This is a genomic window from Brucella haematophila, from assembly GCF_005938105.1.
GTDB classification, from domain to species: Bacteria; Pseudomonadota; Alphaproteobacteria; order Rhizobiales; family Rhizobiaceae; genus Brucella; species Brucella haematophila.
In genome coordinates this window covers 1-57,671 of sequence record NZ_VCPE01000021.1, presented here as the reverse complement: position 1 = coordinate 57,671, position 57,671 = coordinate 1, and the positions used below count along the sequence as shown (strand labels likewise).

The window sequence follows — 57,671 nt, the reverse complement described above, 5'->3', positions numbered from 1 at the left end:
GCGTTCGCTTTGGGCCTCATAACTGCCAATTGCAATACCTCAGTGTCGCTCAGCGGAAGCTAGAAGCTCACTGAGCTTGGCGTTGAACCCGTTTTGTTTGGCGCCGTATACGAACTGGGCAATCGCTCTTGCGTTGGTACCAATTATTGGTACAATCGCGTAAAGGAGTGAATATATGTCACGAAACACATCAGTTACGCTCGGTGATCACTTCGCCAATTTCGTCGATTCACAGGTGAGGGGAGGGCGCTATGGCTCTGCCAGTGATGTTGTGCGTGCAGGATTGCGCCTTTTAGAAGAACATGAAACGCGCGTTAGGTCCTTGCAGGAGGCGCTGATTGCGGGCGAAGAGTCTGGTCAGTCGAAGCCCTTGGATCGTGAGGGCTTCCTGCAGAGAATGAAGACGAAGCATGCGCTTTGATGGGTATCAGCTTACACCGCTTGCCGAGGCCGATCTCGAAGATATCTGGGTTTACACCTTACGCGAATGGTCATTGGAGCAAGCAAACAGCTATATCACTGACGTCATGGATGCTTTTGAAGGGTTAACGGAAGGGAGCAAGCGTGGTCGGTTGACGGACATCCGACCAGGTTATCTCAAATATGCCGTCGGATCCCATGTGATCTATTTCCGGGAGCACGAGAACACGCTGCTTGTTGTGCGTATTTTGCACGGGCGTATGGATGTTGGGCGGCACATGTAACGCATATTGTGTTGCATTATCGAAAGTTCCAATGACGGAGGATTGTCTATCACATTGATTGAAAGACGGCCTCTCGGCCGAATGATCGGTCAGGCGCTTAGCGACGAATGAGACCAAAACGGTGGGCTTCATCTAAAAGGTGACGAACGGAGGAAGGCTGCCATTTCCTCCCACCGCGCGTCGGCCGCTCTCCCATCTGATCGAGCTGGGCCGCGATATCGCGAAGCGACAATCCGGGATCGGCAATCGCAATTGCGGCGACCAGTTTCATCAGGTGATCAGAAGGGATGCGGCGAGGGGATCGGGCAACAAGCTTCTTGTCGGCGATTTTTTCGCGGACGAGACGATGCACGGCGCGGCGCAGACGCTCGACCGTCCAGTCATGTCCGCGCCTATTGAGCACCTGTACGATATTCTCCCAGCTGTGGACCGGGCGCATTTGTTGCACCAGAGGCAACCAGGTCTGTGCCGAGGTGATCAGTTCATCGAGATAGCGTTTGTTGCGCGCTTGAGATACGGCCCGGATCGCTTCCGGCTTGCGCTCTCTCAAGCCGGGATTTCCAGGAAGCTTGCCGCGCGCCTTTTCAGCTTTGATCCCCGCTTTGGTCCGTTCTGCAATCAGCGCGCGTTCGAGCTGTGCAACGGCGTCCAGCACCTGCAGAGAAAACATGCCTTGCGGCGTGGATGTGTCGATGGGATCACGGATAGATCGAAAGTGGATGCCGCGTTGTTCGAGATCTTCGATAACCTGCAGAAGGTGACTGACCGAGCGGGCGAGGCGGTCCAGCCGGACCACGACGAGAACGTCACCGGCAACGAGCTCCGAAAGCAGCCGGGTCAGGACCGGGCGGGCGCGTGAAGTCCCGGAACCCTGCTCCTGAAAGATGCGATCACAGCCAGCTGCCCGCAACTCGTCCATCTGTGCATCATGGACCGGATCGTCGGTCGAGACCCGTGCGTAACCGATGAGGCGAGCGGGACGGGGCAACGCACTGGTGGCCTGACGTTTTGACATGGCTGTTTCTCCCGCGCTTGAAGCGGCTTTGTTCAAATAAGGAATGCATTAGAAAATGGTCAGTTGCAAGCGAGTTTTACTATGCAATTTAACCGCCATCAGAAGCGATTTTAATGGGTAGACGAGGAAACCCTCATCAAAACAACCGTTGCGCGCCAGCGGCCTACCTAAGTTAAAAGGTCCAAATCTATAAACAGGGAGAGGGATGGATAGGCTGGAATGATCACGGTAGGCGGCGAAAAGAGATAAGCCGAGAGCCTCGGTAGATACCGAGCAATCCGTAGTATGATAGCTCGTCCTTGGCGAAAAAATGAAAGGTAAGAACACTTGGCGTCCCTTGCGGACAACAGTGCCGTGAGAAGGGCTTCAAAAGAACTGTTTTCCTAAAATGGGTGCGACCGATTGGAGAAAATGTCAACTCGACGATACTTTAAATCCTTAGATTGTGGCGGGAGATACGTTCCTTGATCTGCCATTTGCTTTTGCTTCAATGGCAGTGTTAATTGTCGTTCAATTGGGGTGGGGGCATGATACAGAATCGATCGTTTCTTTTCTTGATAACAGGGTTTGTTGTCAGCGTTCTTGTTACGGGCTGCGCGGTATCCGATGTCGGGCCGATCAATCGTTCAACGTCTCAATTATTCGCGTTTAACAATCATTTCGTTCCGGATCACGGGGATGATGGCGCAATGATCATTGGCCTGGCATTTTCTGGCGGCGGCACGCGGGCGGCAGCTTTTGGTTATGGAGTCATGCGGGCGCTCGATGATACGATCGTGGACGAATATCCCTATGAGCGAAGCCTGGTCGATAATATCAGGATCATATCTGGCGTGTCTGGAGGCGCGGTTCTTGCAGCCTATTTCGGCATGAAAGGGCGCGATGATTATCGGGATTTCCGCGAAACGTTTCTGGTCAGGAACGCTGAAGAACGCGTGCGCACCAATGCATTGTCGCCAGCAGTCGCCATTGGCGTCCTGAATGGCGGCGCAAATGACCGATCCTCGCTTGCCCGTTGGCTCGACGACAATATTTTCCATGGTGCGACCTATTCAAAGTTTGACTGGTCCAATGCGCCATCGATCTGGATCTCTGCATCGGATATCTACAACCGGGTTCCATTTCACTTCAGCGTAGAAACCTTTGCAGCACTGTGCAGCAATCTGAAGGATGTGCGGATTGCTGACGCAGTCGCGGCGTCCGCGGCGGTTCCGGTCGTTTTCAAGCCCATTTCGGTTGCATCCAACCATGGTGCCTGCACCTATCGCCAGCCCGATTGGCTAAGCCGAGTCATGGCCGATCCCGAGGCGTCGTATAGGTTGAAGGCCTATGGGCGCGCACTGCACACTTACCGGTCGAACAATGTGAATTTCATAAAATTGCTCGATGGCGCGCTGACGGATAATCTGGGGCTTACGCCATTTGCGATGGCCAGAGCCTCGGCGCAAACGCCCTATGGGCCATTGTCGCTTGCCGATGCAGTGAAGCTGAAGACTTTTCTTTACATTGTCGTGGATGCTGGCCGTGAGATGGAATATCCATGGGTAAAGGAGCTGCAAGGGCCAGGGATTTCTGAAATCCTCGGTGCGGTTACGGATACTGCCATTTCCTCGTCGGTCAGGGAAGGGTTCGATGCGCTGAAGCTGGCGACAACGCAATGGCGCGACGAACTCATTGCATATCGGTGCGGCCTGTCTGCAGCCACGGTAGCGCGCTATCGCGGCTCGTTGAAAGGATGGAACTGCCGCGATGTCCGGTTTCATGTACAACGCCTGTCGATACAAGATCTGCCCGCTGGCATGGCTGCAAGTTTCAATGAAGTGCCAACCCGCTTCGTGCTTCCGACAGAACAGGTGGATCAGGTGATTGCCGCTGGTCGCGTGGCGTTTAAAAGAAACGCCGTCCTCCAGAACGCCATTCGCGAAGTCCAGTCCGATGCAGGCGTCAAGAAACCGGTTAGCCCGAATATGCTCCAACAAAATCTATCATCGTCTGAAACACTGGCGTCGGGGCCATTTTAGCGCCAGCACCAACCCGGTTCTCGCAATATTACCATTTATGACTGCCGATCCGAGGCCACAGAATATACCATGATCAAACTGCTTTTTATGTTTGCCTGGGCATCGCTATGCTCGATGATTGTGTTATGGGCGGCAATGGCGCTCTGGTTTCATTTGCAGGTGGGGCAGACGATCAAAATCTGTGTCATGGCCCTGACCGCGCTTGTTCTTGCAGCTTATATCTCGGTCCTGTTTTCACCGCGTTCGAGCAGCCAGTTGATAAGCTTCAGTAACGTCGCATTCATCTGCCTCGGTTCCCTCTTTCTGGTCTCCTGGTTTTCGATGAAGCCTTCGCTTACGCGGGATTGGGCGGCAGATGTCCAGCACACGGTGACAGCGGATGTTCAGGGCGACGAGGTGACATTTCACAACATTCGTGACTTCACATGGAATGACAGCCGGATATTTGTGCCAGGGTGGAAATCCGGGACGTACAGGTTGAGCGAACTCAATTCGGTGGATGTCATATTGTCTTACTGGACGCATCCGGCCATTGCACATACATTGATTTCATTCGGCTTTGCAGATGGTCGCCATCTGGTGTTCTCTGCCGAAATACGCAAGAAAAAAGGTCAGGAATTTTCTTCGCTGGGTGGCTTTTTCAGAAGTTTCGAATTGGCGATGATAGCGGCGGAAGAACGGGACATTGTTTATTTGAGAACCAATGTCCGCGACGAGCGCGTCTATCGATATCCGGTCGATGTTGGTCAAGAGCTTATGCAGGCGATGTTGCTCAAATATATCGAAAAGGCCAACGATCTTGCCAGAAACCCGGCCTTCTACAATACACTGACGTCCAATTGCACGACGGTCGTTTTCGACCTTGTTCGCCTGCTGGAACCAGGTTTTCCATTTGATTACAGGGTTTTGCTCTCCGGCTATCTGCCGGAGTTTCTCTATGACAATGAGCTGCTCATGAACAGCGACCTGCCGTTCAGTGAAATCCAGCAGCGCGCCTTGCTGACGCCGGTTCGCTCAATGGAGCGCGAACAGTTTTCTACGGTCATCCGGCAGCCTGCCGGTACTTAGAGCATTTCCAGCAAAAGTGCGAAGCGGTTTTGCGTAGGACAATGCGGTAAAACAAATAGTTAGAGCGGTTCTGATGATTCCGTATTAACCGGAACCGCTCTAGCTAGGCCGGATATATGCGAGACGTGTCCTAGTTTATGTCCTGCTTCGTGTTTGCGTATTTTTTTAGCAGGCGAAGTTTGGGAAACGTCAAGAACGATTTTGGTGGGTCGACCAGAGCCGACAATGCGCGCGCATAATCCAGCACCAGACCAGGCGTCCACGCCATGGATTCTGCGCGCTTGCGCATCAGTCCCGCTGCCCATAGCTCAGGATAAATGATCGCGCGCAACGCTGTAATTATTGGCCAGTTGTGGTCACGATAAACACCTTCCAGCGCTGCATCCAGAGCATCAGCGACTGCACTTGAGCAATTGCGGTTTGTGAGATTATAGGTGTTGTCTGCGCTGTAATCTTGCCAGAATGCATTCAATCGCGATGCGTCGATATTCTTGATCACCACCTGCACTGTCGATTGGCACCATTCGGCGGATTCTTCCTGATAGCTTGGCAGGAAACGTCCGGGCACATTGTTGTCTGCGGTGGCGCGTAATGTCCGGGTGAATTCGTCCGGCGATCGGTCGATCTCGACTGCCGGATAATGGCTGATATAGACGTTTGGGGCCATTTCCAGAGCCGCATGGCCCGTGGAAATGACGCCGTTTGTATCGACGGCTGCGATATATCGATTGATGGCCCTTTGATGAAGCGGGGTCATGACCTGACCTGTGGGAGTCCAGACATGGACGATCAGCTCGCTGCGATTGGCAGAATGGGCGAGGGAGCTGGAACCCGGCTTGTTCCATAAAGGATTTCTGTTGAAGATACTGCTGATCGATGCGCCTTCTTCCAGCCGTCGCACCCGTGTCGCAATGTTCAATATGCCAAGGCTGGTAAGGATCATGACGGCGCCGACATTGAAGGCAACTGTTCCGGCGTACCATGTTGGCCATGGCTGAAGCGTTGCAATGGCGATGCAAACTTCCGCAATGCCGCCCATCAACCCCAGCCGCCAGCGGGGATAGCGGACAACCCATGCACTGCCAATGCGCACACTGCCATCCACAAGGAAGCAGAACCCCAGCACCATCGCAAGCGTGAAGTGGCTGGCGGGGGTGGCGCTGAGGATCAGCAAGGCGACCGCGAACAACGCGATACCCTGCACGACACGCATTCGTCTCGCCGTTCCCTGACTGAACGCGGCAGCCAGGAGGCCGACAGCCGCCTCCGGCAGCAGGAAATAGCCAAAAAAGCGCGACGGAATGATCGTCTTTCCGTCCAGCGCATCTATAGCGATGAATGTGCCGAGCAGAAGCCAGACGCCGCCGGTAATGAGTAGTATTTTCCAGTGACGCTGAATAATTTCCCGGCCAAGGAGAATAAGAACGATGCGTATCATGCCTGGGGGGCTCCACTGGGTTTAAGCGTGCGCTTTACGATCAGGGCGAACACCATGAAAACGACGCAGACCATTCCCACAAAGGTCGGTAGGCCGTGCTGCATCACGTCCAGAAAACCGCCTGCCAGCATCGGTCCCACCAAGGCGCCACCGCCCCAGAACAGCCCCATCGCCGCATAGACGCTGATAAGGTCCGCCCCACGGAACTGCGAGCCGATTATCGCGAGCATTGTCGTATAAATGCCAACGAAAATTCCGCCCCAGATGAACAATGCCGGGTAGGCCAGCCAGCTCACCGATAGAAGCAGGGGCCAGAGAAATGCCGTTATTGCGGAAACCGCCGTTAGGGCGATCATCAGTGTAACCCGGTTCATCTTGTCTGATAGCCAGCCGATGGGAAGCTGCAGCGCAATGGCACCGACCATGAGAACCGTGATCAGTTGTGCACCTTCGGTTTCGTTCCAGCCGAGCCGCATGGCATAAATGGCAAGGAAAGACAGTCCGGCTGTTTCAACTGCCGAATTGATTGCCGTTGTTCCCATGGCAATGGGCGACAGTCGCATCATACGCAAGAAATTTGAGTGTTTTTGCTGGGCCATTTCAATCTGTCGAAGTCCCGGCAGACTCATGATGACAAAGGCGAGGAGGGCGACGACCGCCCCGATTGCAAATGGCACCAGCCCTTCAAACCCCGTAAACGACAGGATCAACGGGCCGCCGGCAAAACCCAGCGAGAGCGACGCCGTATAGGTCGCCATGATGCGTCCGCGATTTTTATTGTCGCTCAGCTCGCTGGCCCAGGTTTCCGTCAATACGAACAGAATTTCGGCAGAAATTCCCAGCAGGAAACGCAACGGAAACCAGAACCAGAAACTAGGCACCATTGGAAACAGGATCAGAAGCAACGCTGATGAAAGTAGCGCGGCCATGATGAGATATTTGGGCTTGTAGCGGATAGCCAGTCCCGAAAGGAAGGGGGCTATGCACAGGACGCCGAGCGCATGCATGGCGGCATTGGCACCGACAAGCGTTTCCGTCAGCCCGCTTTTGATAAGCATATGCGCCACCAGCGGAGCCGTCAGGCTGTAAGTGAGCCCGAAAATTGACGCTGTCGCAATTATGATGGCAAGGGAAAGGAGCGAACTTTTTTCACTTGAGCGTTTTGTTTCAACGCTGTCGACTTCTGCTTCCAGTCTCAATTCTTTGCCCCAACCCAAAAGGATAGAATCGATGATACCCCATTGTCCAATACACCGTTCTTCGTAATCAATTAGTAAAGCCGAAATTGCAAAAATTCTACATAGAGGCCTCCCCGAAAAGGGTAAAACAGTTTTCGGAGAAGACTTGTGCTGAAAAGAGATTTTAAAACATTGATCTATTTCATTCAGATCGGTCGTCACACTCTGTGTAACTTCGAATAAACGCCGCGATAAACGAGAGGACCTATATCCAATTCCCTTCCAGAGAACACGGTTTATTTACGCCCTCTATATAATGAGTTGCGCCAACGTATTTTTTGGGGGGGGGCGTTCATGGCAACATTACTGGGGATGTCGATTTACGTATCATTCTTGGCATTTTGCTTTTTCGGGGCGCTTTTATATGCCTGCGGCTGGCTCCTTCTGAAGCTGCGGGGCCTGCGGGCGTTGAAAGATCCGACTTCGGTGCCCATTGGAGCCTTTGTCGGCACGATATCCACCGCATGGGCTTTGTCTCTCGGCTTCGTCGCGGCAGATGCATGGACACTCAATTCTCGAGCGGATCTCGCGACCAGCAACGAACGGTCTGCGATATTTCGAATGTTGGGGACTGCTCATCCCACGGTCCTGAACAATGAGAGACTTAAGAACGCAGTGGAAACCTATCGGAATCTGGTGGTGTCAGATGAATGGGGAGCCGACGACAATATCGTGCCTTCGCCCAAGGTGGAGAAGTCGCTTCTTGCCATTCGTTCCGTTGTCCAGACGGTGGCCAGCGACGGCACGCCCTCTCCGATCGTATCCCAGCTCATTCATGATTTTAACGAGCTTCAGAATGCGCGCAATGATCGCATCGCTATCGCTAATACGTCCATCGACCAATATAAATGGTATCTTGTACTGGCGCTGACATTCCTGACTATCGCCACTATTGCCTCGACCCATGCGGATCGGGTGCGGGCTGGGAGGCATGCCTTGCTACTTTACTCGGCAACGGCTTCGATCAGCCTGTGGATTCTTGCGATCCATGCCAATCCATATATCGGCACTGAAGAACTAAACCCCACGCTGTTGTTTTCAAGCCAGCGTAGCTGATCAGGCACGTTCTCGAGCGGTCATCACGATGAACGACCGCTGTTAACAAGCTGCATGTGGCAGTTTATAAGTAAGCGCGATCCAGTTCATGCTTAGTGCGGTCGAAGAGTTGGAGGTCCCTCCGTGAATAGTATCATAGCAGCCTTGACGCCCGTCCGCTACGCCGTTTGGCATTGTTGTAATAGTCGGACGCCTGCTGCACGGAGCGATGGCGCGATTGTTCCATGGCTTCGGGGAGCGGAATGCCGCGATTGGCGGCTTCGGTGAGATAGCCAGAGCGCAGGCCGTGGGCTGAGAATTCTTTTGCATTGAGACCTGCCATTTGCGCGCGCTGTTTGACAATCTGGTTGATGGCGCTCGGTTCGAGCGCTCGCGTGGACACATTGCCCCAGCGATCGACTTTTCGAAACACGCTGCCCTTGTCGATCCTGGCTGCTTCCAGCCAGCGGGTGAGAGCCTCGACAGGCCGCCCGGTCAGATAGACGATTTCATCGTGATCGGCACCACTGGTTTTGGTGCGACCGAGATGAATGCCGAGCGAGGGGAGGGGAGAGCCGTTCTCATCGGTGACCGGTGCCTGTTTGACCAGCTGTTCTACACGTAAGCCGGCGACTTCGCTACGCCGACGACCGCCCGAGGCAAAGGCCACCATCAGGATGGCCCGATCCCGCAAAGCCGTTAGATCCTCTCCGGAACAGGTTGCCAGCAGCTTGCCCAGAATATCGCCGGTAATCGCATGGACACTCTTGCGGCTGCGTGGTCGGTTCAGGGCGCGCACCGCAAGCCGGATAGCCGATTTGACGGAAGGCGATGAAAACGATCCTTCCAGACCGCGCCAGCGGGTCAGCGTCGACCAGTTGGCAAGTCGCCGGCGGACCGTTGCCGGCGCATGCGGTCCCGACACGCGCAGAAAGCCTTGTTGGCGCAATTCCTCTTCCACGTCGGTAGGCATGCCGTGATCGGGTTCGATCTCGCGTTGCTGCGACCGCCATAAGTGATGCGCAATGAATTTCAGCAACAGGGCTTCCGGCGCCGGAAAGGGGAGGGGATTGCCGGTCGCAGCCAGCGACCAGGCTTCAAGATAGGCCAGATCCGAGGTCAGGGCACGGAGCGTGTTTTCGCCCATGCCTTCATTGACCAGATGGCGCAATGTCTCGACATCCTCATCGGTCAAAATTCCTGCCAGCATGTCGCGGCGGTTCATCGGCAAGACAGCAGCAATCGTATCTAAAGTCTCGGTGCGTTTTTCAATCGAACCTGACGACGAGCTGCTCATTTCGGCAGTCCGTTCTCGTCATATAGTTCATCGTGGTTCGAAGTCTGGTGCGTGTTTGCAGGCCTTCCCTTAAGCGCCAGCGCCCAGACTTCATCCCATGTGCCCTGGCCGTTCTGCGAAATTGGCACGATCGCGGCAATAGGATCGCCAGCTCGACAGATGACAACCTCGTCATCGCGCAAAACGAAGTCAATCAGTTCGTCAAATCGCTCCGCCGCCTCGGCAATGTCCACGAATACCTTCACCGCCACTGCCCTTACCAGACGCGCTCATGCAGAATCGCGTCGAACGCCAGATCCGTCGAGATGAAAGTGCAGTGCTCAAGCCGCGCCTGAGCGGCAAGAATCCGGTCCCACGGATCGCGATGTTCCCAATCAAAATTTGCTGCAAGTTCGGCATGCAGATCGGTGATGGCTAGTGTTTGCAGGCCGCTTTCCGTGACGGCTGCCCGCAGTTCCTGGGGCTTGAGATCGAGCTTGTTCAGGCGCATCTTGTTGTCCAGCTCATAGAACGTGACCGCACTGACGAGGATAGCATTTGCCTTGTCCTCGATCAGCGATCGTGCCTTCGTGGACAGGCGATCACTACCGATTGTCCACCAGTAGACGGCGTGGCTGTCGAGCAGGATTTTCATTGCGCGTTTTCGCTATTGTTGGATTTGCCTTGCCAGACGCCGGTATCATCATTCCAGTCTCCGGCATCGATCGCCGCCTGCTCTGCATCAACTGTATCGAACAGGTTGTCGGGCAGGCCACGATGGCGCAACAGGCCAAAAGGGCGCTTGCCACCGTCCGCTGCTGGACCGATGCGGGCGTAAACTTCGTTGCCACGCATGATGACGATCTCTTCGCCCTGGTTGGCGCGATCGAGGACTTCGGCGAAATTCTTGCGGGCTTCGCTGATCTTGTAGCTTGTCTGGGGCATCGGGACCTCCGAAATTGATCGTACGCCATTGATACCATTGTTTTACAGCACGTACAAGTGCCTCGTACATTTCACCTCCGATAACCTATACTTATCGGGTGTTATATGACTAACCAGAAGGCATCATCAGTGTCGGACATTAAATAATGAATGGCGTCCGTTTGAGAAATTGTTTACTATGTTTTCAATGCGTTACGATCTCGACCAATTGCCTCTGAATACCCCGTTGCTGCCGTTGGCGCGCGCCAGTGCGGCTCTGGCGCGTCTCGATGAGCGCCTTGCTCATTCACCGGTCGGCCAAGGCTTGATCGAACGGCTGCATTTTGCCGACGCCTGCGCTTCGTTGTGGCTCGACGGCGAACTGGTCGAGATGGAGGATCTGGTCCTGCATGAGGCGGCGCGCGATATCCGCTCACCGAGCCACGCCCTCACCATTGCCCGCGACGTGTTGCAGACAAGGCGGCGCATTGCTGTGCAGCCACCGGACTGGGCGCTGAGCCCGAACGGCTTGCGCAGTCTTCGTGTTGGCGGGCAGGCGTGGCCAGCATCCTCTTCTGGGGATTACGGCATCTTCGCGGAGAGCGAAAGCGCCGTCGTGCCGGATACGGCGGTCGATCGGCAGCATCGAAACGGGGAGGGGAGAAGACATCGTCTGGATGACGGACTCGACCTGCCCGGCGTTGATCTCGACGCCATCGACGCGGTGCTGGCACGCTCCGAAACGGTTTTGGCCAGGGCGAAGGAGCCAGAGTGGTTGCCGAGGAGGGAGGTGGATCCGCTGATCCGCGATCCCGACTGGGATGAAGAGGAACGGCTCGACGAATGGCGGACGGTGTTACGTTCGATCAGCGATTTTCCGCCGGTTTTGCAGGCCATCCTGGCGCTCGATGCCTGGAACGAGCTCGCGGTTTTGCAGCGGGCACCGTGGCTGGGCCGCCTGCTGGCAGCCTCGTTGCTTCGCCGCGAAGGGCTGACCACCCACGCGCATCTTTTAGCCTTCAATGCCGGCCTGAAAACTATCCGCATCGAACGGCGGCGGCATCGCAATTTTGAAACCCGGCTCACCGCCAGTCTCGAGGGCTTGATGGCCGGGATCGAGCTCGGCTTCAAGGAACATGACCGGCTGCTGCTGGCGCGGCAGATGCTGGAACGGCGGCTGACGGGCAGGCGAGCCTCATCAAATCTGCCGGGGCTCATTGAACTGGTGCTGGCGAGGCCCCTGGTTTCGGCCGGGATGATTGCCGCCGAACTCGAGATCACCCCTCGCGCCGCGCTTCGCCTTGTCGATGAGCTCAATTTACGCGAAATAACTGGCAGGGGGCGGTTTCGAGCATGGGGGATAATATAACCATTCTCTCTATCTGCCTCCACAGTTTAAACGGGGTTCAGTGGAGACCAAGCTCTTGATACCGCCATTCGGGAGGTGCTGCGTGTCTAAACGAGCGCGGACATTACAATAGACCATATTTGGGGACACCATGCACGAGACGTTCCGGGCATTTACTGAAAACTTGCATCCGAAATTCGAAGCACTAATGGCTCAAGCGCCGGTCACAGACGCAATCTTGCGGCCAGAATTTAAGGGATCCGGAATCTACATGTTTTCGGAAGACGGAAACAGTCTCTACGTCGGCCGCACTCGCGATGTGCGCAAGCGCTACGGCCAGCATACCCGCCGATCCAGTGGCCACAACAGTGCTCCATTTGCCTTCAAACTTGCGCGCCAAGCAACCGGTTTTCTGAGGTCGGATTACCGGCCAGGTGATACCTCGCGCGCCGGGTTGCTCTTGAAGACCGAATTCGCGTCGGCATTCGCCGATGCGATCGAGCGCATCAGACGCATGGAGTTCCGTTTTGTGGAGGAAGCGGACCCAACCCGCCAGTGCTTGCTCGAAGTCTACGTTTCAGTCGTGTGTGGATCACCATACAATGATTTTGATACGCATTGAATTGTGCTTCACCCCAGCGCAGCCATCCCTAACATCTTCGTAGCCGAGGGGAGGGACCAGGATAGGGAAAATGAAGTGTGATTTCACCCATGCGGCGCCCAGTTCGCTAAGGCAAAACTTACTTTCAAAGTAGGCGGGGGTGAGCAGGAGAATGACGACCTTCGGCTCCAGCATCTGTTCCTTCATGAAGGTGACAAACGTCTTTCCGGTGGGAATGCCATAACCATGAAGAGATGAGCAAAAGATCTCAGCTTCGGGAACTCCAATACCTTGCTCGATCAAGTCAACGATCTCCGCAACAATATCGGCGTCTTTGGTGGCGTGTCTGACAAATACGGACGTGCTCATCGCCCCCCATGCGTTTCAAAATTCGGCTAACATTCTCGATTCGGCCACGGCCCGAGGCGGCAAGTTATTGGGTTACCACGGCTCGACGTGCGACGAGCCTGACCAATAAACGATAAGCCAATTCCGGGTTATGTCGCAAATTTATCATGATGTTAGAAGCGGCCAGATCTTCAGACGCAATTATGCTGCGAGCTCCGCAAAGACTTTAAATGGCGAGCGGTTGTCATTTGCGAACTGCTTCTTACGGATCATATGCGCCACTTCTATGCCCGCGATTGTCGCTGCGGCTGAATGAAACGCCTTAAAGCCCATCATCGGTTTGGTAATTCGCTTGATAAACCGGTGATCCTGCTCAAGGATGTTGTTGAGATATTTAACCTGCAGGATTTCAATCATTTTGCTGTGACCGGTGATTTTCAGGATTGTGTTTACAGCTTGTGCTCCGGCCAGATTGGCTCCGCTTTTATCAATGACAATTTTGTCTGGAACACCGTTGGCTGCGATGGCTTTCTTGAAGAAACGCCGTGCTGCAGCCAGATTCCGGCGTTCGGAGAGCATGAAATCCAGTGTTTGGCCATCTCGGTCAACGGCTCGGTACAGATAGGTCCATTGACCACGAACCTTGATATAGGTCTCGTCAACACGCCAGGAACGGGCCGTGGGTCGCTTGCGCGATTGCGCCTGGGCAGCGATCAGCGGTGAGTACCGGACAACCCATCGGTTCAAGGTCGCATGATCCACAGCAATGCCGCGTTCTGCCAGAATTTCCTGAAGGTCACGATAGGAAACCGGGTAACGCACGTAAAAGAAGACTGCATGCAGGATGATACTTTTTGGAAAATGGGTACCTTTGAACGCGACCGTCATTCGCATTCGCCTCACTCAATTATGCGCACTGACGCTCACATAGCTCAGCAGAAGTGAAAATTTTGCGACACAGCCTATAGCCGAACGTGCCCCAGGCCTTGCAGCCCTTCGCATCGCAATAATGCTCAAATAGCTTGCCGCCCTCGGTTGCGACGGCTTTTTCGCTTTTATATCCGCTCATGCCAATCCTCCGACAAAGCCGCTCATTTCCTGAAGCCTGACCATGGCCATACGCATATGGCCGCGACAGCCGCGCGCCTTGCATCGGACCTTCGCCTCGATCTCGTCCAGATATTTCTGGGAACGATCGGCATCTTCGCAGAGCAGTCGTTTGGTGGCGTAAGTCACCCTGCCGCATTTTTTACAGGTCAATTCAAGACGCTGCTCCTCGTCCAGATCGCGGACCTTGATTGTGGTTTTCCAGTTGCCCATGGTCTCACCAGAAATCTTCTGCGGACGGGATGCGGGTGTAACTGATCTTGCCACCAACATGGCCGCCGGCAGGTGGTTTCCATTCGCCCATGCTCACGATCGTACCGGAATATTTCGTATTGAGCGTATCGACGGCGTTGTTTGCCTTTTCCCATTTCTGGCGGACGGCATCGTCATTGTTCAGCATATCCATCTGCCGCTCGCCAGCTGGTGACAGGTCATAGAGCGTCACGCCGACGCGAAAGATGGTTACACCTCGCGGATGATCTTCCCGCACGCGCTGCCAGAGCAAGCGTAGAGCTGACAAAATAGCCTGATCGTCATTCACAACTGGCAGATAGTGTTTGCCGAACCATGAACCGTCGCGCACCGATAGCCAAAGCCACAGGCCTGCTGCATAGAAGTTTTCGCGGCGGAGGCGGCGGGCGGCTTTTGTCAGCAGAAGGCGGGAGATTTCATAAGCGCCCGTCATTGAGCGCGCTTCAGGTGGCAGAACGCGGCCGTGGCCGAACATGCCGCGCTGCTGTGCAGGCGCCTGGATATCAAAACCATGGAGGGCGTACCAAAGGCGTTCGCCGTTGACGCTGTTCCAGATCTTCCGCATGTGTTTTGGCTGCAACGCGTAAAGCTGCGTCGTTGTGAACACGCCATTCCGGTAAAGCCGTTTTGCCATATTCGATCCGACGCCGGGTATGTCCTCCAGCTCAACGCGCAAAAGTGGATCAGGCATGATCGAAGGCCACCAGATCGCAAGCCCGTTTCCGTAAGCGCCTCGGCGCTTAGTTTCTTCTTTCCCGGCCTTGCAAGCGATCTTCGCCAGCTGGCGGTTGGCCGCGAACCCGATAGAGCAGGTGATGAACGGGCCGATGTTTTCCGATATCGCCGCCTTGATCCTTGCTGCCAGCAACTCCGGATCTCGCTTGCCGCTGTCGTCCAGCACACACGTCAGTTCGTCGATGCTTTTTGCTGTGTCGATGGCAATAACCGTCTCGATCTCGCAGAGCAGGGCGTTATGAGCGCGCCTGTAAAGGTCGGGTTTCTGCGGGACAAGGATAAGGTCTGGGCAGAGCCGCTTTGCTTCCTTGATCGGCATGACGTTCTTCACGCCAAAGATCTTCGCTTCTCTCGAACAGGCAATAACGGCTGTGCGATCTGTGCCCTCGAAGGGGACAACGCCAATCGGCCGACCGCGTAGGCGGCGGTCGCATTGCTGTTCGACGCTCGCGAAAAAGCCATCAAAATCAATATATAAGCGTTCGATAGTCTCAGGAAGGCGCAAGACACGCTCCAAAATCAGAATGCGCGGAACCGCTCCCGAGTACAGGGGTACTCAGGAACATATTCTTCTCAGTGGGAGTATGTTCCTATTTTGTTCACTTCCATTCCAGAGTCAATCGCTGTTTTAGATATCCAGGATATATTTTATCGGCGAGCCAATCTTCACGGTAGGATAGCTGTGACAGCTTGCCTGCAAGCGCTATGTTCTTGGAGGGGCAGACAGAGCGTCAACTCTGCCAGCCGGGCAATTAGCTAAATAATGTAACCCGCACTGACGCTGACCAAGCCTGTGCGGGTTAACTTCATGCGCTTTCCCTAGGTTCGAAATGCGTCTAGCTCAGCATGCAATTCATTTGCCCGATCCTCGACCGCCGCCAAATCCTCTGCAATGAGACGGTAAAGTGGCGTCTGGTCGCTTGGGACGGGTGTCTCTAGGTGCTGTGCGATATATTTTATTGCGCTCACGGTATCTGTAAATCGACTATGCAAGACAGGCTCATGGTGAGCCAATCGATTGCGAGTTTGATAGACGATTTCGAGATTGTCAGCCACATCGGAACGCTTGACCCTCTTATTGGGAAACGTCTTTTTTAGAGTCGGTTTCCATAGGGTATGCTCGTAGTCCGGACCGCACAGGCGTTTCCAGACGTAAAAGGTAAGTTCGGCTATAATCTTCCCATCGCTGACTTGGATATGCGACCGCCGTTTTTTAGCACGCTCCAAATGCGAAAGATTTGTTGGTTTGCCAAGTGGGTAGGCTAATAAATCAAGCGCGTGTTTTTCAGCCTGCGATAGTTTGGAATACTCCGCACGACGAGCGCTATCCATGGCCATAGTAATTTTGCTTTTCTCGCTGTCCCTCCATTTGAAGGGTGCCGGTGGATTTAAAAGCCAGCCAGCAGCACCGAAATGTTGCCCAAGATTTTCACAGATGGAATTGCGTAATGCTATTTCGATGCTTGCCGTTATGTTCATCAGATCAGCGCCAAGGCGTAGAGTTTTCTGGTGAAGTTCGATAGCAGCTTTGATATTTCCAGTAAGCTTATGGAGCTTGCCCAAGCGTTCTGCGGATAGCAAGATACTCAGCTTTGGTAGATCGTCATCCTCAATTGGCAACTTGACGCTCCCGTCATTTTTGCATATATTCACACTTGAAAAGTCGAGATCAGATTGGCAGTGGGCCTTTGGGCCTTACGAATCCTCGACTTCCCAGATGAAAAGGCACTCTTCAGAGTGCCTTTTTTCGTTTCAATTCTTGCTAGAATATTTCGCTTAATGCAAGTTGTGAGGTCATGCTGAAGCGCGACTTTTATAGTTTGAGTTTACGCATCACGATGTCTGTTTGCGATGAATTTTTGTCGGAAGACTTCTGCTGGTGTTTTGTACCCCAAACATTTGCGCGGCGTATTGTTGAGACGATGACAGATGAATACGAGATCTCGGTCACTCAACGTTAGCGGATCAAGGTCTCTGGGGAGCCATCGTCTTGTTCGCCTGTTGGTGTTTTCGACCGTTCCTTTCTGCCAAGGTGACTGTGGGTCACAGAACCATGTTTGCGATCCGATACCGGCCTGCAGATAAGCCCATTCCGTGAACTCAGTGCCGCGATCAAAGGTGATCGAGCGCCGGGCCATTTGGGGCAGGGGTTGCAGTACGCTAATCACACCATCCATCACCGCACGTGACTGACGATCATTGTTGCGCAACTAAACTGTGAAACGGCTTACCCGCTCGACCAGAGACGTTACATTGGCCTTGCCGAACTTCTTGCGAAACTGGATCAAATCACACTCCCAGTGGCCAAATTGCTTACGTCTGGCGATCATGTCCGGGCGATGTAAGATGCTCAGTTCCGGCGGGAAGCGGCGCCCATGGTGGCGCCGGGCATGACGTGGACGCCGTCTGGCACGACGTTCAGGCAGATACTTCCAAAGCCCTTCTTTTCGACCGTCGTCGGAATAAACAAACTGATAGATCGTTTCATGACTGACAGAAATGGGGTGGCGCTCCAGTTGCATTCTCCCGGCAATTTGCTGCGGCGACCATCCATCGCTGATGTGCTTGATCACGGATTGACGCAAATGATCAAACCGGATGAGCTTGCGTCGTTTCGAGCGACGATCATGTGCTTTCTGATCGGCAACCGTGCAGTAATAGCCCGTCAGGTCCGTGATCTGATCGTCGACAAATCGATTGCGTTTCAACTCGCGGAAAACGGTTGAGCGATGTCGTCCAAGTTTCTCGGCAATAATATCAACGGAGAGGTTTGCAGCGCGCCAGCGGGCGATCTTGCGGCGTTCATCCAGATCAATATGCGCGTAGGTGCGTTCCATGACGGGTTCCTTGCTTAGGATAACTCATTGTTATCGCTTGCAAGTCGCACTTCAAGCTAGAACCCACCCTGTTATACGAGTTGGATCACGTAAGATAGCTTATGGAACTACGAAAATCACCGCGGCCGCTGCGAATTATAATAGACGTGCACAGCTATTCCGACTGAAGTGACGTCCAGTATCGATTGATCCGTCCTAACCTATCAACACGCATCCAAAGTTCGCGGAAGACACGGTATTAAAGCTTCTATAGCATTTTAGTTCTGCGGCAGCACTTGTAGCAATCGACCACTCCGACTTGGTCGTCGGAGCATCGAATTATGATCGGATCAAAAGTTGCTGGTGGCAAGCTCGGTATCTATTACTTAAATCAAGTCTGGCGACAAAGGATAACCGTAAATACTGTTACCGTTGATCTTGAGTTCCTCACGCAGCCCGCGATTTCGGATGGCGCATTGCACCTGCGTGATGCTCATGTCTGACCGCAGTTTTGCGAGCTCAGCCTGTCGGCTGTAATACTCTTCTTCATTATCCAGCAGATCAGAAAGTTGGCGGGTTCCCATGTCAAAGTATTGCTCTCGATAAAGCACTCTGGTCTTTTTGAGCAGTTCAATCTGCTTCTTGAGCATCGTCGTCTTTATATCACCTGCTGCAAGGCTGCGTACGAGCGCGCTTTCGGTTATGCTGTCTTGCAGTTGTACAGACGCCAGCTTGGCTTCCGTTCCAGCCAGATTGTTTCGCGCGACATTCGCTCTTGCTGTAAGTGCGCCACCCTGCAAGAAGTCAGATCGAACATCGACGTTCAATCCTAGTGGTAGTTTGTTCACCCCGAGCTCTCCGCCAACCACAGGCTGCAACGCAATGCGTGGAGTGACTTCCTTCTCGGCCTTTTCGAGGGCTACCTGGGCACGAGCCTGTGACAAACGGATCATACGCAGATGGTCGGTTTCGCCCTGTGCCTTGCATGACTTGGTCGATAGGGAGACCCGCCCGCCCTGCGACTGGCCCGTCAACAATGTCAGACGATCCTTTGCCTCGCCGAGTTCGAGCTGGGTATCGTTGGCAAGAAATGCCGCCGACTGCACTCGCTTGCGGGTTTCCAGGTGATCGCTCGATGAAACAGCCCCATTTGTGGCGCGCTCTGCAACAAGTTTGTCGAGCTCGGTAAGAGCTTTGAGCTGACTTTTGTAGACGTCAAGCAACTCGCTCTTCATCTGAACGTCAGCATAAGTTTTTAGAATTTCCAGCAGCGTATCGTCGACAGTTTTCTGGAAAGCGATATAGTTGATCTGAAGATCAAAATCGGCCAGCTTTACCGCGCGCTTGGAGTTGCCACCATCAAACAGCAGCTGTGAACCTGTAAGATCCACACCGGGTTTGCCACTGCTGCCGGAACCAACACCAGCTCCAGCAGCAACAGAAAGGCCCGGGAACAGTGCAGCTCGTTGCACCCTCACCTGATCCGCACTAGCGGAAATCACGCTCGCAGCTTCCCGCACAGATGGGTTGATGAGGAGACCATTGCGAGCAACCGCACCCACCTGCGCGCCCTTGACGGGCGTCAGAGTCGGCATGACAGATGCCTTCTCAATAATCGCCGCTTCCGTACCATCGGCTGCAGGCAAACCAACGCATCCTGAAAGCAGGATACCGCTAGTGATAAACAGCGCCGCTTGACGGCAGATTCTCAGGTGAGCTCGCAAAGGGATCATTTGGTCTTCAGTTTCGGTTGCCTGCGACCAAATCGGCGCATTGTGGACGCCTCCACGCCGCGTGAGATACCTTACCTGCACCGTCAAAGTAAACCCGATATTGACAAATTAAACGATCACGACCGACAAGCGGTAGCGAAAGATTGAACTCGAGTGATCCGTCACTGTTGCGATGAGCGGCACGCCCCAATACTGCCTGCAAGGCCGCTTGGGACTGACCAACCGAAATGCGGCGAACTTGAGCTATATCGCGCGGCATACCGACCCGAACATAGCGCTTATCCATGTCGGAATATGCTTTTGATACCGAGGAAAAGCCGGCGTGAGGGTTAACCTCGTTGAGGCTATCGCGTGCATGGGCGGGCGAAAGACAAAGTGTTGCAAGAGTGATGATGGAAAGTTGAAGGAAAGCGGCGCGCGCGCTGAACCATCTTGTCATTTCGGACCTCGTACTGGAGATTTTGTTTGTTGGATATATCGGGAAAGGGCTGAGCAAGGTTCGACATCAACGTTCACGGAGAGCCTCCTGCGCTCGGTTGAACGGTTTGATCAGGTACTGCCAGACCGTTTTCTCACCGGTGCGAATGTCAACCGTCGCAATCATGCCTGGAACAATTGGAAACCGAGCTCCGGCCTTGTTCGTCAGAAAGTCTTCATGGGTTCGAATATAGGCGCGGTAGAACACCAAGTCTTGTTTGACCTCGTCGCGCACAGTATTTGGCGATATCGTGACAACTTCACCAGCGAGACCACCAAAAATGGCGTAGTCATAGGCTGAGACCTTGACCAATGCGTTCTGTCCTGGATGAATGAAAGCGATATCGCGCGGCGAGATGCGAGCTTCAATGAGGAGCTGGTCATCCATCGGAACCAGCGTCATAAGCTGCCCTCCAGCCGGAATGACACCGCCGATCGTGGTGACAGCAATGTCTTTAACGATGCCGCGCATTGGTGCGCGAAACACCAAGCGATCAAGTTGATCCGCCCGACCGCGCATGATGGATGCCTGCACCTCGGCCTCGGCATTTATCTTTTGCAGTTCCTCGCCGGTCTGTACGCGCAAATCCGCGCGCAATCGCGAAATTTCGAGCTTCGTCTGCGCAGCTTCGCGCCGAAGTTTAATCACTTCAACCCTGCTGGTCGCTCCGGTGGACTGGAGCTTTTCAGCAATTGCGAGTTCCTGACGCGTAAGTTCTAGACCTTCGGTCAGCCCGGACAAGGATTCGCGCAGGCTCTCTCGACGCGATTTAAACAGAGCGAGTTCGTTGGCACGCAATTGTGCAAACTCATCACCAGCCAGTTCTTCCGGGAAGACCACTTCATCCTGATCACCCAACTCAGCACGCATGCGTGCAGCCGCAGCAATAGAGGCGTGAAACTTTGCGGCTGCCTCCTCAACGTTGGACGCAGTGCGGGTCGGATCGAGTTGGGCCAGGATCTGTCCGCGTTCGACGATATCACCTTCCTTGACAGAGATTAGCGTCAAGATCCCGCCATCAAGAGACTGGATAACCTGTTCTCTTGAACTCGGAACAACAGTTCCTTGACCACTCGAGACTTCAACAAGCGGAAAAAACCAGGCCCAGGCGAGAAACAGGGTGAGCAATAAGAATACGAGCCAGACAAATCGACTTTCCGAGCGCGCGGTAACACGTTCATCTGTGGTATTAAGTGGCAGGCTCATGCAGCAGCCTTTCCGGATCGCAACTGGTTTAGAACCTGATCTTTAGGCCCATCCATCGCAACCACACCATTATTGACCACGATTAGACGGTCAACGATCCGCAGCATCGCCGGGCGGTGTGTTGCAACAATAACCGAAATGTTACGGCCCAGTTGGCCAAGCACCTGAATAACTGCTGCCTCCGACACTTCATCAAAGGAAGCTGTCGGTTCATCGAGCAATAGAACACGTGGTTTCCTAAGCAGGAGCCTCGCGAGCAAAAGCCCTTGTTTTTGCCCACCCGATAAACCGAGGCCGCCCTCTTGCACGAGATAATCGAGACCTTCAGGGAGCCTATTGATAAAATCCACCAGTCCCATTTTTTCGAGCGTATCAAGGACATCCTCGTCGGTTGCCATAGGCGCACCGAGCGTAAGATTTTCACGCAATGTACCGTGAAACAGCCGAGCGCCCTGCCCCATGACCCCGATGTCACGCCTGACGTCTGTCGGATCGATAAGACCCATAACGATATCGTCGACACGGATTTCCCCAGCCAGTGGCTCGAGAAGGCCGGCAAGACCAGACAAGAGCGTGGATTTACCCGCGCCATTGCGTCCTAAAATAGCGATGCGCTCGCCCGGCGCGATCGTAAGCTGATCAATTTTAAGAACGGGAGTTTCCGGATTATGCCCGAATATTGCATCCTTGATGCGAAACGCGCCGCTGATGGTAGGTTTATGAATTCGCTGCTCTTCCTGAGGCGCGTCGACGGGAAGAGCCATCAGGCCGTCAAGTGCCTTGCGCGCAACCTGGGCCTGTTGCCAGCGATTGAGGATTTGGGTGACCGACGCGAGTGGTGCAAGCATCCTTGAAGACAGCATCGAGGCTGCGACAAGCACGCCCGTGCTTAGCTCGCCAGCCATAACCATCGGTGCGCCGAAGAAAATGACGACCGCAAACACCCCTCCTTGAACCGTCTGCGCAAAAGACGACAACCGGTTAACAAGATCGCGCAGCTCCATTGATGAGCCGGAAGTGGTTTCGTTGTAATGGTTCCACAAGTTCTGGAAACGCGTCTCCGCCTGCATCGACTTGATATCGTCGAGCCCTTGGATGGCTTCAACAAGCATCGCACTACGCAGCGAAGATTCTCGGGTGTTTGTTTCAGCCAGTCGACGCAGCCGCTTTTGTGCCAATAGTCCAGGCACGATGAGCAAAACCATCGCCAAAAGAGGAATCCAGACCAAGGCGCCGGCGATGTAAAAAAACAACACGCAAAACAGCAGAAAAAATGGAACATCTGCGATCGCTGCCACGGTCGTCGAAGTCAGCATTTCGCGGACATGTTCCAGTTCGCGGATCTGCGAGATAAAAGTTCCGGTGGAGCGTGGTCGTGCGGTATTGCGTATACGAAGCGCGTGGCCGAACACCCGGTCCGATATCCGCAGGTCAGCTGCTTTTCCGGCTATATCGGTAATACGGCTGCGAGCCGTACGTACACCCATACCAAACAGGATCGCCATCATAACGCCGATGAACAAGACCCAGAGCGTGCTCATCGATTGTCCGGGTACGACACGGTCATAGACTTGCATCGAAAAAATCGTGCCAGCAAGCGCCAGCACGTTCGTCACAAGGGATGCAACCATGACCGCGCGGTAAGGCTTAAGGTCGGCAAGTGCTATACTACGCAACCAGTCGGGACGCCAAGGCGCGATATAGTCGTCGATCCGTCGGTCGGGCCGCGACGAAACAGGACGGAGAACAAACAGTCGCCGCAGGCGCTTGGCCAAGTCCTCACGCGATAGCGGGGTCATAAGCCCCTTGTCACCGGCCAGAATTACCCCGAACCCTTCGGCGGTTTCCCGTTCAATGACGCCGACTTCGCCGCTATTGAACTCGACAAGTAGTGGGAGTCTTAGAGCCGATACAGCTGCAGCGCCCTCATCAATCTGGCGGATGGAGAGACTGACCGAGCGCGCAAGTGTAGCCAACCGGTCCTCATCTGTGGACCATGCCATATCAAGTTTGATGCGCTCGACCGAGATGGCCATGCCGTAATGCGTTGCGACGCGCATTACGGCTTCGATCCATCCTCGGTTGGCGCGCGCCCCGGAAGGGGCGTGACCAGATTGGTTTGGCGCGGCGTTCACAATATCAGACCTCGTAGTGAACAGCCGAACGAAGTTCGTCTTCGAGCGAAGGTGCAGTCATCGGCGAGCTGACATCCACGAAATCCGAAGCTCCTCCACCCACATCTGACGAAAACGGTTTGGCTTCGTGCTCGTCAGGCAGGATGGCTGAAATCGAATCGTGACCTGTGTCCGAGGACAGCACGTCATCAATTGAAAGAGCAGCCTGTTGCTCAACGACAGGCGTTGTGGCTGTCTGCGTATCAATCGAGGATAAACCGAAGCTTTCTGTTTCTTCTGCCAGTGCAAAGGAGAACAGGGTCGAATGGTCAGAACTTGACGCGACGGCATCCTCATGACCTTCAATCGTCACGCCGCCGTCAAGCTTCAGAGTGACCGTCGTGCCACTTTCACCTGTTCCAGTGTACGATCCGTCAGACTGCAGCACCCAGTTGCCTGAAAGCGACAGCATATCCTCCGATGTGCCTTTGATGGTCAGGATATGGTTTGCATCGGTTATAGCCTGAACATCATCGGGGGTCAGATCCGTGATTGCATTCGTCCCGTGAATTCCCAGATCAATAATCTCGATATTCTTAAGATGTTGCTTAAGGTCATCACCACTGAGATCTTCGCCGAAGCGCAGAGCAACTGTGTCGGAACCTGCTCGGCCGTTGATGTTGGAACCACTCCAAATAAAGGTGTCGTTACCTGTTGTGGCTGTTGTTGGTGTAACAGCAAGCGTCAACGTGTCGGTTACATGCTGAGATTCTGCCCCTGTTGCACTTTCAACCGTCCATGCCTCGACTCTGATCTGCGTACCCGCCGTGGACGAGTCCTGATCGGTAAGCGCGGATGCTGCTTGAACGAAACCAAGCTTATCGAGATTGTCCTGCGACAAGCCAGTGATCGTGTAGGAATTGGTGAGCTGATCGTAAAGAATCGATATCGTAGCGTTATTTTCGTCGATAAGCTCACCGCCGATATAAAAGGCTGCGTGAGCTCCGAGCCCGGTCAACTTCAAGGTTGTGGTTTCAGTGCTTGCATCTGCAACACCTGCGACTGCCGCGGCAGCGTCAACCATGGCTGCATTCAGGTTCAAGCTGATAACGCGACCTTCCTTGCCAAACGACAAGGTTGGATCAATTGCTATTCCGTCCGCGACCGCTTCAATGGTCACTGGTTCAAGCGGCACAGTGTCCACCCGGGTTGTCGGCAGGCTATTCTCGCCCGATTCAACAACAAGCGACAGATCCGTAAGTGTACCGCTCCAATGCGGTGCAGGCAGGATTGCTACATAAGCCGGCATCGTCCCATCAGAGGAAAGTACCCAGGTATTGGTGCTGCCGTCGCCGCCGGCATTAGAAGCCTGGGAGGCGACAGTCGCATCACCTGCACTTGACCCGACATAAAGCAGGAAGCCGACCGGAACACCGGACAATAGAATGGACTTGATAGCTTCCGAACCATCATTGTCTTTGAGAGTAATCGACAGACCAGTCAACTCAATCGCGTTGGTCTTGTCTGAAGAGACGCTTTCCTTGCCGGTGACTGGCTGGCTTTCCACCGTGACGCCATTGTTGACGATCAAGATTTCAGCGTTGCTGGAAGCGGAAGCTGCCTCGGTATTAGTTGCACCTGTTTCCTGTGTCTGTACCCAGGCATTGAAAGTTACGTCGCCGGGCTGGAGCACGGTTCCAACAGGGGCAGTATAGGTGAGTTCAGCCGAACCACCTGCAGTGCCGATTTCGACAACATAATATTTGCCATTTGGCACGCCTTCGACCCCACTGATGTCGGTAAGCGTCAGCGTTCTGCCTTCACCGTCAGTAAATGTGCCGTTGTCATTGCCGTTGGTCGAAACCTGAACGTAGAGCTTGCCGTCAACGATCGTCCCAAACGTCCCGTCTGCTACATCGACCGCCGAAATCGTTGCAGTGACGCTGGTTTCGCCCTCGGCGACGTCAGGAACGTCGATGGTAACAGTCGCCTCGTCCGTCACCGGAATGATTGGCATATCCGGCTTGGTGACTGCTTCAGTGCTTGTGCCACCTACTGCTGCAGCCGTCAGCTTGGCATCAAAGTTGAACTCGGCATTGTTTTCATTGCTGTTAAGCGGTGGCGTAATCTTGATACCAGCAAGCAAGCCATCGAGTGCAGCTTGACTATCGCCGCCTACAGGTACCACGACGGTCGCCGACCAGGTCGGCACGCCGTTGATGGTAGTGAAGGTCATCCCGTCGACGATTGTTCCTGGTGCCAGATTGGTGAGCGTGACAGTGTAACTATAAGCCACACTCGGATCACCGGTTGTGACCTGGGCATCAATAACACTGTCTAGGCCAAATTCCTTTTCTTCTGTGCCCTGCGCGCCATTGTAGTTCCATTCATCAATAACTGGAGCGGGATAAGGTTGGCCGTCGCCCAGATTGACGGTGAGGTTCCATTTAACGGAATCAGGAACGATGTTGGCAGGCGAGTTGGCGTTCTGGCCCTCGTCCTGTGCAAGCACAGTCATTGTGATCGGCGATGTGATGTTAGACGCACCCTTTCCGACCACGAATTCGACAGGAAGGTCGATGCCGCCTGCGCCTATCGATCGTGCATCCGCGCCATCATAAATAAGGAGCCAAGAACCCGCCCCGATCTGGGATGCGCCGTTGACGGTGACACCATCAGGAACACCCTCAATAACCACGCGAACCAGATGCTCACTGCCATCCGTGTCTTCTGAGTTCACATGCAGGTTTACAGTCACCGTTCCGCTGGTCGTAACGGTTGCAGTATCAGGCTGAGCATCGTCATTGGGAACATTATCAGAAGTCGTACCAGTGGCTGAAGTCATGTTGATCGCAGTAATCGATGCAACGACAGCATCTGTTACCGGCAGCGCGTCAATTGTAAGCGAGCCATTCTTCAGTTCCTTCACGGCAGTCAAGGTGTCATCAGTGGATGGATCAATCACTTCATAAAGGAAATTCAACTCACCAAGACCGCCGTCGAGATTGGTGGCACCTTTTGCGCCCAGACTACCGATCTGTTCAGACGGGACAATGTAGTAGATGTCCCCATCGATTTCCTTCGTTTCAAGGTTAGCTGCCGAAATTTCTGTTCCGCCGACATAGAGCGTAAATTTGCTCGTGTCGTAATCAAGCGGAATGAAAATACTGCCCAATTTTTCATCTGTATCACCGTTTTGGGGGATGATTGCCAGATTGAGTTTGGTGATTTCATCCTCGATGAGAGTGGCAGTTGATGTGATCAGCGCCTCTGGCGAAGGCGTCACAGTAAAGCTCACATCCGTCGGCGCACCTGTGCGAGAATCGCCATCGTTTTCAGTCGTAACACCAGCAACCTTCAGATCCACCGTTCCACTAAAGTTTTCAGGAACGACAATAGACACCTTTGAAATGTCACTTGCAGCAACCATCCAGACCCGTTCTGTTCCGGTGCCCGAAACGACCATTGTCGCTCCGGTTAGCGAGAAGTTCTCCGAAAGGCCGGTGATGCGAAGCGTGGTGACTTCCGATCCGTCTGTATCGCTGGACGCCACTGCGGTGATCACGTTGGATAACTGAACCTTGTGATCGCCTCCATCAAGCGCTGCCTCCGTTGTGGTATAACCAACATTGGGCAGCGTGATGACCGCATTATCGGCGACACCGGTAACCGCGACATCAATCGTGCGGGAAACAGGAGCCGATGTTGACGTTCCGTCGACCGAAACTGCGCTGACGGTCAATTTGAAATCGTCGTTGCTATTTAGCGGCGGCGTGACGGTCATTGGGTAGCTATTGTTGAAGCCAACAATCGTAACCGTACCCCCACTGACAGTCAGTTTTTCGCCGTTATAGGTGATTACAGCGCCATCAGGGATGCCCGAGATGGTGACGTTGAAGGTTTCAGAATCATCCGAACTTGTGGTCTTGATCGAAAGCGGAATTGCCGTATCTTCAAGACCCGTAGCACGACCATTAAGCGCCATGGTTACTTCATCAGCAACTGGTTCGAACTTGATCAAAGAAAGCGTGGCTTCACCGCTGATGGCTACATTGACACCGTCTCCGCTTTCATGCGGAGGATCGAGCGGGAGCGTGGATACTTCGCGGTCATCATCATAGTCGACTGTTGCCGCCTGCACTCCAATGGTGAGCGTGCCTGAAACATCAGCTGGAAGCTTAACCTGCAGCGTGTTGAGGTAAATAGATGGTACCCAGATTGGCTCACCGACAAAGGTCTGCGTCTGCCAGGTAACCCCATTATCTGTTGAATAGCGGAATTCAGTGCCAATCACTGTATCAGTTGCCGTGTCAGACGAGAGCGTTGGCGTCAATACGGCATAGGTAAATTCATCGGAGTCTGCATTCGACCAAGCTGTCTGAAGGGCGTCAAAACCCCCACTTGTGTTCGAGCTGCCCGTGTAATTATTACCAAGCGCAAACCAGGCATCCTCCTGACCTGCGACAGAATAGGCGTGATCGCCATTCATCGTAACGTCGTTTTGTCCATTGCCATCAGTGTCGCTGTCGGTTCGCTCGGCCACAGGGGTAACGGTGATTTTCACGTCGCGATCAACTGTCTTGGTATCGCTGTCCGAACCATTGGTATCGGTGCTTGTGATCGACAGTTTGATTGTAGCATCCAGGCTGCTATGCACTGGCGGCGTAATCGTGAAGGCATCAAGCACAGCTTCTCGATCAGTTTGGCTCAATGAACCATCAAACGTGATCGTTGCAGTGGTACCAGAGACATTGTAGCTCCAGCCTGCCGATGCATCGGGCGTCCCAACAGTCCAACCGGTGGGGACTTCAAAAGATACTGCGTTGATGACCTCGGAGCCAGCTGCAGTACCCGTATCAGTGATGGCCACACCTGCAAGGAAGTGAACTGCCGTATCTTCCGCTGTTGTACTGTCGGTCGCAGTGACATCGCCAGCAACGGGGGTAACCCGCAGATCGATTGTCACGCTGCTCTCGACCGTCGCCGGAATGCCCGCTGAATCACTGTCGGTGTCACGGGTATTCAGCGTGATTTTGACATCATTAATATCACCGCTGAAATCTCGTGGTGGCGTAATGGAAATATTTGGTGCCGTCGAGAACGAGCTGGTTTCAGGCGAAGTGACAGAGCCGCTCGCACCAACCGTGTAATTGGTTCCATTGATGCTTACGATCGATCCCGCAGGCAGGCTGCTGATAGTATACGAATAACGTTCACTACCGTCGGTGTCGTTTCCAGCATTCGCATCGGTACTAGTCAAAGCCGCAGTAAGATGGCTCGACAAATCGATCTTGCTATCCTCAGCAAAAGTAAGCGTTGAGACATCGCTCTTAAGCTCCGCCCCGTCGGTGACTGCCTGAACATCAACATTGATGACCTGCGAGCTTGACGCTCCCGCCACGCCAGCGATCTTTGCGCCGCTGGCATCAACTTCGTAACTGGTCGCGCTAACGGTTACAGTAAAATTATTGCCGCTTTCAGCACGTGGGTTTGCCACAAGTGCCGCATACTCTGCAGAAGTCAGATAATAGATCCCTCGGGCGTCGTCAGCAGCAGGCACATCACTCACATGAGGCACATCAGACAAGACGATCGTGATCTTACCATCGACTGGCGTAAGCGTTTTCGCACCCGTAGAAAGCGTTACGCCATCAGCGCCCGCGCCGCTGATAGTCAGCGTGATTTCGCCCAGACGCTCTGGATTATCATTGTTAGTCGTACCTGTGCCGGTGTCAGTGATAACAGGTGTCTTCAGACCGAGCGAAACTGCGGTGTCTTCATCAGTATTAAGGTTCTTATTTGCCTCAAGATCAGGGGCGTCGGCAACCTTTGTGATTGAGAAGTCAAGCGTCTGCGTTACGGACTTGCCACCACCGCTTTCTGCCATGGTATAGGTAACAGTTGGAACATTTCCGCCGTAGTTCGGAGCGGGTGTGAAGCTATATTTCCCGTCTTCGCCGATGATCAGAGTGCCAAGGACATCTGCACCGTTTTTCAGTTCAACTGTTTGGCCCGCGGTATACGTTTCATCAATACCGTCGCCATCGGCATCCACCGAGAAGCCGGTCAAAATGATGTTGTTATCAACATCAGAGACGAAATCTTGCAGCGAGCCGTTAACGACGCCGTCCTCGAGGACACTTATCGTTTCGTTGCCAAGACCCGTGATATCGTCGTTGCTACCATTGACAGTAACAGTAATGACCTGTTCGCGAGTAGCTCCGTGCTCGTCCGTCACCACTGCTGTGAACGTTTCTGTTCTTTGTTCACCATCATTCAAGGCTTGTGTGGCAGCTCGAGTGTTGTCGAGCGTATACGTCCACTCACCTGTTTGGGGGTCAATGCCGATTGTGCCATATGTCCCGTTGGTGGCGACGACGCTCCAGGTCAGTGTCGCATCCTTATCAACATCGGATGCTGCCAATGTTCCGCTGACCACACTGTTTTGATCAGGGTTAGCGGTTCCCTGTTCGGTCACTTCGCCACTTGCTTCAGTCGTTCCGGACGTGATCTCCGGACGGTCATTGGCGCCAGTGACTGTGATGGTCAAGGTACTGCTGCTTGTCGCACCGTTAACGTCAACCGCTGTATAGGTGAAAGTCTCGGTTACCTGCTCGCCCTGCTTCAGAGACTGAGTTTGTGGCAAACTGTTATCAAGTTCGTATGTGTAGCTGCCATCGCTATTCAGCGTGAGCTTGCCATAGGTTCCCTGAATGCTTGATCCAACCGAGCCGATTGTGTCACCGAATTTGACTTCATTTACGGCCAGCGTGGCCTTTTCGCCATCGTCAACGTCAGTGTCATTCGTCAAGACATTGCCGGTTGCAGTGGCAGTCCCACTTATCGGATCGTTACCACCGTCCTGAACGCCTGCTTCCGACACTGATCCGGTGTCGGCATTTGCAACCGGTGCATCGTTGGTGCCGTTAATTGTAATGACGACTGTTCGGGTTTCGTTTCCGCCCTTACCGTCACTCACCTGGACATCGAAGCTCAGCTCAACCTTATCGCCTTCGTTCAGAGCCTGAGTAGCACTCAGCGAATTGTCGAGCGTATAGGACCAAGCCCCTGTTACAGCATCGATGGTGAAGGTGCCGTAGGTTTCATCAGGAGTGCCCAGCACGCTCCAGCTAAGCGTATCGCCATCGACATCGGATGCGTCAAAACTTCCTGTCGCGGTTGGATTGCCAGGAACTGGTGTGTTGTCATCGACAACACCTGCCTCAATCACTGTTCCGTCCTGGTCTCCCCCAGCAATCACCGGAGCGTCATCGACTGGATCAACCGTGATGGTGAGAGTGGCAGTATCTGTGCCGCCTTCCTCATCGCTGATCGTATAAGTGATGGTCGGAACCGTGCCGTTCCAGTCTTTGTCCGGCGTAAAGGTGTAAGAGCCGTCGCTTTCGAGCTTAAACGTACCAACGCCCACAATTGTGGCATCTTCGCCAGCGTTGTAGTTGGTTCCATTGATCTCAAACTTTGTAACGACGAGTTCATCACCATCTGGATCAGTGTCAGTCACATCGCCTGCTGCGCTGTCAAACAGCACATTGCCGCTCACAGGCGTATCTTCGTCAGTGCTTACAGCATCATCATTGGCGGTTGGAGCAGGATTGGAAACAGTCCATGTGAAGGTTTGTTCGACAGTGCTGGTGCCATCATTCGCCGTGATCGTCACACTATGCGCACCGCCCACACCGTCCTGGCTTGCGGATGGATCAATGGTGCCGCTGATAATGCCCGTATTCGGATCAATCGTCAGACCCTTCGGCAGGCCCGTTGCAGTGTAGGTAAGCGTATCGCCATCAACATCCTTGAAGAAATCGCTCACATCAAGCGACGTGATGGCATCAGCGTCATTGCTCGCCTGATCGTCAATCGTACCAACAGTCTCCGGCACGTCATCAACGGGCGTAATTTCTATATCAAGAGTGCTTGTCGTCGAACCGCCGTCGTTGCCGTCACTGACAGTGTAGGTAATTGTCGGAACCATCCCGTTCCAGTTGGCAACTGGTTCAAAGGAATATGAGCCATCAGCGTTGATCACAAGCATGCCAATGTCAGGAATGCTAACTTTTTCGCCAGGAAGATAGGTCGAGCCGTCGACCTCGAAGCGGCTAATGGAAATCGCATCGCCATCTGGATCGCTATCGTTTCCAAGCAGATTGCCCGATACGGGGGTATCTTCAGGCGCAATAACGGATTCTGGCTCCGTGACCGGAGGCTGATTGGTCACAGTAACAGTGACAGTCGTTGTCTCTTCGGTACCGCCGCTTGAAACCGTATAAGTGTAGGTGTCAGTTCCAACAAAACCAGGCTTTGGTGTATAAGTTATCGTTCCATCTGGATTAACGACGACGGATCCGTGTGCGCCAGGGGTTACGGCGCTGATGCGGGCGTCTGGATCCTTGAATATATCGTTGGAAAGTACAGCGGTGGTCACCGGCTCACCCGCATGGGTGACAACCTCATCGGGAGCAATGTCAACGACTGGCGTCACCGTGATTGGAACGGTAACAATCGTTTTCCCACCGCGACCGTCGGATACGACGACATCGAAGCTGTCTGGGCCGTTATAGTCGGCATGAGGTGTATAGGTATAGGTTCCGTCCGGATTAATAGTGACAGTACCGTGCTTAGGGCCTTCGCCACTAAGTTCAAAAGTCAGCGTGTCGCCATCAACGTCTTTTGCAGTGATCACGCCCTTGAAAACGTTGTCCTCTGCAGTCTCAACCGGGTCAGCAGAAACAACAGGCGCCCTGTTGGACGGGCCATCATCACTACCGCCGCCAGAGCCAAGAGCAATCGCCGCTCCGCCTGCAGCCAGGCCGATGCCTGCCAGAAGTGCCATCGGCAAAGGTGCGGCCGTGGTGGTTGAATTGATCTCAGCTATATCAAATCCCGACCAGGTCTCGCCATACTGCGCCCACCATGTAACGTCGTTTCCGTCTTCGAAAACCAGATCATTGCGAGCGTCACCGTTTGTGACAAAGAAATTCTCGATGACTACGACAGAACCGTCTTCAAGAATAAGGAGCAGGTTGTTTCCATCGCGCTCAAAGCGCGCGACTTCCTCGGGCCCGATTTGCAGCTGAACAACACTTGGCGTCTCAAGCCTGATACGGTTTCCATCAAAGTTTCGCGACGCTCCACTCTCGGCCTTAGGAAACACGACTGCTTTCATTTTCGACGCCTATCTAGCTCTACAATACCAAACTAAACCTCCCGTGATCGAGAAGTTCATTCCATGATTGTTGTACCCGTGAGATCCGCCTATCAACTCGGAGAACGCACAACGAATTCGCCACCAAAACAGTTGTCAACCTGTTGAGATGCACACGCGTCTGTACGTTGTCTGCGATCAAATATTAGGTCCCACCGCAACACAATCATAGCACTTTATGGTTGCGTCGCCAAGCCGTGTCAATTGATCTTCTCTAAGAGCCTTGACGTTGCCCCGTTGAAATAATCCATTTTGAAGTAAGCTCTGGCCCATTGAGAGGACCAGAGAATGAAGCGCAACCGTTTTACAGACGAACAGATCATCGGCATTCTGAAGGAGCACGAGGCGGGCACGCCTGTCGCGGAGCTTTGTCGCAAGCACGGCGTCAGCGATGCGAGTATCTATAAATGGAAAGCCAAGTTCGGCGGCATGGACGTATCCGAGGCCAAGCGGTTGAAGACGCTGGAAGACGAAAACACGAAGCTGAAGCGGCTCCTGGCAGATGCGATGCTCGACAACGCCGCTTTGAAAGACCTTTTGGGAAAGAAGTGGTGACGCCCGCAGCAAGGCGGAAGGTGTTGTCACGTTAACTTTGTGCTTTTGAGAAGGTCCCTGAGTTTGGGGTTTTCACGCGATAGCGGCCGCAGTTTTCCAAGTGTCGAATGCTTCGAGGCGATGGTAGCGAATTGTGTGTGCGGCGCGGCGACGAGATGGAACAGAGAAACAGTTGCGGGTCGCTGAGTGCATGGAGACGAACCGTTGCAACGCTCCGGGTGACCGATGACCTTGCATAGTTCGCTCCCGTTTTCGAAACGGCAGATGGCTGTTTTCGGCCCGATTATTGAGGCCCTTGTGCGACCAATGTTCAAGGCCGGGCGCCACTTCTGCCTTTGCTGCACCGTAGGAGCGGAGCTTATCGGTGATGATCCGTTTAGGAGCAAAGCCATAGCGCTTCATTAACGCCACAAGCAATCGCTTTGCCGCCCTTTTATCACGCCGCTTCTGCAAGATTTCTTCGAGAACGGAGCCATGCTGATCGACTGCACGCCAGAGCCAGAATTTCTCTCCAGCGCATTTGACGACCACTTCGTCCAAATGCCAAATATCGCCGGGGCGCGCCTGACGCCACCGCAAGTTGCGTGTGATCTGGGGTCCGAACTTGGCGATCCAACGACGAACTGTCTCGTATGATACGTCGATTCCACGCTTAAGCAGCATTTCCTCAACTTCACGCAGACTAAGGTTGAACCGCAGATAAAGCCACACCGCATGAGCAATAATCTGTGGCGGAAAACGGTGACGCTTGAAGATGATATCTGATGTCTGCATCGCCAAAATTTACGCCCAACTCGTCAGGCACGCAACTGTAGCCCAGTTAACGTGACAACACCATCGAAATACTTAGTTTTTCACGGTCGCTATCCTGGATACACTAACATGCCAATTGCGGCTGCACTCATCACCGCCGTTGCCAGCCATCCGAAAAATTTGAGGGCAGGGCTCGCAACGAATTCGCCCATGATCTCTCGCTTCGAAACGACTATCATAAGCCCCACTAAAACGGGAACTGCCGCAATACCATTGATAACCGCGCTCCAGAAGAGCGCCTTCATTGGATTGGTGGGAGACCAATCAATGGCAAGGCCGAGAACCATGCCGAGCGTAATGACGGCATAAAAGGCTTTCGCTCTTATCGGCTTATGTTCGAGGCTGGCACTCCAGCCGCCGATTTCACAGACAGCATAGGCAGAAGATCCTGCCAGCACTGGAATTGCTAGTAGACCGGTCCCAATGATTCCAAGACTGAATATTAAAGCAGCTAGATTTCCTGCCACAGGTTTCAGCGCTGCTGCAGCATCTGCAGCACTTTGAATATCCGTTTTTCCTGCTGCATTGAGGGTCGCGGCAGTGCCGAGGATTATCGCCAGACCGACTATATTCGAAACAGCCATGCCGACAAAAGTATCCCAGCGGATGCGTTTCAATGCATCGGGAGCTTGACTTCGTTTCTGCTTGAGTGGTTCACGTTCCTCTTTCTGATCAAGCTCTTCGACTTCTTGCGCCGCCTGCCAGAAGAATAGATATGGACTGATGGTCGTACCAAAAATCGCTACAATCGTAGTAACGGCTTCGTTCCCAGGAATTCGGGGAATGATAAGGCCTTGCGCCGCTGCAAGCCAATCGGTTTTTACCATAAAGAGAAGGGCTATGTAGGCAAACAAGACGAGCGTCAACCACTTAAGGAATTGAACATAGCGATGATAAGGAATGAACAGCTGTAGCAGGAGAGAGAATAAGGCAAAAAGAAGCGTATAAATATGAGACCAGCCACCGATGACCAATGTGGCTGCTTCTCCCATTGCTGCCAGATTGGCACCAATATTAATTGTGTTGGCTATGAATAAGACAGCAATCAAACCTAGAACCAACCTGTTGGGCAGAACCGTTTTAAGGCTTTTTCCTAATCCATGGCCGGTGACACGGCCCACTTGTGCGCTGATAAGCTGCACTGCTACCATTAACGGATAACAAAGTGTCATGGTCCACATCAAAGTTGGACCGAACTGTGCCCCTGCCTGGGAATACGTCGCTATTCCGCTCGGATCGTCGTCGGCAGCGCCTGTTACCAATCCTGGTCCGAGCCGCTTAAGCATTTTTGCTAGCCCCATCAAGAATCCCCTCTAGCTGTTTGCCATGTCGTTATCTTGGTGAAAATAACTCCGCAGAACTGAATATGTTGCCGAAGGGGGGATATTTTTTTGGCAATGCTTCGCCGTATCGCTGCCGGCGTTGCGGATTGACCGCCACGAATCAGCGGGAAAGGAATAGAGATCCTGCGCGTTCACTGTCTGGGTCGACGCGTCATTACCTTCGTTGTGCGTGATCTCGACGGTCCCGGAAAACACTATCAGTAACGGCTATTCGTGAACAAATGGCGGCCGATTGAACCACCTACAGCAACGTGGCCCCTCTCACCGGAGCGAACACTTCCGATAACGTTTCATGAACGCATTTGGAACGAATGGACGCACAAAACCTTATTTATAATACCACCGCTTCGCGATCAGGAGATCAATCGGTAGAATTGAGGATAGCAGCGAAGTCATAGCTCACATCGGATGATCGTATGTTTTCAGTTGTTTGGCAGGAAATCTTATTGGTACTGGCATTCGGAACTGGTGTTGTCGCATTTGCTTTTGAAACGACAATATTGGCAACTGGACCCACCGGTGCATTAATAGCAACCTTCTGTCTCATCATCGCTATCGTCGTGGTCTCTGTGCGGGTCGCTCATCGGGCGGAAGCGATTGCTTCTAGAGTGGGCGATCCTTATGGGACGATGGTCCTGACGATGTCAGCTGTTGGCGTCGAGGTGCTCATTCTTCTCATTTTTATGAACGGAAGCAGCGGCTCGCCCACGCTTGCACGGGACACAATATTTTCCGCTGTCATGCTCGACATTAACGGAATACTGGGTCTGGCCGCACTTCTTGGCGGATGGAAGTTTGGAGAGCAGGCTTATAACGATGATTCCGGGAAGACTTACGGCGTTATGATCTTGACGGCAATGAGTATATCGATGGTTGTACCCGAGTTTATTCCTCATGAGAAATGGCGCGTTTATTCGATTTTCACAGTGGGCGCGATGGCTATGCTCTACTGGGTATTTCTCAGAAACCAAATTGGACAGCCTAGCTATTTTTTCAACTACAGCTACCCGGAAAAGAAAGCGAGGGGCGGGAAGCCCCGCGAATACGAACCGTTGGCGCCGTCTATAGCCGTACTAATCATCGGCGTTGTACTCATAGGTTTTTTATCTGAAGTGATGTCAGCGTTTCTGTTGCACGGACTTCATGCGATCGGGGCCCCGGTAGCATTGGCCGCCCTCGTAGTCGCTATTATGTCTGCGGCACCCGAATTTTTAACCGCGCTTCGCGCCGCGCTTGCCAATCGCATGCAAGTGGTGATCAATATTGCACTGGGAGCATCATTGTCGACAGTTATCCTCACCGTTCCCGTCATTGAGGGCTTCGCGCTTTTCAATGATCAACCGATTATCATGGCGATGACTCCTATTCAGACCGTGATGATTGTCATCACGCTTATTGCTGCAGCCATAAATTTGAACGACGGTCAGACCAACGCCATTGAGGGCATGACACATCTTGTCTTATTTGCAACCTTTCTGGCTCTCTCGTTGTTAGGTGTCGCGGGGGGCTGATGCAATTGAAGCCGAAAAAACATACCACTTGAAAATGATTTGCTCTCAGAAGCGCAGCAATTCGCCAACCGCGAAATGATTAAAAGTTCCATAATTAATATTATCTGATTTTCGCTAACACATTGTTTTTATTATGTATATTGTTAATTCCTACAACATAGTGGTCGTTACCGCTTGTTGTTGCTGATTTCGACATCACGGATTTATCCGTGATGTATGTTTTCTCATACCCAGTTGCGGTCATCCCTTTTTCAAGGTGCCAAACGTCCTCGATCTTCTTCACGCCGTTCATCGTCGATCGAACAATCGTATTCGGCTACGATTTCTATCGCCCGACGCACCGCTTCCTCTTCTGGAAACAAGGCGATTTCAGTTTCATGCGTGGAACAAGGACGGATTCCGAAGCCCCAGACCGTGTACATCTCATTTCGAGCGAGCGTCGTATTACCTGGATCCACCACTTTTAGTGCGTATTTGGTTGCAGGCGGGGTCATGGGGGCGGTTCCATAAAAGCTCCCACTACTGACTTCGAGCTGACCAACATGGCAGCGCACGCCATCGAACTCTTCGCGCGCGGACGGTAAGCTACCAGCAAGGATGATCGCATTAGTTTTTGAAAAGTGACCGTAGAGCATATAGTGAAACCGCATATCGAGATCGAAAATACGTAACCGTGAGATCAGCTGATCGATACCCTCATATTTCAAGATACAAAAATAGGCGCAGCCTTCACAAACTGGAATGTCCGCTTCATCAAGAACCTGAGCGTTCTCGCCATACATGTTCCATGGAATTTCTTTTAACATTTTATCATCTCCAACCAGCCAATAGACATATTGTGAGACCAATAATCCACCGGCGCAAACAATGTCATGCGCCGCCGATAAAAAATTTGAAAAACCGAGCTTGGCGGAAACCAAAAATACGGCCACATTGCTTGGCAATGATGTTAGCTGGAAAAAGATGACGGTAATAGTCCATGGCACGGGGTTCGGTCATATACCGTTGTCGTCGCTGAAGTTTAGGCTGAGGTTGAGGTAACAGTTTCCGCAAGCTTCGTCTGGTACGGTCACGCCGAGCCATTGCTGGCTCGTTGATCCAGTTTGTTCGTCAACTCGACCTTTGAACGGTTCGTATTCCTTCTTCAGAAGAAGTGCGACAATATGTCATTTATTTTCAATTTTAAGGGGGTTAAAACAGGGCAATTTATATCTGTTTTAAGGCATTTCAGCGACCTTTGAACATCCAACCATTTGATATTATTGTATTTTTATGCTTTAATTTAAAAGTCAGCATTTTTTAGCTGATGCTCAGTCATTTTAAAACAAGGAGTATTTGATGATTGATAATAAACCCACCCACGCTGGCATGAAACCTATGACAGGCCTGGAATTACAAGCTGCGCGTCGCGCTGCCGCCGACAGGTTCTACCAAATCGGCATGTCCTATGTTCCTGAAGGTTATACTGTAAAATTCAGGAAACGTCTGACCGGGGTTGCATACGGCGGTAAGATACGTCGGATAGAAGCTCCCCGGCCTGTTACTCGCAAAAGCCTTTATGTCTTTCTACATGAATGCGCACACGCGCACCTTCATTTTGATGGGCCAAAATTACCAGTACACGTAAAAGAATTGCAGGCTGAAAAATGGGCACATAGCAAAATGAGAGAACACGGTATTCCTGTCCCCCGATCCATGACAGAAAGCGCCAAGGCATATGTTGCCCGGAAGATCGATCGAGCCGAAAAACGGGGAGCAAAATCAATCGACCGGGAAGCTCAGCGCTTCGCTTCATCTCGCAAGATGAAAACTTCACACTAACAGCCCCCAAAGGTCAGCAAATAATCAATTTGGGAATTTCGTGAATTCCCAAATTGTGAACAAAATCCGCAGGATCGATGCAGCTGGTTGCCTGGTCCACTTGCAACTGCTTTGACAGGGCGATACTCAAGGCCGTTCAACGTACGCCACGCGTTTTCACAACTGGCCGACTATTTCATTCCGGGTGATTTGACTTCTTCAGAACGCGTAACGGTGCAGCCATCGTTACTGGAAAACACAATGACTGGCTTTTCAGCGAGCGGCAGCTCAAATCCATGGTTCCCAACTGACGCAAAAAATATGGCCGTCAGGCGGGTCGGTTCGTTCCTCCCTGCCCGGCTACAAAGTCCTGCCCTTATTCACTCTCCCGATAGGCTTCCGCTCTGTTCTTGTAGATCAGCCTCAACGATTGCCGTCCCGAAAACGGGCCGGTTTACCGAGACGGTAGAAGCGACTGAATGTACGCGCATATCCTGCGTCCGGGTTTACGTACCAGAGTTCGGAGGTAATGCCATTTGGCACGATACGTCCCAGACGCGGATGACCCAGGAATGTGCCCACAAGGCATGTTGTGTTCCGACGATCAAAATCCCAGTTGTTGATCAATGGCGCTTCCGCCAGTTCCTTGGGGTCTGGATGCTCTCCATTGAGCAAGCGTTCGAGATCATGAACAAGCGCCTTGAGGGCCTTGATTTCTGCTGCAAGTCTTTCCCGGTCGAATTTACCATCGTTGTGAACAATAGCCATGACATCTTCCTTTCGTCTGGATATGCGGGATCGTTCGTGCCCGCGTTTGCGAGCGCGTTTTTGGAATGAATTCAGATTGTCGGTTGGGCTGGGCGTCAGTCTGGAACGGCTGTTCAGGTCGGACCGGGTGCGTTCGTGTCCTTAGAGTTGTTATCTGCTGCGCTCACCGAAACATGACTACCCTGCTGATCCTGTTGCCGGATGGCATCGTCAAGAATGGCGGTGACGGTTTCGCCTTCTAGAACGCCATGTTCGAGTAGTATTTTGGAAAGCGTCGTGTGTGCCACCGCGTAACGGATAAGCCCGTGACGGGCAATGTCGTAGGCTTTTTGCATCCGCGCATTGACACGGTTCGTTACGGGATGGTTTGCATGGATCAGTTCTCCTCGTGTCAGGCCGTCGCAAAACAGCAATGACCGTTCTTTGGAAAAGCCGTACGTCGTTTCCATTGCGAGTGCCAGATCGGTTGCATTCGCGAGATCGCTACCCGGCTGCATCCCGGAGCCGACAGAGACATTCCCCAGGACAAGCTCTTCCGCTGCCCTTCCCGCCAGCATCACGGCAAGTTTATCTTCGCAATCCTTTTCCAGCGGAACAAGCTTGCGACGCTCCGTTGCAAACCCGACCCCCACCTGTTCTTCAATGCTGAGCGTCAGTGGATGACCGACTTGCAATATATGTCGAATGACGGCATGACCCGCCTCATGCACCGCCATGCGCCAGCGTTCCTCCGGCAGAATTGATCTGCGATTGCCGGATATGCCCTTTTCAATATCTGTCCAGGTAAGCCGACGCTTCTCGCGGCGTGCCTGCTGGCGAGCCTGACGGACAATCCGCTCGATATCGGCCCCGGTCATGCCCTGTGCCTTCAGCGCCAGAGGACGCAGGTCGCGCGAACGCCTGATACCTTCATCTGGTTTGCCACCCGTCATCGCTGTTGCTCCGCCTGTCGTGTTTGCAGCACAGCATCGAGATCAGCGCCCAGATGATGTGCGAGAATGCCGGTCAGTGCATCCGTGTCAGGTTTCGGGATCCGGACATGGGTTTCCAGCCGTCCAGACCGTAACAATGCCTCATCAATATCGTCAGACCTATTGGTCGCACCCACAATGACGATGCCTTCCTGTCTAACGGCACCATCCATCAATTCGAGCAGTTGATTGACGACAGCATTCCAGTAATCCGCATAATCGCGGGACGGATCCTGTCGTCGCCCGATGCTGTCGATCTCGTCAATAAACAGGATGACCGGGGCATGAGACGCCGCTTCCTCAAAAGCACTCTTCATGCGCAGCAACACATCACCAAGATGGCCCATCCGAAGCCATGTCGCGATAGAAGTCGCAAGGACAGGAATGCGCAGGCTGTTACACAGCGCCCGTGCAAAAGTGGTCTTGCCGGTGCCAGGTGGGCCAGACAGAAGCAGCCGAGTGCTGATATCAGACCAGACGAGCGATCCTGACGTCCACAATGCAAGGTCTTCCTTGAGCGCCAGCGCCCAATCCACCGCCTCGCCATAGCCTGACAGGTTTTCCACGCATAGAGTTGATGTTCGACGTATGGCGCTCTCTGCGGAACCGACGTCACTGAAGTCATCATCGAGCGCTTCAGGTTCAATCAATCGACTGTCGGAAACAATCTTTCTGCCATGTCGACCGCGTTCTCCTGTCGAGAACGGGTTTTTGTCATCGGTCTTATCCTTCTTTTTATCTGCTTCTTTCTGCTTTTGCTTCTGCTCCTGCACCGGATGTGCCTGCTTTCTCCCCTCCAGCCCCCACTGGGCCAGCAGATAAGCGAAGGTTTCCTGCCGTGTGTCCGCCTCCCTGAACGAGTGTCTCAACTCTCGTAATGAACCGAGTGTGAACTCCTCTGGAAAAACGGTGTCGGCATCGTGTGCAGTCACCGTATCGAGCAGCCTGTTGAGAAGTGCGCCGTCAAGGGCGCCGGTGTCGAAGACAATATCTGCCACCACTTTCAGCCCGGCCGGAATCTCGTATTGCATATCAACGATACCAAGAAGCCATTCGCCGCGTGACAGTGCATCCCCAATGCTGTCTTCGTCAATCAGTGCCAGTTTCTCAAATCCGTCAGCATCGATAGTATTGATAATGACATCTGCCGGACGGAGGCGGCCCCTTGTCCGCTTTAACTGCCGGATTGTTGTCGTTCCCCAATGCTCGAGAGGTCGCGCTACAACATGCCCGCGATAAAGCCGCTGTTCACTCAACATCCGAAGCAGAATATCTTCGAAGCCTTCGATATCGGTGCGTATAATGACAAGCCCGGATCGTCTGCGTAAAAGCTCCATCAAGTGGTTTTGCCCGAAACTCCCCTCCTCCAGAGCCCGTGCCAGCAGATGACAGACTGCGATATCGCCAATGTCCGGCTCGGCACGAAAGCAGCGTAGGAGTTTCAAAAGATATGGTCGCTCGACCGGATGATGATCTATGTCAGGCAAGGACTTTGGAAACGGCAGCGAGAGAGCGAACTGGCGTTTTACGCCAGAAGCGTCCAGATCAAAGCCGGCACCGAGATGAGCGTTCAATGCACGCAGATCATGAACTGGATGACCGGTCAGAGGGAGTACTGGTCGGTTTTCGTCGCCGGGATCAGAAGTCTGTTCCGGCATATTGAAGCGCATCGCGAAAAATCCATCGACGTCGACTTCGGTGTGAGACAGAAGATCGAGTTCGCAGAACACCTGGCGCAAATCGCGATAGGCAGCATGTTTCAGGCGGGCAAGCAGATGCTGCCCAAGCCGGCTCGCGCCGGGTGGTGAAGTGGTCATGAAGTGACCTCATAGATATAAGGAGAGTGAATTCCAGAGCGCATCCCGAAAAGCGGGAACCGATTTTGGAACAGGATCTGCGTAAAATAAAGAGACAGAGCGTTTCCAGTGACTGAACCTGATCCGGAAATACTCGGGCTACGTCTGGTTAACGCGACGCGTTTTCGGGCTTCAGGATTTGAACTTGCGGTACAGCCACGCTGTCGAGCGCTTCGAGTGCAATCCTTATAATCTCCTCATCGATGAACTGCGCTTGCTCGTCTTCGGTCTTCGCGAATGTGTCGCCGAGCCCTACGATGAGTTCTTCTCTGAGCGCCTCCTGAACACGTAAAACTTTCTCCGCAATTCCAACCTTTCCGATCAGACGATCAAGATCAGCCAGTGACCAGATCCCGGCTTCGGCTTGACTTGCATTAAGTAGCGGATCGATCAGCGCCCATTCGCATTGATCTATGTCAATCCCGTAGTACTGTGGTGCTAGACGAGACCACACAGATGGCATGGTCGACACCTCATTACGCCATTGATCCAACATGTCTTTGTGCGCGCTGATGCCATAGGCCATGCTCAACATCAGCAGCCGTTTCTTCTCTGCATCATAATGCAGCAAATCAAACGCATACGGTCTCGCCGGAAGTGCGGCGGCGGCAATCTCAATGCCGTTTCTGGCCGGGGCAGATTTTGACGCAACGGATTCGATGACGTGATTAAGCGTATCACGAGTGATCGGCATTGTACGTGCCGGTTCAGTATTATCGGAAATCCTCGCACGCGCTGATGCTTCTTCGATCAGTCCGAAAATTTTCTCGCCTTCGTTCCAGATCGCCCACCGCAGCAGCGTATCGCGAGCCGCGAGCTTCTGTCTGGCCCGATCATCGGCACGATCAATCTGATGAAAAAGCCATGATAGGTGTAGTGACGCGTTTAATTCGCGCCCGAGATTGCGAACAGGGAGTTGGTGTTCGATAAGATCAATGTAGCCAATAACGGTTTCTGCAAACATAAGTCCTCCTTCCCCGGAGCGATAGTTGATCGCCGGAGCAAAATGGGTGTGAAAGATCGACCGCGCTTGCCCGTGCAAGCAGCGTCAGATTTTGAAGACAGCAAAGACCGTGACGTTGCGCGCGAACGCACACGACCAGAGCGTCAAAAGGGAAATTGGGAGTTCGGGCGTTAAAGAGCGCCGAACACGTTGAGAGCGGAAATTATTTCCGCTGTCGAGCCGCCATGCCGACGAGGAATTCAGGGCGCAGATCTTTTAATTGCGAACGAATAGCGATAATGCTCAGCATAGCTTGGCTCCTGTTGTTGGCAGGCTAAGTTAGTCTCCATTCTGGTGTTCCAGCACCGGAATGGAGGCGTCTGATCAATCAGACAAAGTGACTATTGCAGGATCTCAAACGCGCTGCAAGGATCCAAAACGAAAAAAGATCTCCAGGCAGCATTTTTATCTAAGTCCCGGATATCACCGGCTTTTTCCGCTTCACTAGAATAGTAAAAAAACATAGTGGCCATCAGCCTTTTGCGCTGTGATGAACACCAGAGGAAGCCGAAATGTGGGGCTTGAAAGTTATCCACAGACCTGGTCCTGAAGCCAGTTTCAGCAGCGGACTGATCTGCACGTGAGGCATGAATAGCAGTGACGCTACCTCGAACGATCCTGAACAAACTCCCCTCTCCGTGCTTAAGCCTCGACGATATTCCGCTTCAACGCCAACGTCGAACAATCCGATTCCCCTGTAAACGGCGTTTCATGGAGTAATGGGGGGACGACAGACAAAAAGCACAAACTGCGTTTGTAAAATTGTCAGGTTGAAATCGAAACAATATGGTTTGGAAAACGCTCCTCAATGTTCGGTGTCGTCAAGAACCCCGCCGGGCCTCAGATGCATCTTGCGACGGAAATCCCAGCCGCTTTTTGTGTATCTGACAATCAGGTCATCAATGACTTCTAATGAAGCATCTTTATCGAAGCCCTGATCCGCCAGCGCATCAAGAAGCATATCAATCAGCTTCTCCGTCCCGTCATGATTGCCAGACTTCACCGCTTTGACGATCATAAAATGCAGCAGCACTCGTGCTATGTCGTCACGCGTCGGTTTGCGCTGTACCCTCAAACGATCGCGATAGTCCTTCTGCCGTTCGCGCTGCTTGCGCAAACGTTCCGACTGCTGCCTGCTCGATGCCATGGCTACTCCAGATTACGTGCCCATAATCAAAGCTTGAGCCCGAAAACCGTCGGCGCAAAGCGTTTTTTCACCGCCCCCGCCCTGTCCGCAAACGGCGTTTGTCATTGAATCGGAAATCCCGGATATGGCAACACATGTCAGGAACCCTGCAACGCAAATCTCGAGTTCAGAATCCAGTTACTGCAAATCGGAAAAAATCTACGTGACTTGCCCGCAATCTGGATTGATGTGTCTGCACGTCGTTTTGGCAGCCCCGCAATTCGAGATGCAGTGCCGGAAAATCATTGCAATCTGTATCGCTTGCAGGGCTGGCCACCGCAAACGCCGTTTGCATCACCACCATCAATTTGAACTCCAGATGTTTCTGGGACACAGGTGGTTGTTTCTGCAGCCATTCTTCAGCCACGGTATGCAATGGCACTGTTCACAACAGATGCGGCGACTGAAACTCGCTTACTGTCCTTCGATTGTAAGGCAACAGGCCGTGATCAATGCAGGTTGCGAACCTTGAACATTGCCATGCGGAAATGGCGAGCCTCGACAGAAGAACAACCAAACAAGCAGCCGGGCCTGGAGTCCCTCCGACTACAGCATCGAAACTGATCGCCAAGGGCGTTCGGTAAAGAGGGTAGTGCCTGCTGCGCTGCGAATGGCTGGGCACGCAATCACATCGCCGTTCATATAAACATGGTGCAGCCACTATCCCACCCCGTATCGCAGTTTGTTTGGATCAGGGGCTTGCCTACCCTTTCTTTTGGTGGTGTCATTCTACATACGATGACGTGTTACTCATCGGGCCTGTATTACTTAAAAGGATTATTGCATGCAGATTTATAGCGGGCACCTGGTGGCTATCGCCACACTTCTCAAAAAATACATAACGGATTCGGCAAATACAGAACCGGGTTGGGGAGTGGCAACCACTCTCCTGTCTCATGGCAAGTTCTGGCGTGTATCGACACAATCCGGAAACGCCCGTTTCTCAATCCCTAAGGCCTGCTTTGCGAATGCGCAGGCCGAAGTGATTTCGCCTCGCAACCATCGCCAGAAGCAGTTCTGCTATGTCGAAGGCTATGCTTGCGATCTCGAATTGCCGATCCCGCTGCACCATGCCTGGCTCGTCAACAGTGAAGGTGAGGTTTTTGATCCAACCTGGTCAGACGCGGAGCAATGCGTCTATTTTGGTATGAAATTTAAGACCTCTTATGTGCAGGAGCGGTTCAATGCTCGAGGTAATCAATTCGATTCATTGCTTCTGGATGCTCACAATAAACATGCGATCCTGCGCGACAATGAATTTTGCCAGCAGGCACTGGATTCGGCCATGATGCCACGTTCAAACACCACTCAGACGGCGGTATCGCCCGGCGTCAATTGATTCAAAGAATGGGCTGAATGCGTTCAATCCTGTCAAATGAAAAAGCAGAAGGCCTGCGCTATCGACGTATCGTGACTCGCAGGCAGAAAGGACAGGTTTCTCGTCTGCGGTTTCTCATTCCGTATGTGCATCAGGGTCTGCCCACCGGTTTTCCTGCAGTCAAACCTGGAATGGACAGGACGTGAAGTTACGTCAGTAATTGCGCGATGATCAGGATCAGTCTCACCTTGATTGTCGCCACGCAATCAGCTCTCATTCCCCGGACGAACCAAATAATGACGACATGTAACGCCGAGGTCCGACCCGGTCCCGTGACTTGACATGTGTGGTTGGAGGACTGCCAAAAAAGTCGGGTCAGACTGATTTGAGATTATTCCTGCAACAGACCGGGCAATGTCATCCCAGCAGAACTCCCGTTCTGGTTTCAATCAGGTCGACATTCTCTCTAACACTCCCACTATTTGCGTGACCATTCCGTCTGCTAACCGCCTGTCGTCATGGATGCTCCAGTCTATTGGCTCTGTTACCAGCCATGGTGTGCCGCAAACCAATTGGCACAAAACGCTTGTCTCCGCGCTTGGCGTAGCGGACAAACGCCGTTTGTGGCTGAAACGGAAATCTTGAATTTGGCAACGTTTGTGCGGAAACGCGCAACGCTTTTCTGAGGTTTTGAATCGGATTAATGCAAATTGTCTCGATTTGAAATGCGTTGCGGGCAAATTGGGATGACGTGCAGACACGTTGTGGTACGTTGCGGGCAACTCATGACGACATGCCCAAGACGTAAATCAATTCTATAAAATCCATTTACCCTTACAGCAATGAATATGGCGTCAAACGGCGTTTGAATCTGGAGGACCTACCTGGGAAAACGCCTGTCTACCAGATTCTTTTGCTCTACGCCCCTGACGCTCCCTCGAACACGGTGGGGCCGTCCTGCACCGGTTCCCGGCTCTCAACCGTCGTTTATCGATGAATCGGATATATCCGGTTTCGTAACAGTTTTCCGGATGCCCGCAACGATAATCCAAAAGCTGGAATCGCAAGACTGCAAATTATCCTGATGTGATACGCTATGTGGGTACTCTGAAATACGGTAGCGCCACATCAAGTTGCCACACCGGCAAATCATATCAGCGTCTCCCAAGGCATCACGACCTGAAATGCCCAACCTTTACCGCCAGACGAGCGGCAGGAGCGTGACAATGAGCGCTTCTGCACCGATCGCTCCATTTCCGGGAGATCTGCCATCCTGGCATTTAAAATCGCGCCAGATTATTATATCGCCATGGACTCGCTGCGATTTCATCAACGGCATGAATCGATCAGCCCGGATCGATTCATAAAATGCGTTGGACGCTCCCCTCGGAATGCCGGATTCTGTTGATATGTTGAACCAGTCTTCGCTTCCGATACACTTTCGTAAAATCGATCCACGCAACAACATGCAGCGCTTCTACACCTTATCGGTTCAACCGAATTTATTCGGTGAATGGTGCGTCATGCGTTCCTGGGGGCAGATCGGGACATTTGGACAATCCGTGCAACAAACAGTTCTGGACGAAGCATCCGCCAACGCACTTCTTCGTAGACTTGTCGCGGTTCGTCGCAAACGCGGTTATGAGGAAGTCGCCTGACTTCTTTGCAACGGACAACCGAATTGCTCCAGCCTTCGGTACCGACGCTCGATGAATACGTATCCTCAAGCAGCCATTCTTGAAATCTTCGCGATGCGAGAATGGGCGGCTTTGCCTTTGCGATCGAGATACTCTGCATAAAGACGAAGAGCGGCACGCAGATCCGATCTCGTGCGAACCGTCAGTGTTTCGAATTCGGCATTCAGTTCCAGCCGGGCCAATTCCAGCCCTATATCGGAGTATGTTCGTCCTCCTAAAAGACGGCGCGCCCGGTTGACCTGCGACCTGACATTGCGTGCCGATTGGGGCGAGCGTCCGGTTTCCATCAGCCAGTTCATGAAGCGGCCTTCAACTTCGGGAATGCTTTGACCGTTCTCGCGCGCGAGGATGACACAACCGATCGCTTCGGCCAGTGGGGAGGGCACGGCGTTGGCAATCATTTGATGAATGTCCTGTCGTGTCGCGCCTTTCCACTGCCAGTCATCCGGAAACCCCTGTAGCATCGCCAGATGTGTTGTCGTCAGCATTGCTGCCTGCGAGGCTGGAACCGGATCTGCAGGATGGGGATTATTCAGATAGCGATCCGTCAGCCGTTCCCAAGCTGTGCGCGTCACGGTTGGAAACGGTTCGTGGATACCACGAACTCCGCGTCCGGCGCGAAAAGGCCGCGCATAGACCCAGCCTTCCGGAATATCCAATACGTCGCGGATGACCGTCTGGCGTTCCGATCGCGCCTTAACGAGGCTTGCATCGAGGAACCCATGCCGTTCTCCCAGACGTCCGATAACGAACAGACGTTTGCGGAGTTGTGGAACACCATACCAGGAAGCGTCCAGCTTGCACTCGCTCAATCCGTATCCGGCCCGCACTAGCATTTTGCGCCCATCCGCCCACGCTTCGGAGCGGGCTGCCTGTGGAACGTTTTCCATCACAAACCATTGTGGTCTGGCGAGACAGACGAGCATTGCAAAAGCCCGCGTCAACGACGCGTTTTCTCCTTCCACCCGCTTGCCCGCAACCGAGTAATCCTGGCATGGCGGTCCGCCAGCGATCAGATCCGGGGCCATTCGGGCTATCGCAGGCGCAACAGCGAAAATATCTTTCAGGTCGTGTTTGTGAACATATTGCCCGACATTATGACGGTAGGTCTCAACGGCGGGATCCCAGGCATCATATGCCCCGACCACTTCGATACCTGCACGTTTCAACCCAAGAGACATACCCCCTGCCCCGCAAAACAACTCAACCGCCCGCAATCCGAATACCCCACGCCCCATATTCTCACGGACATATCCGTTACATCAGAGAAAAGCGGATCACATCGGCCATTTGCCTTCTTCCACACCATTTAAAAAGCTACTCTTTATATCTCTCCCTTTACCGACGAACTCGACGGTTAATAACGCCAATTGAACCGATCAGCTTTCGAGCCCGGCTTTTCCTATGCAAATGACCAGATGCGATGAAACAAGACAAGAAATTGTTCGTCATGGAAATCAGAGAAAACGCGGTCCATCGGGCAAGACGAAATCGATTAGAAGTACCGCGAATTCCGAGATACAAGCGCAACCGCTCGTAGAGAACAGGATGGATCTGTTCTGGAACAAGATGCCCTCAGAACGAGAACTGTTCATTGCCGCAAACTACGTTTCCGAGCGCACCAAACATTGTTTCGGTTTGGCTATCTAAATGAACTTTTCTAATCAGGAGAATCCGTTTATTCGTGGTTTCATGAAGTCGATTGAATTATTTGCCGGTGCCGGCGGCTTGGCGATTGGATTACACGAGGCGGGTTTCCGTCCCGTGAACGTGATCGAATGGGATCGCTATTGCTGCGACACTATCCGGCAGAACAAAGCTCGTGGCATCAAGGTCATTGGACAATGGAAGCTAACGGAAGGTGATGTCCGCGCGATCGATTTCTCCGTCTACGACGGCAAGGTAAAACTGATTTCCGGTGGGCCGCCCTGCCAGCCCTTTTCGCTTGGTGGCAAGCACGGTGCCTACACAGACGCTCGCGACATGTTCCCTGAAGCGATAAGGGCGGTACGCGAGGCTCGGCCCGGAGCGTTTATTTTCGAGAACGTCAAAGGGCTCACACGCGCCACTTTCCGCAATTATTTCGAATATATCCGACTTCAACTCGAACATCCCGATATACGCCCGCGCGAGGAGGAGGCTTGGCTTGATCATCTGGCACGCCTTGAGCAGCATCATACGAGCGGTAGCCGCAGTGGATTGAATTACCGCGTGGTCGTGCATCTGGCGAATGCCGCGAATTACGGTGTTCCCCAGAAGCGCGAACGCGTTTTCTTTGTCGGGTTTCGCGAGGATCTTGGTCTTCGGTGGAGCTTTCCCAAGGAAACACATTCACGAGAAGCTTTAATCTGGGACATGGTCCATGGCGATTACTGGGATCGTCACCGCGTTGCGCAGCGACACCGGATTTCAGCTTCATCGATGATCGCGCCATCGGAAAAACCGGTCGGTTTCCAGCCATGGCGCACGGTTCGCGATGCCATCGCCGATCTGCCGGATCCAGAAAAGTCACCTCAAACCGCGTCTCATATCCTCAATCATCGTTTTCAGCCAGGCGCGCGTTCCTATACCGGACACACTGGCAGCCCTCTCGATGAACCAGCCAAGACGCTAAAGGCGGGCGTGCACGGCGTGCCCGGCGGCGAGAACATGATGCGCCGACCGAACGGTAGTGTGCGTTATTTCACCGTGCGCGAAAGCGCCCGGCTTCAAACTTTTCCAGACGAGTATATATTTCACGGCACATGGACAGAATCGATGCGACAGCTCGGTAATGCCGTGCCCGTTCGTCTGGCGCGTACGGTGGGGGAGGATATTGCCCGGCATATCCTGGACGCTACGGCATGAACATCAAACCCTACAATCCACTCGATAAGCTGAATCTCGCTCGTAGCATAGAGATGGAAATTCTTCAGCGACCGCCGAGCCAGCTGGCGGAGGTGGATGACATCAGAGGTGCTGGTGTCTACGTTATCTACTATACCGGCACCTATCCCGCCTATGAAGCGCTGGCCGTAGAAAATCGTGGCGATGCCTTTCGGAAGCCAATTTACGTCGGCAAGGCTATCCCCAAGGGTGGGCGTAAGGGCGGTTTGTCCAAGGATGCAGGAATTGGTAAGGCACTAGCCGACCGGCTCAAGCAGCACGCCATGTCCATTGACGAATCCGAAAATCTCGACCTCGCCGACTTCTTCGTGCGCCATTTGGTCGTCGACGATATCTGGATCCCGCTCGGCGAGAACATCCTCATCGAGAGCTTCAAGCCGATATGGAACCGCGCGATTGACGGTTTTGGCAACAAGGACCCCGGTAACCGTCGTAAGACACAGTTCAAGTCTCCTTGGGATGTTCTACATCCGGGACGTTCATTCGCTCGCAAACTGGCTGATAGTCCCGCAACAGTAGATTTTCTCATCCAGCGGGTTAGCGATTATTTCGCAGGTCGGCCTCTCGCAAGGCTTCCCAAGGCCGTGGAAGAACAGGAACGCGAAGAACAGACCGAAGCTGAGGAAAGTGCCGACGACGTGTAAACAATGTAGTCGCATGGGGGTTCTGTCGCAAAAATTTCAGAAGATTAAGAACGACCTTATGTCTTGACGCGGTGTTGTCACGTTAAGTTTCTCTGGCCGGAAAGGCCAGAGAAACTTAACGTGACAACACCGCCCTGAGAGGTAGTCGTTTATATCCTTTCAAGCTGTGTTGCTGTGCTCGAAGGGGTGGAAAGTCAACAAGCAAGGAGGGCAGAACAATATAGAAGTAATGTGGTGGCACATCGATCACATCATGTATTTGCCCCAGAAGTCGTCTCGCGGTTCGATTTGCTCGACAATATCAATCCATAGGCCCGAAGGGTCTTTAAATCCAAAACGGCGTTGGCCGAACGGCTCATCAGTCAGCGGGTAAGTAACGGGTAATCCCCTTTCTATCAGTTCGTCGTGAGCGGCCTTAGCATCGCCAACCTCCATCTCGAAGCACAGGCCAATTCCGGCGAAGGTTTCGGGGCCGGGCGGTGACGACGGATGATCTGGCGTCATGAAAGCAATCGAAGCAGTACTGTTTTCTGCAGTCAGCAGGCAGAACCATTGACTATCGAAAGTCACATCGAACTGCAGATACTTAAGCCAGAAGTCGCGCGCTTCGTCTTTTTTATCGGTGACGATTATCGGGTAGCGATCGAAAAATCGCATGATAGGACTCCTTGCCAGATTTAAACAAACAGATTATCGGTATGTTTATGATCATATAAACATACAGACTGTCTGTCAATATCTTATAGAAGGGCGATTATGAGCAAAAACGAACTGCGTACCATCCAAACAAGAGGGCGATTGGTTGCAGCTGCGCGGACATTATTTGCCCGCAATGGCTATGCCATGACCAGCACGGATGCGATCATAGACGAGGCGGGAGTAACACGCGGCGCACTCTATCATCATTATCGCGATAAAGCAGACTTGTTTGAAGCTGTATGCCGCGACCTGGCCGCCGGGGCGGCAGAGGCGATCCAAATCGCAACGAGGGATGTGGTCACTTCTATTGAGGCGTTGGAAAAGGGCTCGACGGCTTGGATCGATTTTATGGTTAAACCCGAAAACCGCCGTATACTCGTTGTCGATGCACCAGGTGTACTCGGACGAGAGCAGTGGGAAGCGCTCGATCGCGAGCTTTCTTTTGATCTTCTAAGGATCGGCGTGGAGGAGGCCATCAGCGAAGGTGCCATCCGCTTCTCGTCTGGCCCCACAGCATTGGCTGTGCTGCTCAACGGGGCAATGAACGAGATAGCATTGCGCGCGGAAGACGATGATGTCGCTGGATTGAAAGCTGGGTTGCTGGAGCTGTTCCGCGCTCTCAAGCCATGATTTCAGCCACGTTGATGGGCAGTTCCACCGTTAAAGTTGAAGACCATAAAGGTGACCGAGTGTCCGACATCAGGGCCTTTGAGACAAAACTGGTTTAATTAAGAAGAGAGGATTTTCGGCTCATCATAGCTTTATCAAAGGACGCAAAGATGAGACAGAAACCCGTTCCCCAAACGTCTTCTGCGGAGAAGACGATCAAAGATATCCGTCGTGCCACGCGTAAACATTATTCGGCCGAGGATAAAATCCGTATTGTTTTGGAAGGTCTGCGCGGGGAAGACAGCATCGCTGCGATCTGCCGCCGTGAGGGGATCGCCGAGAGCCTTTATTATAGCTGGTCGAAAGAATTCCTCGAGGCAGGCAAGAAGCGCCTTGCAGGCGACACCGCCCGTTCTGCCACCAGCGACGAAGTAAAAGCGCTGCGTCGTGAAAGCCGTGACCTGAAGGAGGCGCTGGCCGACGTCACTCTGGAAAACCGCCTGCTTAAAAAAAGCATGATCGGGGATGGGGGCGACGACGAATGAGATATCCCGCCACCGAGAAGCTTGAGATCATTCGGTTGGTCGAGCAATCGCACCTGTCGGCCAGACAAACCCTCGACCGGCTTGGCATTCCAAGGCCGACATTCTATCGCTGGTATGACCGGTTTCTGACCCATGGCGTCGAAGGACTGAAAGACCGGACGCCCGCGCCATCACGGGTGTGGAACCGCATCCCTGACGATATCCGGGATCGCATTATCGAAATGGCGCTGGACCACGCCGATCTGTCGCCGCGTGAACTGGCGGTGAAGTTCACCGACACGGAAAGCTATTTTGTATCAGAGGCTTCGGTCTATCGCCTGCTCAAGGCCCACGATCTGATCACCTCGCCAGCCTATATCCTCATCAAGGCCAACAACGAGTTCAAGGACAAGACCACGCGGCCGAACGAGATGTGGCAAACCGACTTCACCTATCGTGCGCCTCGCCCCAATCGGGGAGGCATATGACTGGAATGCAAAGAGAAAGGAGGATGTGAAGATTTGCCTGTCCCTTGCTGCGAGGGGACATGAGCCCAAGCGGCGGTGACCTGCTGTCAACTGGCAGGGTGACGTAGCCCGCAGGTAAAGGGGATTGAGGCGAAGCCGTTACGCCAAGATGGTTCCCGAGGCTGAAGTATTGGAAGGTTGAGGAACACGAACCGGTTAACTCGCATCTGAGGGCTGGAAGGTCGCCTTCGCCTACACGGCTTAACAGGCGGAATGCTGATGATGTCGCCGGACAGGTATGTCGGCGTGCATCCGAACGCGAGCGCAGATGTAAGGATGCTCGCGGTGGGTCATGGGGAGAATGCAGCCAGACCATGGCATCGGCATCGACTTGCGGAAAGCAAGGAAAAAGACTGCGACCGGCAGCCTCACCAATACGCTGACGTCCAGCATATGAACGAGGGAAGGCATGATGGAATGACAACAAAGTATTGCGTCGCAAGGGAGTTGACCCTGATGTCCATCGTGTTTGCGGAGTTCTCGTAGTAGTCCGCGGCAGGGAAAGCCTGCCACATGGCGAAGGGGAACAGTTCAAACTGCTTGAAGTGCAAACTATCTGACCAAGCGAGGTGAAGACCTTTGATAATCAGCGAAATGCAGCACAAGCTCGCAACATGGGCCGAAAACGATCCAAACCGGAGGTTTGATCGGCTTCTTCGGCTGATTGCCAATCGGGAATGGCTTGCCGAGGCCGCCCGGATTGTTCTTGCGTCAAATGGCGCACGAACGCCGGGCATCGACGGAATGGATAAGCAAAGACTGCAGGTCAGACTGGATCAGCATCTGGACGACCTGCGGGCAAGCCTGCTGGAGGAGAGTTATCGCCCTCAGCCGGTCAAGCGCATCTATATCCCGAAATCGAACGGCAAGCTACGACCACTGGGTATTCCGACCCTGACGGATCGCATTGTCCAACGCGCCATGCTGATGGCCATGGAGCCAATCTGGGAGAGCGATTTCCATCGTCTATCCTATGGCTTCCGGCCGGAACGCAGCGTGCATCACGCCGTCCGCACCGTGAGGATACAGCTACAGGATGGAGGTGGAACGAAGGGCCGCTGGATCATCGAAGGTGATCTCGCCAGCTACTTTGACACGGTCCATCACAGGCTGCTTCTGAAATGTGTGCGGCGACGGGTGCAGGACGGACGGTTCGTCGATCTTCTCTATCGATTCCTGAAGGCAGGCCACATCGACCGTGGCTTGTTCACAGCCTCAAGCGAGGGCGTTCCGCAAGGTGGCGTTCTGTCACCGCTCCTGTCCAACATCATGCTCCACGAGTTTGATATGTGGCTGGAGGCGAAATACCTGAACAAGAAGGCCCGCAAGGACCGATGGGCATGGAACTTCGGCATCAAGCAAGGCCGCCCCATCACGGTTCGTGAGAACCGGCAATGGAAACCGGCTGTTGCCTATTGCCGATACGCTGACGACTTCGTCGTGATCGTAAAAGGAACCAAGGTTCAGGCAGAGGAAATCCGCGAGGAATGCCGGGCGTTTCTAGAAGGTGAGTTGAAGTTGACGCTGAACATGGAGAAGACCCATGTCACCCACGTCAACGACGGCTTCGTCTTTCTGGGGCACCGGATCATCCGCAAGCGAGGGGCGCATGGACGGATGTCCATCGTAACGACAATACCCAAGGAAAAGGCCAAGGGGTTTGTTCACAGACTTACCGAAACCCTTTCCGGCAATCATAGTGTCAGTACGGTCGACATGATCGCTGGCCTGAACCGCCAATTGGTGGGATGGGCGGCGTTCTACAAGTTCGCCGACTTCACGGCGTACGTCTTCCGGCGCATCGACCATGTCGTGTTCTGGAAAATGGCGCATTGGCTGGGGCACAAATACCGATCCCGCATCAAACCCTTGATGCGGAAATGGTTCAGGGCCCCCGAACCGGGCAAGGCGAAAACCTGGCTCGTGTTTGGTCGGAATGAACGTGGTGATCCCGTCGGGAAAGCGCTGCAACGGCTTGTCTCAAGCCCCAAGGCGCAATTCCTGTGGCGTAATCCGGAGGAGAACCCATATATCGTCCGGATCGAAAACCGCAGCACCGTCACGTCGAACTATCATGATGTTGCAATGGCCATGGGCCAAGCTTGAATGGAGAGCCGTATGCGCTGAAAGGTGCAAGTACGGTTCGGGGAGGAGAAGCGCATCTGCGCTTCTTACTCCACTGAAGGTCATCGGCTGGGGATGGTTTTATCTGTCGACCATTCTCGACGACTATTCCCGCTACATCATCGCCTGGAAGCTGTGCACCAGCATGAAGGTGGGCGACGTCACTGACACGCTCGATCTGGCACTGAGCGCTTCAGGCTGCGACAAGGCCAGGGTCGAGCACCGGCCGCGTCTGCTGTCGGACAACGGTTCGTGTTACGTCGCATCCGATCTCGGCGAATGGCTAGAGAAATACAAGATCGACCAGGTTCACGGCGCTCCCGGCCACCCGCAGACGCAGGGGAAAATCGAACGCTGGCACCAGACGCTGAAGAACCGCATCCTGCTTGAAAACTACTTCTTCAAGGAGGACCTTGAAGCCCAGATCGCGGCTTTCGTCGAGCATTACAATCATCGCCGTTACCATGAGAGCCTCAACAATCTCACTCCCGCCGACGTCTACTTCGGACGCGGACAGACCATCCTGTTCGAACGCGAAAGGATCAAAAGAGACACGATCAAAAAACGCCGCTTGAACCACCAAACCAAAGCCGCTTAAATCAAACCCCAAACCGAGCCGGAAACTCCAATCTTCAAAAGCAAAAATAGTCTCAAATCATTCGACGACGGACATTCGTTCTCGGAAGTTCGAACGTTGGATCAACGATCTCAGAGCCAGTGACAGGGCCGGATGGCATCCCCGCGGCTCTTGCGGCTTTAACGAACGATTTACGGGCAGTGTTCGGGAGTCCTTCGAGATCGGCAAGGCAAGCTTGCAAGGCCTCCTCATATTCCTTGCCCTGGGCGTTTTCAGGTCAGTCGTTTAGTAAACTTGCGGCCCTAGGATTTGTTTCTCGCGAGCTGCAGTCGTTGAAGTTGACGGTTTCGCAGCACATCGGATATACATTCGAAATGAAAATTGCATAGTACACGTCAACTCGGCAATATTCGCAACAATCACAAACTATAACGGGTTGGAATTCAACAAAAGTTAAAGTTTATCTTCACATCTGGCCCACACTGTCAGAATGGTGGAATCAGATTGTTACAGAAGGCAGTTGGCCAAATTTTCGGAATTCGGATCGGGCGTTCGAGGATAGATTACCTTGCCCGAGGAATTCCTGGTTGCACCGATCGTTGGCACCGCATGTTCCCAATGCCCGGGCGCCATCAAATGGTCAACGGAATGACCGGTCAAGATTAAATAATCAGCAATAATACGTCGATGACATCGCCACCAAACCGCTTCCGAACACATTAATGTCAATCGACGTTTACTACCGAGACGAGTAAGCACCTTAAATGCGGATCCAAATTCCTCTCCCAAGGCATAATCAGCATAGTTATGAAAGCTTTGCACCCGCCAAAACGCGTTTACTTGTTTATCGATATTCGTTTGTTTGGGCCTTCGTCCGCCTAACGCCTCGCAATGGACATATTCGATATCAATGTTTTGCAGATCGCCCGGGAGAGTTTCAATATTATAGGCCGGATTTGTGCGTGAACGCGGAAATGATCTTACGTCCACAAGCACCTCAGTGCCGCTCTCGTTCAACATGTATAGAAACTCGGAAAGATCGCGGTTCGAGTGTCCAATGGTCGTATATTGCGCAATCATTCTTTAATCCTGGACAATACATTTCCCTTATGGGCGGCGATGTGTTTGGTTTTATCGCTCTTGATCTCGTATTGAGGATCTTCTTCCGATGCGTGATGACGATGACCTTTATAATTGAAATCCGCTTCATGGACCTTAACGATATGTCCACTCACACGACCGGCTTCCGAGTTCCAGCTCACGTGATCTCCAACGACAAATTTTGACATGGTTTTGCCTCACGTTTCTATCTTGGCGACCAGCATAATGAATTTGGAGCATATGGCTTCGAAGGCAACCCTTTGCAAAGTCTACAAATGGTGTTGTCACGTTAAGTTTCTCTGGCCGGAAAGGCCAGGGGCTCGTAGATATTCAGGCGAAACAGGCCGCAATTTTCCATGCATCGAAAGCTTCGAGGCGATGGTAGCGAATTGTGTGTGCGGCTCGGCGACGAGATGGAACAGAGAAACAATTGCGGGTCGCTGAGTGCATGGAGACGAACCGTTGCAACGCTCCAGGTG

The 57,671-nt window shown here is 53.1% G+C and carries 46 protein-coding genes and 5 pseudogenes; 18 read left to right on the top strand and 33 right to left on the bottom strand.

The features are described 5' to 3' along the window. Positions 1-175 precede the first annotated feature (175 nt). Positions 176-421, top strand: coding sequence for a type II toxin-antitoxin system ParD family antitoxin (locus tag FGI60_RS23130; protein ID WP_109366597.1), 246 nt, complete (start codon positions 176-178; stop codon positions 419-421). Then, on the top strand, positions 411-704 hold the full coding sequence (locus tag FGI60_RS23125) for a type II toxin-antitoxin system RelE/ParE family toxin (RefSeq protein WP_138787158.1): 294 nt from the start codon (positions 411-413) through the stop codon (positions 702-704). Before FGI60_RS23130 ends, FGI60_RS23125 begins: the two co-directional genes overlap by 11 nt. 97 nt (positions 705-801) lie before the next feature. Here the strand turns inward: FGI60_RS23125 and FGI60_RS23120 are convergent, their stop codons facing one another. Beyond that, positions 802-1,719 carry a recombinase family protein gene (locus FGI60_RS23120; protein ID WP_138787157.1) on the bottom strand — a complete coding sequence of 306 codons (918 nt, stop codon included), beginning with the start codon at positions 1,717-1,719 and terminating at the stop codon, positions 802-804. Positions 1,720-2,246: 527 nt separating this feature from the next. Between FGI60_RS23120 and FGI60_RS23115 the strand changes: the two genes are divergently transcribed. Together FGI60_RS23115 and FGI60_RS23110 are read left to right on the top strand one after the other, a co-directional pair. Then, positions 2,247-3,740, top strand: a complete 1,494-nt coding sequence (locus tag FGI60_RS23115; RefSeq protein WP_138787156.1) for a patatin-like phospholipase family protein — start codon at positions 2,247-2,249, stop codon at positions 3,738-3,740. 69 nt (positions 3,741-3,809) lie between these two features. After that, on the top strand, positions 3,810-4,808 hold the full coding sequence (locus tag FGI60_RS23110; RefSeq protein WP_181394334.1) for an Lnb N-terminal periplasmic domain-containing protein: 999 nt from the start codon (positions 3,810-3,812) through the stop codon (positions 4,806-4,808). A gap of 130 nt (positions 4,809-4,938) precedes the next feature. Here FGI60_RS23110 and FGI60_RS23105 read toward each other — a convergent pair whose 3' ends face one another. Beyond that, the gene (locus FGI60_RS23105; RefSeq protein WP_171058842.1) at positions 4,939-6,246 is read right to left on the bottom strand and encodes an HdeD family acid-resistance protein; all 1,308 of its coding nucleotides are present in this window, start codon (positions 6,244-6,246) and stop codon (positions 4,939-4,941) included. Then, positions 6,243-7,646 (bottom strand): MFS transporter, encoded by a 1,404-nt coding sequence (locus FGI60_RS23100; RefSeq protein ID WP_235889911.1) that lies wholly within the window; start codon positions 7,644-7,646, stop codon positions 6,243-6,245. The genes FGI60_RS23105 and FGI60_RS23100 overlap by 4 nt, the downstream gene beginning before the upstream one ends. Positions 7,647-7,778: 132 nt before the next feature. On the opposite strand from FGI60_RS23100, the gene FGI60_RS23095 reads away from it, so the two are divergent. Next, a complete protein-coding gene (locus FGI60_RS23095; RefSeq protein ID WP_109366593.1) occupies positions 7,779-8,540 on the top strand; it encodes a bestrophin-like domain in 762 nt (253 codons plus the stop codon). Positions 8,541-8,673: 133 nt separating this feature from the next. Here the strand turns inward: FGI60_RS23095 and FGI60_RS23090 are convergent, their stop codons facing one another. Genes FGI60_RS23090 through FGI60_RS23075 form a run of 4 tightly spaced genes read right to left on the bottom strand, consistent with a single transcriptional unit; the run spans position 8,674 to position 10,740 of the window. Then, positions 8,674-9,816, bottom strand: coding sequence for a site-specific integrase (locus FGI60_RS23090; RefSeq protein WP_138787155.1), 1,143 nt, complete (start codon positions 9,814-9,816; stop codon positions 8,674-8,676). Beyond that, positions 9,813-10,061, bottom strand: a complete 249-nt coding sequence (locus FGI60_RS23085) for a type II toxin-antitoxin system Phd/YefM family antitoxin (RefSeq protein ID WP_374844116.1) — start codon at positions 10,059-10,061, stop codon at positions 9,813-9,815. The genes FGI60_RS23090 and FGI60_RS23085 overlap by 4 nt, the downstream gene beginning before the upstream one ends. Positions 10,062-10,072: 11 nt before the next feature. Further along, the gene (locus FGI60_RS23080; RefSeq protein WP_006469785.1) at positions 10,073-10,450 is read right to left on the bottom strand and encodes a type II toxin-antitoxin system VapC family toxin; all 378 of its coding nucleotides are present in this window, start codon (positions 10,448-10,450) and stop codon (positions 10,073-10,075) included. After that, positions 10,447-10,740 (bottom strand): type II toxin-antitoxin system Phd/YefM family antitoxin, encoded by a 294-nt coding sequence (locus tag FGI60_RS23075; RefSeq protein WP_138787154.1) that lies wholly within the window; start codon positions 10,738-10,740, stop codon positions 10,447-10,449. Before FGI60_RS23075 ends, FGI60_RS23080 begins: the two co-directional genes overlap by 4 nt. A 178-nt stretch (positions 10,741-10,918) precedes the next feature. On the opposite strand from FGI60_RS23075, the gene FGI60_RS23070 reads away from it, so the two are divergent. Both FGI60_RS23070 and FGI60_RS23065 read left to right on the top strand, forming a co-directional pair. Then, positions 10,919-12,088 (top strand): RHE_PE00001 family protein, encoded by a 1,170-nt coding sequence (locus tag FGI60_RS23070; protein ID WP_138787153.1) that lies wholly within the window; start codon positions 10,919-10,921, stop codon positions 12,086-12,088. A gap of 130 nt (positions 12,089-12,218) precedes the next feature. Continuing rightward, positions 12,219-12,689: a GIY-YIG nuclease family protein gene (locus FGI60_RS23065; RefSeq protein ID WP_138787152.1), complete on the top strand. Its 471-nt coding sequence runs from the start codon at positions 12,219-12,221 to the stop codon at positions 12,687-12,689. Here FGI60_RS23065 and FGI60_RS23060 read toward each other — a convergent pair. From FGI60_RS23060 to FGI60_RS23010, 12 genes and pseudogenes are all read right to left on the bottom strand, one after another. Continuing rightward, positions 12,660-13,037: a toll/interleukin-1 receptor domain-containing protein gene (locus FGI60_RS23060; protein WP_138787151.1), complete on the bottom strand. Its 378-nt coding sequence runs from the start codon at positions 13,035-13,037 to the stop codon at positions 12,660-12,662. The two genes, FGI60_RS23065 and FGI60_RS23060, sit on opposite strands and share 30 nt — an antisense overlap. Before the next feature lie 180 nt (positions 13,038-13,217). Next, entirely contained in the window at positions 13,218-13,904 is a 687-nt protein-coding gene (locus FGI60_RS23055) for an IS6 family transposase (protein ID WP_138787150.1), read from the bottom strand. Positions 13,905-13,923: 19 nt separating this feature from the next. Next, a complete protein-coding gene (locus tag FGI60_RS26360; protein ID WP_171058841.1) occupies positions 13,924-14,085 on the bottom strand; it encodes a hypothetical protein in 162 nt (53 codons plus the stop codon). Continuing rightward, the gene (locus FGI60_RS23050) at positions 14,082-14,336 is read right to left on the bottom strand and encodes a hypothetical protein (protein WP_138787149.1); all 255 of its coding nucleotides are present in this window, start codon (positions 14,334-14,336) and stop codon (positions 14,082-14,084) included. The genes FGI60_RS26360 and FGI60_RS23050 overlap by 4 nt, the downstream gene beginning before the upstream one ends. Positions 14,337-14,340: 4 nt before the next feature. Next, entirely contained in the window at positions 14,341-15,615 is a 1,275-nt protein-coding gene (locus FGI60_RS23045; RefSeq protein ID WP_138787148.1) for a Y-family DNA polymerase, read from the bottom strand. Between the two features lie 314 nt (positions 15,616-15,929). Beyond that, entirely contained in the window at positions 15,930-16,730 is an 801-nt protein-coding gene (locus FGI60_RS23040) for a hypothetical protein (protein WP_138787147.1), read from the bottom strand. 206 nt (positions 16,731-16,936) lie between these two features. Then, a pseudogene (locus FGI60_RS23035) lies at positions 16,937-17,947 on the bottom strand (IS30 family transposase). Between the two features lie 365 nt (positions 17,948-18,312). After that, on the bottom strand, positions 18,313-19,572 hold the full coding sequence (locus FGI60_RS23030) for a TolC family protein (protein WP_171058840.1): 1,260 nt from the start codon (positions 19,570-19,572) through the stop codon (positions 18,313-18,315). A gap of 94 nt (positions 19,573-19,666) precedes the next feature. Then, on the bottom strand, positions 19,667-20,098 hold the full coding sequence (locus FGI60_RS23025) for a hypothetical protein (RefSeq protein ID WP_138787145.1): 432 nt from the start codon (positions 20,096-20,098) through the stop codon (positions 19,667-19,669). Positions 20,099-20,164: 66 nt separating this feature from the next. Beyond that, complete coding sequence (locus FGI60_RS23020) at positions 20,165-21,343, bottom strand: HlyD family efflux transporter periplasmic adaptor subunit (protein WP_138787144.1); 1,179 nt, start codon at positions 21,341-21,343, stop codon at positions 20,165-20,167. Beyond that, the gene (locus tag FGI60_RS23015; protein ID WP_268898866.1) at positions 21,340-23,478 is read right to left on the bottom strand and encodes a type I secretion system permease/ATPase; all 2,139 of its coding nucleotides are present in this window, start codon (positions 23,476-23,478) and stop codon (positions 21,340-21,342) included. Before FGI60_RS23015 ends, FGI60_RS23020 begins: the two co-directional genes overlap by 4 nt. Before the next feature lie 4 nt (positions 23,479-23,482). Further along, positions 23,483-32,641, bottom strand: coding sequence for an Ig-like domain-containing protein (locus FGI60_RS23010; protein ID WP_138787142.1), 9,159 nt, complete (start codon positions 32,639-32,641; stop codon positions 23,483-23,485). A 327-nt stretch (positions 32,642-32,968) separates the two neighbouring features. Between FGI60_RS23010 and FGI60_RS23005 the strand changes: the two are divergent. After that, positions 32,969-33,264: pseudogene (locus FGI60_RS23005) on the top strand (transposase); the annotation flags it as partial. 43 nt (positions 33,265-33,307) lie between these two features. On the opposite strand, the gene FGI60_RS23000 reads toward FGI60_RS23005, so the two are convergent. Together FGI60_RS23000 and FGI60_RS22995 are read right to left on the bottom strand one after the other, a co-directional pair. Then, positions 33,308-34,009, bottom strand: coding sequence for an IS6 family transposase (locus tag FGI60_RS23000; protein ID WP_138787175.1), 702 nt, complete (start codon positions 34,007-34,009; stop codon positions 33,308-33,310). An 89-nt stretch (positions 34,010-34,098) separates the two neighbouring features. Further along, on the bottom strand, positions 34,099-35,349 hold the full coding sequence (locus FGI60_RS22995; RefSeq protein ID WP_138787141.1) for an NRAMP family divalent metal transporter: 1,251 nt from the start codon (positions 35,347-35,349) through the stop codon (positions 34,099-34,101). Between the two features lie 458 nt (positions 35,350-35,807). Here FGI60_RS22995 and FGI60_RS22990 point away from each other — a divergent pair, with 458 nt between their 5' ends. Further along, positions 35,808-36,902 (top strand): calcium:proton antiporter, encoded by a 1,095-nt coding sequence (locus FGI60_RS22990; protein WP_138787140.1) that lies wholly within the window; start codon positions 35,808-35,810, stop codon positions 36,900-36,902. A 251-nt stretch (positions 36,903-37,153) separates the two neighbouring features. Here FGI60_RS22990 and FGI60_RS22985 read toward each other — a convergent pair whose 3' ends face one another. Further along, the gene (locus tag FGI60_RS22985) at positions 37,154-37,888 is read right to left on the bottom strand and encodes a hypothetical protein (RefSeq protein WP_138787139.1); all 735 of its coding nucleotides are present in this window, start codon (positions 37,886-37,888) and stop codon (positions 37,154-37,156) included. A 352-nt stretch (positions 37,889-38,240) separates the two neighbouring features. Here FGI60_RS22985 and FGI60_RS22980 point away from each other — a divergent pair, with 352 nt between their 5' ends. Continuing rightward, positions 38,241-38,723: a hypothetical protein gene (locus FGI60_RS22980; protein ID WP_024899739.1), complete on the top strand. Its 483-nt coding sequence runs from the start codon at positions 38,241-38,243 to the stop codon at positions 38,721-38,723. Positions 38,724-39,125: 402 nt separating this feature from the next. On the opposite strand, the gene FGI60_RS22975 is transcribed toward FGI60_RS22980, so the two are convergent. From FGI60_RS22975 to FGI60_RS22955, 5 genes are all read right to left on the bottom strand, one after another. After that, positions 39,126-39,470, bottom strand: coding sequence for a DUF6634 family protein (locus FGI60_RS22975; RefSeq protein ID WP_024899740.1), 345 nt, complete (start codon positions 39,468-39,470; stop codon positions 39,126-39,128). 113 nt (positions 39,471-39,583) lie between these two features. Continuing rightward, positions 39,584-40,402, bottom strand: a complete 819-nt coding sequence (locus FGI60_RS22970) for an ATP-dependent metallopeptidase FtsH/Yme1/Tma family protein (protein WP_024899741.1) — start codon at positions 40,400-40,402, stop codon at positions 39,584-39,586. After that, on the bottom strand, positions 40,399-42,258 hold the full coding sequence (locus tag FGI60_RS22965) for an AAA family ATPase (protein WP_024899742.1): 1,860 nt from the start codon (positions 42,256-42,258) through the stop codon (positions 40,399-40,401). Before FGI60_RS22965 ends, FGI60_RS22970 begins: the two co-directional genes overlap by 4 nt. A gap of 148 nt (positions 42,259-42,406) precedes the next feature. After that, complete coding sequence (locus FGI60_RS22960; protein ID WP_024899743.1) at positions 42,407-43,261, bottom strand: hypothetical protein; 855 nt, start codon at positions 43,259-43,261, stop codon at positions 42,407-42,409. 844 nt (positions 43,262-44,105) lie between these two features. Further along, positions 44,106-44,447, bottom strand: a complete 342-nt coding sequence (locus tag FGI60_RS22955; RefSeq protein WP_024899744.1) for a hypothetical protein — start codon at positions 44,445-44,447, stop codon at positions 44,106-44,108. Between the two features lie 823 nt (positions 44,448-45,270). Here FGI60_RS22955 and FGI60_RS22950 point away from each other — a divergent pair. Continuing rightward, complete coding sequence (locus FGI60_RS22950; protein ID WP_024899745.1) at positions 45,271-45,825, top strand: hypothetical protein; 555 nt, start codon at positions 45,271-45,273, stop codon at positions 45,823-45,825. Positions 45,826-47,195: 1,370 nt separating this feature from the next. After that, positions 47,196-47,462, top strand: coding sequence for a WGR domain-containing protein (locus tag FGI60_RS22945; protein WP_235889910.1), 267 nt, complete (start codon positions 47,196-47,198; stop codon positions 47,460-47,462). A 65-nt stretch (positions 47,463-47,527) separates the two neighbouring features. On the opposite strand, the gene FGI60_RS22940 is transcribed toward FGI60_RS22945, so the two are convergent. Then, positions 47,528-48,682, bottom strand: coding sequence for a DNA cytosine methyltransferase (locus tag FGI60_RS22940; protein ID WP_235889909.1), 1,155 nt, complete (start codon positions 48,680-48,682; stop codon positions 47,528-47,530). Positions 48,683-49,151: 469 nt separating this feature from the next. Here FGI60_RS22940 and FGI60_RS22935 point away from each other — a divergent pair, with 469 nt between their 5' ends. Both FGI60_RS22935 and FGI60_RS22930 read left to right on the top strand, forming a co-directional pair. Next, complete coding sequence (locus FGI60_RS22935) at positions 49,152-50,348, top strand: DNA cytosine methyltransferase (protein ID WP_235889908.1); 1,197 nt, start codon at positions 49,152-49,154, stop codon at positions 50,346-50,348. Next, the gene (locus tag FGI60_RS22930; RefSeq protein ID WP_024899748.1) at positions 50,345-51,031 is read left to right on the top strand and encodes an Eco29kI family restriction endonuclease; all 687 of its coding nucleotides are present in this window, start codon (positions 50,345-50,347) and stop codon (positions 51,029-51,031) included. The genes FGI60_RS22935 and FGI60_RS22930 overlap by 4 nt, the downstream gene beginning before the upstream one ends. 246 nt (positions 51,032-51,277) lie before the next feature. Here the strand turns inward: FGI60_RS22930 and FGI60_RS22925 are convergent, their stop codons facing one another. Continuing rightward, entirely contained in the window at positions 51,278-51,688 is a 411-nt protein-coding gene (locus FGI60_RS22925) for a VOC family protein (protein WP_007881530.1), read from the bottom strand. Positions 51,689-51,787: 99 nt separating this feature from the next. On the opposite strand from FGI60_RS22925, the gene FGI60_RS22920 reads away from it, so the two are divergent. The 4 genes and pseudogenes from FGI60_RS22920 to FGI60_RS22900 all read left to right on the top strand — a co-directional run. Then, on the top strand, positions 51,788-52,360 hold the full coding sequence (locus FGI60_RS22920; protein WP_007881529.1) for a TetR/AcrR family transcriptional regulator: 573 nt from the start codon (positions 51,788-51,790) through the stop codon (positions 52,358-52,360). A 149-nt stretch (positions 52,361-52,509) separates the two neighbouring features. Beyond that, a pseudogene (locus tag FGI60_RS22915) lies at positions 52,510-53,318 on the top strand (helix-turn-helix domain-containing protein); the annotation flags it as partial. A gap of 651 nt (positions 53,319-53,969) precedes the next feature. Then, complete coding sequence (gene ltrA, locus FGI60_RS22905; RefSeq protein WP_171058839.1) at positions 53,970-55,496, top strand: group II intron reverse transcriptase/maturase; 1,527 nt, start codon at positions 53,970-53,972, stop codon at positions 55,494-55,496. Positions 55,497-55,563: 67 nt separating this feature from the next. Further along, a pseudogene (locus FGI60_RS22900) lies at positions 55,564-56,112 on the top strand (transposase); the annotation flags it as partial. A 52-nt stretch (positions 56,113-56,164) separates the two neighbouring features. Here FGI60_RS22900 and FGI60_RS26575 read toward each other — a convergent pair. From FGI60_RS26575 to FGI60_RS26865, 4 genes and pseudogenes are all read right to left on the bottom strand, one after another. After that, positions 56,165-56,332, bottom strand: a complete 168-nt coding sequence (locus tag FGI60_RS26575) for a DUF982 domain-containing protein (RefSeq protein WP_235889907.1) — start codon at positions 56,330-56,332, stop codon at positions 56,165-56,167. 266 nt (positions 56,333-56,598) lie between these two features. Next, on the bottom strand, positions 56,599-57,171 hold the full coding sequence (locus FGI60_RS22890) for a DUF488 domain-containing protein (protein ID WP_138787138.1): 573 nt from the start codon (positions 57,169-57,171) through the stop codon (positions 56,599-56,601). Continuing rightward, positions 57,168-57,380: a hypervirulence associated TUDOR domain-containing protein gene (locus FGI60_RS22885; RefSeq protein WP_138787137.1), complete on the bottom strand. Its 213-nt coding sequence runs from the start codon at positions 57,378-57,380 to the stop codon at positions 57,168-57,170. Before FGI60_RS22885 ends, FGI60_RS22890 begins: the two co-directional genes overlap by 4 nt. Before the next feature lie 142 nt (positions 57,381-57,522). Further along, positions 57,523-57,671 (bottom strand): annotated as a pseudogene (locus FGI60_RS26865) (IS6 family transposase); the annotation flags it as partial.

Coding starts and splice junctions, on each gene's coding strand:
- FGI60_RS23130 (WP_109366597.1), top strand. CDS start 176: ATGTCACGAAACACATCAGTTACGCTCGGTGATCACTTCGCCAATTTC.
- FGI60_RS23125 (WP_138787158.1), top strand. CDS start 411: ATGCGCTTTGATGGGTATCAGCTTACACCGCTTGCCGAGGCCGATCTC.
- FGI60_RS23120 (WP_138787157.1), bottom strand. CDS start 1,719: ATGTCAAAACGTCAGGCCACCAGTGCGTTGCCCCGTCCCGCTCGCCTC.
- FGI60_RS23115 (WP_138787156.1), top strand. CDS start 2,247: ATGATACAGAATCGATCGTTTCTTTTCTTGATAACAGGGTTTGTTGTC.
- FGI60_RS23110 (WP_181394334.1), top strand. CDS start 3,810: ATGATCAAACTGCTTTTTATGTTTGCCTGGGCATCGCTATGCTCGATG.
- FGI60_RS23105 (WP_171058842.1), bottom strand. CDS start 6,246: ATGATACGCATCGTTCTTATTCTCCTTGGCCGGGAAATTATTCAGCGT.
- FGI60_RS23095 (WP_109366593.1), top strand. CDS start 7,779: ATGGCAACATTACTGGGGATGTCGATTTACGTATCATTCTTGGCATTT.
- FGI60_RS23090 (WP_138787155.1), bottom strand. CDS start 9,816: ATGAGCAGCTCGTCGTCAGGTTCGATTGAAAAACGCACCGAGACTTTA.
- FGI60_RS23080 (WP_006469785.1), bottom strand. CDS start 10,450: ATGAAAATCCTGCTCGACAGCCACGCCGTCTACTGGTGGACAATCGGT.
- FGI60_RS23075 (WP_138787154.1), bottom strand. CDS start 10,740: ATGCCCCAGACAAGCTACAAGATCAGCGAAGCCCGCAAGAATTTCGCC.
- FGI60_RS23070 (WP_138787153.1), top strand. CDS start 10,919: ATGTTTTCAATGCGTTACGATCTCGACCAATTGCCTCTGAATACCCCG.
- FGI60_RS23065 (WP_138787152.1), top strand. CDS start 12,219: ATGCACGAGACGTTCCGGGCATTTACTGAAAACTTGCATCCGAAATTC.
- FGI60_RS23060 (WP_138787151.1), bottom strand. CDS start 13,037: ATGAGCACGTCCGTATTTGTCAGACACGCCACCAAAGACGCCGATATT.
- FGI60_RS23055 (WP_138787150.1), bottom strand. CDS start 13,904: ATGACGGTCGCGTTCAAAGGTACCCATTTTCCAAAAAGTATCATCCTG.
- FGI60_RS26360 (WP_171058841.1), bottom strand. CDS start 14,085: ATGAGCGGATATAAAAGCGAAAAAGCCGTCGCAACCGAGGGCGGCAAG.
- FGI60_RS23050 (WP_138787149.1), bottom strand. CDS start 14,336: ATGGGCAACTGGAAAACCACAATCAAGGTCCGCGATCTGGACGAGGAG.
- FGI60_RS23025 (WP_138787145.1), bottom strand. CDS start 20,098: ATGACAAGATGGTTCAGCGCGCGCGCCGCTTTCCTTCAACTTTCCATC.
- FGI60_RS23020 (WP_138787144.1), bottom strand. CDS start 21,343: ATGAGCCTGCCACTTAATACCACAGATGAACGTGTTACCGCGCGCTCG.
- FGI60_RS23010 (WP_138787142.1), bottom strand. CDS start 32,641: ATGAAAGCAGTCGTGTTTCCTAAGGCCGAGAGTGGAGCGTCGCGAAAC.
- FGI60_RS23000 (WP_138787175.1), bottom strand. CDS start 34,009: ATGCAGACATCAGATATCATCTTCAAGCGTCACCGTTTTCCGCCACAG.
- FGI60_RS22995 (WP_138787141.1), bottom strand. CDS start 35,349: ATGGGGCTAGCAAAAATGCTTAAGCGGCTCGGACCAGGATTGGTAACA.
- FGI60_RS22990 (WP_138787140.1), top strand. CDS start 35,808: ATGTTTTCAGTTGTTTGGCAGGAAATCTTATTGGTACTGGCATTCGGA.
- FGI60_RS22980 (WP_024899739.1), top strand. CDS start 38,241: ATGATTGATAATAAACCCACCCACGCTGGCATGAAACCTATGACAGGC.
- FGI60_RS22975 (WP_024899740.1), bottom strand. CDS start 39,470: ATGGCTATTGTTCACAACGATGGTAAATTCGACCGGGAAAGACTTGCA.
- FGI60_RS22970 (WP_024899741.1), bottom strand. CDS start 40,402: ATGACGGGTGGCAAACCAGATGAAGGTATCAGGCGTTCGCGCGACCTG.
- FGI60_RS22965 (WP_024899742.1), bottom strand. CDS start 42,258: ATGACCACTTCACCACCCGGCGCGAGCCGGCTTGGGCAGCATCTGCTT.
- FGI60_RS22960 (WP_024899743.1), bottom strand. CDS start 43,261: ATGTTTGCAGAAACCGTTATTGGCTACATTGATCTTATCGAACACCAA.
- FGI60_RS22955 (WP_024899744.1), bottom strand. CDS start 44,447: ATGGCATCGAGCAGGCAGCAGTCGGAACGTTTGCGCAAGCAGCGCGAA.
- FGI60_RS22950 (WP_024899745.1), top strand. CDS start 45,271: ATGCAGATTTATAGCGGGCACCTGGTGGCTATCGCCACACTTCTCAAA.
- FGI60_RS22945 (WP_235889910.1), top strand. CDS start 47,196: ATGCCGGATTCTGTTGATATGTTGAACCAGTCTTCGCTTCCGATACAC.
- FGI60_RS22940 (WP_235889909.1), bottom strand. CDS start 48,682: ATGTCTCTTGGGTTGAAACGTGCAGGTATCGAAGTGGTCGGGGCATAT.
- FGI60_RS22935 (WP_235889908.1), top strand. CDS start 49,152: ATGAACTTTTCTAATCAGGAGAATCCGTTTATTCGTGGTTTCATGAAG.
- FGI60_RS22930 (WP_024899748.1), top strand. CDS start 50,345: ATGAACATCAAACCCTACAATCCACTCGATAAGCTGAATCTCGCTCGT.
- FGI60_RS22925 (WP_007881530.1), bottom strand. CDS start 51,688: ATGCGATTTTTCGATCGCTACCCGATAATCGTCACCGATAAAAAAGAC.
- FGI60_RS22920 (WP_007881529.1), top strand. CDS start 51,788: ATGAGCAAAAACGAACTGCGTACCATCCAAACAAGAGGGCGATTGGTT.
- FGI60_RS22890 (WP_138787138.1), bottom strand. CDS start 57,171: ATGATTGCGCAATATACGACCATTGGACACTCGAACCGCGATCTTTCC.
- FGI60_RS22885 (WP_138787137.1), bottom strand. CDS start 57,380: ATGTCAAAATTTGTCGTTGGAGATCACGTGAGCTGGAACTCGGAAGCC.